Annotated in this window: 52 protein-coding genes, 1 tRNA gene and 1 riboswitch (2 of these 54 only partly in view); of the genes, 29 read left to right on the forward strand and 24 right to left on the reverse strand. The window is 66.6% G+C overall.

All coding sequences use genetic code 11. The annotated features are described in order from the left end of the window. Nucleotides 1-50, forward strand: the 3' end of a protein-coding gene (locus AC3QL3_RS10030) for a TorF family putative porin (RefSeq protein WP_492898549.1). It extends 697 nt beyond the left edge of the window; only the last 50 of its 747 coding nucleotides appear in the window; its start codon lies beyond the left edge, outside the window; it ends in the stop codon at nucleotides 48-50. 15 nt (nucleotides 51-65) lie between these two features. On the opposite strand, the gene AC3QL3_RS10035 is transcribed toward AC3QL3_RS10030, so the two are convergent. The 4 genes from AC3QL3_RS10035 to AC3QL3_RS10050 all read right to left on the reverse strand — a co-directional run bounded on the left by AC3QL3_RS10035 (nucleotide 66) and on the right by AC3QL3_RS10050 (nucleotide 5984). Beyond that, on the reverse strand, nucleotides 66-731 hold the full coding sequence (locus tag AC3QL3_RS10035) for an ankyrin repeat domain-containing protein (protein ID WP_492898551.1): 666 nt from the start codon (nucleotides 729-731) through the stop codon (nucleotides 66-68). Nucleotides 732-959: 228 nt separating this feature from the next. Next, nucleotides 960-3251, reverse strand: coding sequence for a 5-methyltetrahydropteroyltriglutamate--homocysteine S-methyltransferase (gene metE, locus AC3QL3_RS10040; protein ID WP_492898553.1), 2292 nt, complete (start codon nucleotides 3249-3251; stop codon nucleotides 960-962). 208 nt (nucleotides 3252-3459) lie between these two features. Further along, nucleotides 3460-3691: riboswitch (cobalamin riboswitch) on the reverse strand. 41 nt (nucleotides 3692-3732) lie between these two features. Next, nucleotides 3733-4914, reverse strand: a complete 1182-nt coding sequence (locus tag AC3QL3_RS10045; RefSeq protein WP_492898555.1) for an acetate/propionate family kinase — start codon at nucleotides 4912-4914, stop codon at nucleotides 3733-3735. Beyond that, complete coding sequence (locus AC3QL3_RS10050; RefSeq protein WP_492898557.1) at nucleotides 4911-5984, reverse strand: bifunctional enoyl-CoA hydratase/phosphate acetyltransferase; 1074 nt, start codon at nucleotides 5982-5984, stop codon at nucleotides 4911-4913. Before AC3QL3_RS10050 ends, AC3QL3_RS10045 begins: the two co-directional genes overlap by 4 nt. Nucleotides 5985-6005: 21 nt before the next feature. On the opposite strand from AC3QL3_RS10050, the gene AC3QL3_RS10055 reads away from it, so the two are divergent. Together AC3QL3_RS10055 and AC3QL3_RS10060 are read left to right on the forward strand one after the other, a co-directional pair. After that, nucleotides 6006-6374, forward strand: coding sequence for a BlaI/MecI/CopY family transcriptional regulator (locus AC3QL3_RS10055; RefSeq protein WP_492898559.1), 369 nt, complete (start codon nucleotides 6006-6008; stop codon nucleotides 6372-6374). Further along, nucleotides 6364-7923 carry a M56 family metallopeptidase gene (locus AC3QL3_RS10060; RefSeq protein WP_492898561.1) on the forward strand — a complete coding sequence of 520 codons (1560 nt, stop codon included), beginning with the start codon at nucleotides 6364-6366 and terminating at the stop codon, nucleotides 7921-7923. Before AC3QL3_RS10055 ends, AC3QL3_RS10060 begins: the two co-directional genes overlap by 11 nt. Before the next feature lie 83 nt (nucleotides 7924-8006). Here the strand turns inward: AC3QL3_RS10060 and AC3QL3_RS10065 are convergent, their stop codons facing one another. Further along, entirely contained in the window at nucleotides 8007-9098 is a 1092-nt protein-coding gene (locus tag AC3QL3_RS10065; RefSeq protein ID WP_492898563.1) for a calcium:cation antiporter, read from the reverse strand. 117 nt (nucleotides 9099-9215) lie between these two features. Next, entirely contained in the window at nucleotides 9216-9881 is a 666-nt protein-coding gene (locus AC3QL3_RS10070) for an O-methyltransferase (RefSeq protein WP_492898565.1), read from the reverse strand. Nucleotides 9882-9908: 27 nt separating this feature from the next. Between AC3QL3_RS10070 and AC3QL3_RS10075 the strand changes: the two genes are divergently transcribed. The 14 genes from AC3QL3_RS10075 to AC3QL3_RS10140 all read left to right on the forward strand — a co-directional run bounded on the left by AC3QL3_RS10075 (nucleotide 9909) and on the right by AC3QL3_RS10140 (nucleotide 26155). Next, nucleotides 9909-10622 (forward strand): TetR/AcrR family transcriptional regulator, encoded by a 714-nt coding sequence (locus AC3QL3_RS10075; RefSeq protein WP_492898567.1) that lies wholly within the window; start codon nucleotides 9909-9911, stop codon nucleotides 10620-10622. 198 nt (nucleotides 10623-10820) lie between these two features. Continuing rightward, nucleotides 10821-13889 carry a formate dehydrogenase-N subunit alpha gene (fdnG, locus tag AC3QL3_RS10080; RefSeq protein WP_492898569.1) on the forward strand — a complete coding sequence of 1023 codons (3069 nt, stop codon included), beginning with the start codon at nucleotides 10821-10823 and terminating at the stop codon, nucleotides 13887-13889. Nucleotides 13890-13900: 11 nt separating this feature from the next. Beyond that, the gene (fdxH, locus tag AC3QL3_RS10085) at nucleotides 13901-14803 is read left to right on the forward strand and encodes a formate dehydrogenase subunit beta (protein WP_492898571.1); all 903 of its coding nucleotides are present in this window, start codon (nucleotides 13901-13903) and stop codon (nucleotides 14801-14803) included. Then, nucleotides 14800-15447, forward strand: coding sequence for a formate dehydrogenase subunit gamma (locus AC3QL3_RS10090; RefSeq protein WP_492898573.1), 648 nt, complete (start codon nucleotides 14800-14802; stop codon nucleotides 15445-15447). Before fdxH ends, AC3QL3_RS10090 begins: the two co-directional genes overlap by 4 nt. A 76-nt stretch (nucleotides 15448-15523) precedes the next feature. Beyond that, nucleotides 15524-16477, forward strand: a complete 954-nt coding sequence (gene fdhE, locus AC3QL3_RS10095) for a formate dehydrogenase accessory protein FdhE (protein ID WP_492898575.1) — start codon at nucleotides 15524-15526, stop codon at nucleotides 16475-16477. 5 nt (nucleotides 16478-16482) lie between these two features. Further along, nucleotides 16483-17892 (forward strand): L-seryl-tRNA(Sec) selenium transferase, encoded by a 1410-nt coding sequence (gene selA / locus AC3QL3_RS10100; protein ID WP_492898577.1) that lies wholly within the window; start codon nucleotides 16483-16485, stop codon nucleotides 17890-17892. After that, a complete protein-coding gene (gene selB / locus AC3QL3_RS10105) occupies nucleotides 17877-19811 on the forward strand; it encodes a selenocysteine-specific translation elongation factor (RefSeq protein ID WP_492898579.1) in 1935 nt (644 codons plus the stop codon). Before selA ends, selB begins: the two co-directional genes overlap by 16 nt. A gap of 23 nt (nucleotides 19812-19834) precedes the next feature. Next, nucleotides 19835-19930 (forward strand) — tRNA-Sec (locus tag AC3QL3_RS10110). 277 nt (nucleotides 19931-20207) lie between these two features. Beyond that, nucleotides 20208-21260, forward strand: a complete 1053-nt coding sequence (gene selD, locus AC3QL3_RS10115; RefSeq protein WP_492898581.1) for a selenide, water dikinase SelD — start codon at nucleotides 20208-20210, stop codon at nucleotides 21258-21260. Nucleotides 21261-21597: 337 nt separating this feature from the next. Continuing rightward, on the forward strand, nucleotides 21598-21750 hold the full coding sequence (locus AC3QL3_RS10120) for a DUF3309 domain-containing protein (RefSeq protein WP_492898583.1): 153 nt from the start codon (nucleotides 21598-21600) through the stop codon (nucleotides 21748-21750). Between the two features lie 90 nt (nucleotides 21751-21840). Beyond that, on the forward strand, nucleotides 21841-22722 hold the full coding sequence (gene ku / locus AC3QL3_RS10125; RefSeq protein ID WP_492898585.1) for a non-homologous end joining protein Ku: 882 nt from the start codon (nucleotides 21841-21843) through the stop codon (nucleotides 22720-22722). Between the two features lie 70 nt (nucleotides 22723-22792). Further along, complete coding sequence (gene ligD, locus AC3QL3_RS10130) at nucleotides 22793-23716, forward strand: non-homologous end-joining DNA ligase (protein WP_492898587.1); 924 nt, start codon at nucleotides 22793-22795, stop codon at nucleotides 23714-23716. 566 nt (nucleotides 23717-24282) lie between these two features. Beyond that, nucleotides 24283-25800 carry an ATPase domain-containing protein gene (locus AC3QL3_RS10135; RefSeq protein WP_492898589.1) on the forward strand — a complete coding sequence of 506 codons (1518 nt, stop codon included), beginning with the start codon at nucleotides 24283-24285 and terminating at the stop codon, nucleotides 25798-25800. A gap of 1 nt (nucleotide 25801) precedes the next feature. Continuing rightward, nucleotides 25802-26155 (forward strand): response regulator, encoded by a 354-nt coding sequence (locus AC3QL3_RS10140; protein ID WP_492898591.1) that lies wholly within the window; start codon nucleotides 25802-25804, stop codon nucleotides 26153-26155. A 69-nt stretch (nucleotides 26156-26224) separates the two neighbouring features. Here AC3QL3_RS10140 and AC3QL3_RS10145 read toward each other — a convergent pair whose 3' ends face one another. Then, nucleotides 26225-26566 (reverse strand): hypothetical protein, encoded by a 342-nt coding sequence (locus AC3QL3_RS10145; RefSeq protein WP_492898593.1) that lies wholly within the window; start codon nucleotides 26564-26566, stop codon nucleotides 26225-26227. 3 nt (nucleotides 26567-26569) lie between these two features. Further along, nucleotides 26570-27562, reverse strand: coding sequence for an ornithine lipid hydroxylase OlsE (gene olsE, locus AC3QL3_RS10150; protein WP_492898595.1), 993 nt, complete (start codon nucleotides 27560-27562; stop codon nucleotides 26570-26572). 144 nt (nucleotides 27563-27706) lie between these two features. Here olsE and AC3QL3_RS10155 point away from each other — a divergent pair, with 144 nt between their 5' ends. From AC3QL3_RS10155 to AC3QL3_RS10165, 3 genes are read left to right on the forward strand one after another with little or no spacing between them, the layout of a single operon-like run. Beyond that, nucleotides 27707-28282, forward strand: a complete 576-nt coding sequence (locus tag AC3QL3_RS10155; RefSeq protein ID WP_492898597.1) for a class I SAM-dependent methyltransferase — start codon at nucleotides 27707-27709, stop codon at nucleotides 28280-28282. Nucleotides 28283-28322: 40 nt separating this feature from the next. Beyond that, on the forward strand, nucleotides 28323-28997 hold the full coding sequence (locus AC3QL3_RS10160) for a response regulator (protein ID WP_492898599.1): 675 nt from the start codon (nucleotides 28323-28325) through the stop codon (nucleotides 28995-28997). Beyond that, nucleotides 28994-30346 carry a sensor histidine kinase gene (locus AC3QL3_RS10165; protein WP_492898601.1) on the forward strand — a complete coding sequence of 451 codons (1353 nt, stop codon included), beginning with the start codon at nucleotides 28994-28996 and terminating at the stop codon, nucleotides 30344-30346. Before AC3QL3_RS10160 ends, AC3QL3_RS10165 begins: the two co-directional genes overlap by 4 nt. Nucleotides 30347-30370: 24 nt before the next feature. On the opposite strand, the gene egtD is transcribed toward AC3QL3_RS10165, so the two are convergent. The 5 genes from egtD to AC3QL3_RS10190 form a co-directional block, all read right to left on the reverse strand. Beyond that, complete coding sequence (egtD, locus tag AC3QL3_RS10170) at nucleotides 30371-31354, reverse strand: L-histidine N(alpha)-methyltransferase (RefSeq protein WP_492898603.1); 984 nt, start codon at nucleotides 31352-31354, stop codon at nucleotides 30371-30373. Further along, nucleotides 31351-32667: an SUMF1/EgtB/PvdO family nonheme iron enzyme gene (locus AC3QL3_RS10175; RefSeq protein ID WP_492898605.1), complete on the reverse strand. Its 1317-nt coding sequence runs from the start codon at nucleotides 32665-32667 to the stop codon at nucleotides 31351-31353. The genes egtD and AC3QL3_RS10175 overlap by 4 nt, the downstream gene beginning before the upstream one ends. Before the next feature lie 88 nt (nucleotides 32668-32755). Further along, entirely contained in the window at nucleotides 32756-32953 is a 198-nt protein-coding gene (locus AC3QL3_RS10180; RefSeq protein ID WP_492898607.1) for a CsbD family protein, read from the reverse strand. Next, complete coding sequence (locus AC3QL3_RS10185; protein ID WP_492898609.1) at nucleotides 32950-33312, reverse strand: BON domain-containing protein; 363 nt, start codon at nucleotides 33310-33312, stop codon at nucleotides 32950-32952. Before AC3QL3_RS10185 ends, AC3QL3_RS10180 begins: the two co-directional genes overlap by 4 nt. A 215-nt stretch (nucleotides 33313-33527) precedes the next feature. Next, nucleotides 33528-33863, reverse strand: a complete 336-nt coding sequence (locus tag AC3QL3_RS10190) for a hypothetical protein (RefSeq protein ID WP_492898611.1) — start codon at nucleotides 33861-33863, stop codon at nucleotides 33528-33530. Between the two features lie 358 nt (nucleotides 33864-34221). On the opposite strand from AC3QL3_RS10190, the gene AC3QL3_RS10195 reads away from it, so the two are divergent. The 3 genes from AC3QL3_RS10195 to AC3QL3_RS10205 all read left to right on the forward strand — a co-directional run bounded on the left by AC3QL3_RS10195 (nucleotide 34222) and on the right by AC3QL3_RS10205 (nucleotide 36172). Further along, the gene (locus AC3QL3_RS10195; protein WP_492898613.1) at nucleotides 34222-34881 is read left to right on the forward strand and encodes a DUF6766 family protein; all 660 of its coding nucleotides are present in this window, start codon (nucleotides 34222-34224) and stop codon (nucleotides 34879-34881) included. Nucleotides 34882-34884: 3 nt separating this feature from the next. Continuing rightward, the gene (locus tag AC3QL3_RS10200) at nucleotides 34885-35775 is read left to right on the forward strand and encodes an ATP-binding protein (RefSeq protein ID WP_492898615.1); all 891 of its coding nucleotides are present in this window, start codon (nucleotides 34885-34887) and stop codon (nucleotides 35773-35775) included. 109 nt (nucleotides 35776-35884) lie between these two features. Next, complete coding sequence (locus tag AC3QL3_RS10205; RefSeq protein WP_492898617.1) at nucleotides 35885-36172, forward strand: hypothetical protein; 288 nt, start codon at nucleotides 35885-35887, stop codon at nucleotides 36170-36172. Between the two features lie 7 nt (nucleotides 36173-36179). Here AC3QL3_RS10205 and AC3QL3_RS10210 read toward each other — a convergent pair whose 3' ends face one another. Continuing rightward, a complete protein-coding gene (locus AC3QL3_RS10210) occupies nucleotides 36180-37565 on the reverse strand; it encodes a sigma-54-dependent transcriptional regulator (RefSeq protein WP_492898619.1) in 1386 nt (461 codons plus the stop codon). Between the two features lie 473 nt (nucleotides 37566-38038). On the opposite strand from AC3QL3_RS10210, the gene AC3QL3_RS10215 reads away from it, so the two are divergent. Further along, nucleotides 38039-38392 (forward strand): hypothetical protein, encoded by a 354-nt coding sequence (locus AC3QL3_RS10215; protein WP_492898621.1) that lies wholly within the window; start codon nucleotides 38039-38041, stop codon nucleotides 38390-38392. A gap of 152 nt (nucleotides 38393-38544) precedes the next feature. Further along, entirely contained in the window at nucleotides 38545-38727 is a 183-nt protein-coding gene (locus AC3QL3_RS10220; protein WP_492898623.1) for a hypothetical protein, read from the forward strand. 94 nt (nucleotides 38728-38821) lie between these two features. On the opposite strand, the gene AC3QL3_RS10225 is transcribed toward AC3QL3_RS10220, so the two are convergent. After that, entirely contained in the window at nucleotides 38822-38947 is a 126-nt protein-coding gene (locus AC3QL3_RS10225; protein WP_492898625.1) for a hypothetical protein, read from the reverse strand. A 232-nt stretch (nucleotides 38948-39179) separates the two neighbouring features. Here AC3QL3_RS10225 and AC3QL3_RS10230 point away from each other — a divergent pair, with 232 nt between their 5' ends. After that, nucleotides 39180-40226 (forward strand): DNA topoisomerase IB, encoded by a 1047-nt coding sequence (locus AC3QL3_RS10230; protein WP_492898627.1) that lies wholly within the window; start codon nucleotides 39180-39182, stop codon nucleotides 40224-40226. A 126-nt stretch (nucleotides 40227-40352) separates the two neighbouring features. Here the strand turns inward: AC3QL3_RS10230 and AC3QL3_RS10235 are convergent, their stop codons facing one another. From AC3QL3_RS10235 to AC3QL3_RS10250, 4 genes are all read right to left on the reverse strand, one after another. Then, on the reverse strand, nucleotides 40353-44003 hold the full coding sequence (locus tag AC3QL3_RS10235; RefSeq protein WP_492898630.1) for a PAS domain S-box protein: 3651 nt from the start codon (nucleotides 44001-44003) through the stop codon (nucleotides 40353-40355). Between the two features lie 259 nt (nucleotides 44004-44262). Further along, nucleotides 44263-44520 (reverse strand): hypothetical protein, encoded by a 258-nt coding sequence (locus AC3QL3_RS10240; protein WP_492898632.1) that lies wholly within the window; start codon nucleotides 44518-44520, stop codon nucleotides 44263-44265. Between the two features lie 212 nt (nucleotides 44521-44732). After that, entirely contained in the window at nucleotides 44733-45125 is a 393-nt protein-coding gene (locus AC3QL3_RS10245; protein ID WP_492898634.1) for a cupredoxin domain-containing protein, read from the reverse strand. Between the two features lie 85 nt (nucleotides 45126-45210). Beyond that, complete coding sequence (locus tag AC3QL3_RS10250) at nucleotides 45211-46938, reverse strand: choice-of-anchor Q domain-containing protein (protein ID WP_492898636.1); 1728 nt, start codon at nucleotides 46936-46938, stop codon at nucleotides 45211-45213. A gap of 280 nt (nucleotides 46939-47218) precedes the next feature. Between AC3QL3_RS10250 and AC3QL3_RS10255 the strand changes: the two genes are divergently transcribed. After that, nucleotides 47219-48073, forward strand: a complete 855-nt coding sequence (locus tag AC3QL3_RS10255) for a CPBP family intramembrane glutamic endopeptidase (RefSeq protein ID WP_492898638.1) — start codon at nucleotides 47219-47221, stop codon at nucleotides 48071-48073. Between the two features lie 52 nt (nucleotides 48074-48125). On the opposite strand, the gene AC3QL3_RS10260 is transcribed toward AC3QL3_RS10255, so the two are convergent. Next, nucleotides 48126-49145 (reverse strand): ATP-grasp domain-containing protein, encoded by a 1020-nt coding sequence (locus tag AC3QL3_RS10260; RefSeq protein ID WP_492898640.1) that lies wholly within the window; start codon nucleotides 49143-49145, stop codon nucleotides 48126-48128. A gap of 56 nt (nucleotides 49146-49201) precedes the next feature. Continuing rightward, on the reverse strand, nucleotides 49202-49360 hold the full coding sequence (locus AC3QL3_RS10265; protein ID WP_492898641.1) for a hypothetical protein: 159 nt from the start codon (nucleotides 49358-49360) through the stop codon (nucleotides 49202-49204). A gap of 132 nt (nucleotides 49361-49492) precedes the next feature. Between AC3QL3_RS10265 and AC3QL3_RS10270 the strand changes: the two genes are divergently transcribed. Further along, the gene (locus tag AC3QL3_RS10270) at nucleotides 49493-50152 is read left to right on the forward strand and encodes a hypothetical protein (RefSeq protein WP_492898643.1); all 660 of its coding nucleotides are present in this window, start codon (nucleotides 49493-49495) and stop codon (nucleotides 50150-50152) included. 174 nt (nucleotides 50153-50326) lie between these two features. Next, nucleotides 50327-54022 carry a reprolysin-like metallopeptidase gene (locus tag AC3QL3_RS10275; protein ID WP_492898645.1) on the forward strand — a complete coding sequence of 1232 codons (3696 nt, stop codon included), beginning with the start codon at nucleotides 50327-50329 and terminating at the stop codon, nucleotides 54020-54022. 217 nt (nucleotides 54023-54239) lie between these two features. Here the strand turns inward: AC3QL3_RS10275 and AC3QL3_RS10280 are convergent, their stop codons facing one another. The 3 genes in view from AC3QL3_RS10280 to AC3QL3_RS10290 are tightly spaced (at most 39 nt apart) and all read right to left on the reverse strand, a layout consistent with a single transcriptional unit that may run on beyond the window. After that, nucleotides 54240-55253, reverse strand: a complete 1014-nt coding sequence (locus tag AC3QL3_RS10280) for a redoxin domain-containing protein (RefSeq protein WP_492898647.1) — start codon at nucleotides 55251-55253, stop codon at nucleotides 54240-54242. Continuing rightward, complete coding sequence (locus tag AC3QL3_RS10285) at nucleotides 55250-55735, reverse strand: cupin domain-containing protein (protein ID WP_492898649.1); 486 nt, start codon at nucleotides 55733-55735, stop codon at nucleotides 55250-55252. Before AC3QL3_RS10285 ends, AC3QL3_RS10280 begins: the two co-directional genes overlap by 4 nt. A 39-nt stretch (nucleotides 55736-55774) precedes the next feature. Beyond that, nucleotides 55775-56414: the 3' portion of an MBL fold metallo-hydrolase gene (locus AC3QL3_RS10290; protein WP_492898651.1), read on the reverse strand. The gene runs 167 nt beyond the window's last position; the window shows 640 of its 807 coding nt (coding positions 168-807); its start codon lies off the right edge, out of view — the gene reads right to left on this strand; it ends in the stop codon at nucleotides 55775-55777.

The raw sequence follows: 56414 nt of genomic DNA on the forward strand, positions 1-56414 counted from the left end.
TGCGGCCGGGGCGGGCGCGCTGGTTGGCTTCGGCGGTGTGGAATTTCTAGTTCGCCGCCGCGCGATCAGCGCGCCCCGGCGTCGATTAGGAGCTGCGCGATCTCTTTCTGGCCGCGCTGCCGTGCGTGCTGCAACGGCGTGACGCCTTCGCCGTCGGCGAGACTCACGTCGGCGCGAGCCTCGATCAACAGCCGCACGATGTCGAGATGCCGCTTGCCGCCATCACCGAGGATGATCGCCTCCAGCAAGGCGGTCCAGCCCAAGCCATTGACGTGGTCGACGTCGACGCCGGCCTCGATCAACAGGCGCGCCGCCTCGACGTAGCCGCGTTCCGCCGCGGGAATGAGAGCGGTGCCGCCGTAGCGGTTGGTGGCTTGCAGATTCGCGCCGTGGCTCAGGGTCATGCGCAGGATGTCCAGATGACCGCGTGCGCCGGCGTAGAGATAAGGGCTGTCGTAGATCGCGTCCTTCGCGTTCACGTCGGCGCCCGCGTCGATCAGGATCTTGGCGACGTCGACGTGGTTGGCATGCGTGGCGATCAGCAAGGACGTGCGTCCGTTGCGATCGCGCGACTCGATGTTCGCGCCCTGGCCGAGCAGGTGGCGAATCACATCGGCATTTCCTTTCGCCGACGCGTCGAGCAAGCGCTCGCCGAGCTGTTCCTTTGCTTCGATCGAGCCCGGAACGAAGGTAGCGAGGATGAGCACGCACAGCATCGTCATGGTCGGCATGGGTGACCTCTCGAGGCAACGCCCGCTTCGGATCGGAGTGCCGCGCCATGCTAGAAGGCGGCGACACGATTTGAAAGCGAAACCTCCGCACGGCAGTTTTTGACAAGTCGGATGGGCCGTTCCAAAGCCGCCGCCGTGGCGGCTCGAGCGGAACGCAATGATGGCGAATCCGCAGCCGGATGCGAACACGAGGCCTCGCCGCGCAGGCGCGCGGCGAGGCCTCGTCGGTCAGGCCGCCTTGGCTTGCGCGGCGCGCAGTTGCCGCGCCGCTTCGACCATCGCCGCGAGCGCGGCACGCGTTTCAGGCCAGCCGCGCGTTTTCAGACCGCAGTCGGGATTGACCCAGAGCTGGCGCGCGTCGAGCACGGCGCCGGCCTTGTGCAGCAGCGCGCTCATCTCCGCCACCGACGGCAGGCGCGGCGAATGGATGTCGTACACGCCCGGGCCGATGCCGTTCGGATAGCGAAAGCGCACGAACGCATCGAGCAGTTCCATGCGCGAACGCGAGGTCTCGATCGAGATTACGTCGGCGTCCATCGCGGCGACCGCGTCGATGATGTCGTTGAACTCCGAGTAGCACATGTGCGTGTGGATCTGCGTGTCGTCGGCGACGCCGGCGGCGCTGATGCGGAAACACTCCACCGCCCAGTCCAGATAGGCCGGCCAGTCGGCGCGGCGCAGCGGCAAGCCTTCGCGCAGCGCGGGTTCGTCGATCTGGATCACGCGCACGCCGGCCCGTTCGAGGTCGAGCACCTCGTCGCGCAGCGCCAGCGCGATCTGGCGGCAGGTGGTCGCGCGCGGCTGGTCGTCGCGCACGAACGACCACTGCAGCATCGTCACCGGTCCCGTCAGCATGCCCTTCATCGGTTTTTCGGTGAGCGACTGCGCGTACTGCGACCAATAGACCGTCATCGGCTCGGGACGCTGCACGTCGCCGTAGATGACCGGCGGCTTGACGCAGCGCGAACCGTAGCTCTGCACCCAGCCGTTCTGGGTGAACAGGTAGCCGTCGAGCTGTTCGCCGAAGTACTCGACCATGTCGTTGCGCTCGAACTCGCCGTGCACCAGCACGTCGAGGCCGATCTCTTCCTGGAAGCGCACGCAGCGCTCCGTCTCGGCGGCGAGGAAGGCGTCGTAGTCGGCGTCGGAGAGTTTGCCGGAGCGGTTCTTCGCACGCGCCTGACGCACGTCCTTGGTCTGCGGAAACGAGCCGATCGTGGTGGTCGGGAACAGCGGCAGGTCGAGCCAGGCGTCTTGCGCATCGCGTCGAGCGGCGTAGGGCGACTGCCGGCGCGTCTGCGCCGCGTCGAGCGCGGCCACGCGTGCGGCGACCTGCGGCTTGTGCACTTTGTTCGAGCTGCGCCGCGCTTGCAGCCGCTCGCGCGCGAGTTCGAGTGTGGAGGCGGTGTAGAACGCGCCTTTGAGCGCATCGGCCAACACACGCAACTCGTCCAGCTTCTGTCGCGCGAAGGCGAGCCAGGCGACCAGGTTCGCCGGCAGCTCGGTTTCGAGCTTGCTGTCGACCGGCACGTGCAGCAAGGAGCACGACGGCGCCAGCTGCAGGCGCTCGGCACCGACGCGCTCGGCCACGTGACGCACGAGTTCGAGCGCGCGGTCGAGGTCGGCGCGCCAGACGTTGCGGCCGTCGACGACGCCGATCGACAGCGCGCGCTCGGCCGGCAGGCTTGCGAGCACGCTGTCGATCTGCTGCGGCGCGCGCACCAGATCGACGTGCAGGCCGTCGACCGGCAGTTCCATCGCGAGGTCGAGGTTGTCGCCGAGCGCGCCGAAATAGGTCGTCAGCATCAGCTGCGGACGCTCGACGGCGGCCAGCGCGGCATACGCATGCCGATACGCGGCGTGGTCGTCGGCGTCCTGGTCGAGCACGAGGCAGGGCTCGTCGATCTGTACCCAGCTCGCACCGGCCGCTTTCAGGCGCGCCAGCAGCTCGGCGTAGACCGGCAACAGGCGGTCGAGCAAGTGCAGGCGGTCGCTGCCGTCGGTGGTCTTGGACAAGAGCAGGAAGCTGACCGGACCGAGCAACACCGGCCGCGCCTCGAGGCCGAGCTGTTTGGCTTCCAGGTATTCGGCGATCGGCTTGTCGCCGCGCAGGCGGAACGATTGTGCGGCGTGCAGCTCGGGCACGAGATAGTGGTAGTTGGTGTCGAACCACTTGGTCATTTCGAGCGCGGGCAGATCGAAGCCGTCGGTCTGCACGCCGCGCGCGAGCGCGAAGTAGCCGGCCAAGGGATCGCGGTCGGCCAGCGCGCGGTAGCGATCGGGAATGGCGTCGAACAGAAAGGCGGTGTCGAGCACGTGGTCGTACAGCGAGAAGTCGTTGCACGGCACCAGGTCGGTGCCGGCTTCGCGTTGCAGGCGCCAGTGGCGATGGCGCAGCTCGGCGGCGGTTTCCAGCAGTTGCGGTGCGGCGAGTTCGCCGCGCCAATATTCTTCCAGCGCCGATTTCAGTTCGCGCTTCGCGCCGATGCGCGGGAAGCCGAGATTGCTAACGAGTGTCATGGATGCGTTTCCTCATGCGTGATGGGCAGTGAGGAACGAAGGAACCGCGCGCCGGCAGCGCTCTTGCGAGGCACGCCGTCACGCCAGCGACCTTCGCCCCCGCGGGCGATCCGGAACGGCGTGGAGGGCGCGCAGGGACGCAGCACGCGAGCGAGCGCCCGCGCGAACGTTCCGGCCGCTTCCCCGCGGAAGCTCCAGGTCAGACGGAGATCTCTCTCCGGCCAAGGCAGGTCTTCGGGCTCGTGGACGAGGAACGCTGACGCGTTCCGCCTACTGTCCGCCGCTTCCCGGCCCGGTCGGGCCAGTGCTGTTGGCGAAGGTCGTTTCCACACACCGCTGCGGGGCAGCGCCGGAATTGGTCTTGCGACCGCACCGGCTTCCCTTTTAATCCATCTCTCTATTCGAATAGAAAGATAAAACCATTGGCGTGCGCACCGTACGCATCTCGCGAGATGCCGTCAAGAGTGCGGCCCTGCCGCGCTCAGCCGGCGCAGACCGCGGCGGCGCACTGCGCGGCGATCCACTCCTCGTTGGTCGGTTCGACCGCGACGAGGATGCTGCTGGTGTCGGTCGAGATGGTGCCGGCGTGGCGCGCATTGCGTTCGCCGTCGAGCGCGATGCCGAGCCAGCCGAGTTCGCCGCAGATGCGCGCGCGCAAGGTCGCGTTGTGCTCGCCGATGCCGGCGCTGAAGACGAGCAGGTCGAGCCCGCCGAGCACGGCGGCGAGCGCGCCGATCTCGCGCACGATGCGGCGCACGTACAGCGCGAGCGCGAGGCGCACGCGTTCGTCTTCCGATTCCTTCGGCAGCAGCTGCTGCGGATCGGAGGAAACGCCGGAAACGCCGAGCAGGCCGGAACGGTGGTAGAGCAGGTCGGCGACCTGGTCGACGTCGAGCCGTTCGATCTGCATCAGATAGAGCAGGGCGCCAGGATCGAGTGCGCCGCAGCGCGTGCCCATCATCAGACCGTCGAGCGCGGAAAACCCCATCGTGGTGGCGACGCTCCGCAATTCGCGCATCGCGCATAGGCTGGCGCCGCTGCCCAAGTGCGCGCAGATCGTGCGGCCGCGCGCAAGCTCGCCGTAACGCTCGCCCAAGGCGATCGAGAGATAGTGGTAGGACAGGCCATGGAAACCGTAACGGCGCAGGCCGCGCTGCCAAGCGTCATAGGGCAGCGGCAGCAGCTGCTCGACGATGGGCATGTCGTGGTGGAAGGCGGTATCGAAGCAGGCGATCTGCGGCAGCGCGGGTTGCGCCTGCAGCAGCGCCTCGATCGCGTCGAGCGCGAACGGCTGATGCAAGGGCGCGAGCGGAATGTAGCCGCGCAGATCGGCCAGCACCGCCGCATCCACGCGTACCGGTTCGAAGTACTTGGCGCCGCCGTGCACGACGCGATGCGCCACCGCGAGCAGGCGCACGCCGTCGAGCTGCGCTTGCACGCGCTCGCGAATGTGTTTCAACGCGGCGTGGTACGGGCGCTCGGCATCGAGCGCGAGCGCGCGCTGCGGCGCGCCGCTCTCGTCGAAAGTGGCTTGCCCGCTGCCGACGCCGTTGACCTTGCCGCTCCACAGCGGCTGCCGCGGCAGCGGCCGCGTGGCGGCATCGAACAACGCGAACTTGATGCTGGAAGAGCCGCAATTGAGAACCAGGATGCGTTCGCTCACGGCTTCGCGGTCCGGTAGCGGTTGGCCACCAGCACCGCCAACGCGCAGGAGGCGACGCGGGTCGCGCGCGAATCGGCGCGGCTGGTCAGGATCACCGGCACGCGCGCGCCGAGCACGATGCCGGCGCTGGCGGCGCCGCCGAGGTATTCGAGTTGCTTGGCCAGCATGTTGCCGCTTTCGAGATCCGGCACGATCAAGATGTCGGCGCGCCCTGCCACTTCCGACTCGATGCCCTTGATGCGCGCCGCTTCGCTCGAGATCGCGTTGTCGAACGCGAGCGGACCATCGAGCAGGGCGCCTGCGATCTGGCCGCGATCGGCCATCTTGCACAGCGCTGCCGCATCCAGCGTGGCCGGCATGCGCGGATTGACCGTCTCGACCGCAGCGAGGATCGCCACGCGCGGCGTCGCCGCGCCGATCAGGCGCGCGAGCTCGATTGCGTTGCGCACGATGTCGGCCTTTTCTTCCAAGGTTGGCGCGATGTTGATCGCCGCGTCGGCGATGATGAACGGCCGCGGATAAGCCGGCGTCTGCATCAAATAGCAATGCGAAACGCGCCGTGCCGTGCGCAGGCCGGCGTCGCGTTCGAGTACGGCGCTCATCAGCTCGTCGGTGTGCAGGCTGCCTTTCATCAAGGCCTCGACGCGCCCGCCGGCGGCGAGTTCGACCGCGCGCGTGGCGGCCGCATGACTGTGCGGCGCGTCGTCGATGGCGAGGCCGGCCAAATCCAAGCCGGCCTTTTGCGCGACCGCTTCGATCTTCGTACGCGATCCGATCACCACCGGATCGATCAGGCCGGCCGCTTTCGCATCCAGCACGGCGGCGAGGCTGGTTTCGTCGCAGGGGTGGACCACGGCGACGCGGATCGCGCCGAGCGTGCGCGCGAGTTCGAGCAGCGAGCGGCCATCGACGAGGATGTCTTCGGCGGGCGGTTGCGCGGCGGCGTCGTTCATGTGGATCTCGCATGGTCGAGGTAGCGGCCGATGATGCGACCTGAACGCAATGAACGGAAGACAACGCCCCGTGCAAGCCGCTTGACAATTACGTTTACAGATGTAGTCTTCGATCATAATTTACACGAGTAAACAAAGATGCGCATCAGCGAAGCGGAAAGCCAGGTGATGGAAGTGCTGTGGACGTCGGCGCCGCGCAGCGCCGAAGAAGTCTGCGCGGCGCTGGAGGGCAGCCAGAGCTGGCAGGAAGCGACGGTGAAGACCTTGCTGAACCGCCTGCTCAACAAAGGCGCCATCGCGGCGGTGCGCGACGGCCGCCGCTATCTGTACCGGCCGCTGATCAAGCGCACCGACTACGTGCATGCCGAAAGCAAGAGCCTGCTCGACCGTTTGTTCGACGGTCGGGTCGCGCCGCTGGTGGCGCACTTCTCCGAGCGCGCCAAGCTGAGCAAGAAGGACCTCGCGGAAATCCGCGCCCTGATCGAGAAGCTCGACCGTGACCGCTGACCTGTTACGAAATCTGCTCACGGCGAGTTTGACCGGTTCGCTCGCCATCCTGCTCGTCCTCGCGCTGCGCGTACCGGTGCGGCGCTGGTTCGGCGCGCAGGCGTCCTACGCGCTGTGGGCGCTGGTACCCGCGACCTTGCTGATGGGTCTGCTGCCGGCGCCGACCAAGCCGATGCTGCGCACGATCATCGGTTTCGGCGACGTTCCGGCAGATACCGCCGCGGCCGCCTCCGGTGTGGCGGAGTCGCTGCTCACGGCGGTCGCGCCCGATCTTTCGCTGCTGCTGGCGGCGCTCTGGTTGGTCGGCGGCGTGTCGACGGCCGCGGCCTTCGCACGCCAGCAACGCCGCTATCGCCAGAGCCTCGGACGCTTGCATCCGCTCGGACCCGCGTTCGGACCCGAAGTGCTGCGCTCGGCCGCGACCGAACACGGGCCGGCGCTGATCGGCGCGTTGCGTCCGCGCATCGTGCTGCCGGCGGATTTCGATCGGCGCTACGACGCACGCGAGCGCGAACTGGTGCTCGCTCACGAGCGCGTGCATCTGACGCGCTGGGACACACGCATCAACGCGTTCGTCACGCTGCTGCGCTGTCTGAATTGGTTCAACCCCTTGCTGCACTTCGCCGCGGCCAAGCTTCGCTTCGATCAGGAGCTGGCCTGTGATGCGGCGGTGATCGCCCGTTTTCCGGAAGCGCGCCGGCCCTATGCCGACGCGATGTTGAAGACGCAACTGGCCGAGCAGAGATGGCAGGAGCTGCCTCTGCCGGCCGGTTGCCATTGGTCCGCCGTCCATCCTTTGAAAGAGAGAATCCTCATGCTCAAACATCCTTTGCCGACACCGCTGCGGCGCAGCGCGGGTTGGCTGTTCGCTGCCGCCTTGTGCGCGGCCGGCTCCTACGTCGCCTGGCAGGCGCAGCCCGCGCACGCGGCTCCACAACAGACGGCCGGCGCTTACACCGGTATCGGCTTCAGCGTGCACATCGCCGGGCACGATCCGAGTCAGACGATCGAATTCGACACCACCGGCGTCAGCCTGAATACCGACACGGCGACCGCCATTCCTCGTACGCCGGAACTAAAGGACGACGAGGCCGCGTCGTTGCCGACCGTGATGCCGCGCCTCTACGCCACTGCCGATCAGAACTTCGGGTACGCGCAGACGATCGAACGCTCCGAAATCGATTCTCAAGCCGAGTTCGTGCCGGCCGCGCGCGTCAGCCAGTTCTACCAGGAGTACGGCAAGCCGGCGCATATCCGCTACGGCACGCCGGACGATCGGCGCGAGATCGCCTTGACCGCGACGCCGGACGGCGACGCGACGCGCGTGCGCATCGAATTCACGCGGCGCGGCCAGGCGGCGCAACCGGTCGAACTGACGGTGGCCGACGGCAAGTCGTTCGATCTCAAGAGTGCCGCCGGTCAAGTGCGCGCGGTGCTCGACGGGCTGGACGATGTCTCGTTCACGCTGGAGCGCGCGCGGACCTCCGAGCTCGCCGAGACGATTCCGTGGAATGACGTTTCAGTCACCCCGGCCGCACCGCTGAATTGAGATCCGGCCGTTCCACTCGTGCCTAGAAGGCGGCGGTCTCCGCGATCGGGAGATCGCCGCCTTAGCATCTTGCTCTGTGTGATTTACGGTACGAAGCTCAAGAACAGATACGCGGCGAACATCACCAGATGGACCACGCCGGGCAGCATCGTCGTGCGGCCGGTGCGCAGCGAGATCGAGACGACGAACAAAGACAGCACCAGCAGCACGGTCGACTTCGTGTCGATGCCGAGCGCCAGCGGCCAGCCCATCGTGACCGCCAGCACCGCGACGGTGGGCACGGTCAGGCCGATGCTCGCGATGGCCGAGCCGATCGCCAGATTCAAACTGGTCTGCAAACGGTTCGCATGCGCCGCGCGCACCGCGGCGACGCTCTCGGGCATCAGCACGATCGCTGCGATCAGAATACCGAGCGTCGCCGCCGGCGCGCCGGCGGCGAGCAGCAGGGCTTCGATCGACGGCGAGATGCCCTTCGCGCTCAACACCACCGCGACCAGCGCGACCAGCAGCAGCACCAGGCTGACCACGGCTTCGTGCGCGGTCGGCTGCGCGGCGTGCTCGTCCGGATCGCTTGAGTCCTCGCTGCGCGGCAGGAAGTAGTCGCGATGGCGGATGGTCTGGAACACGGTGAACGCGGCGAACAGCACCAGCGTCGCCACCGCGACGAAGATCAGCTGGCTATTGGTATAGACCGGCCCGGGTGCGCTGGTCGAATAGTTCGGCACGATCAAGGTGAACACCACGATCACGGTCAGGGTGCCTAAGGCTGCGTTGATGCCGTCGAGGTTGAAGCCTTGCACGTGATGTTTGCGGCCGCCGACGAGCAAGCTGGCGCCGATGATGCCGTTGAGGATGATCATCACCGCGGCGAACACGGTGTCGCGCGCGAGGCCGGCGGTGGCTTCGCCGCCCGACAGCATCATCGAGACGATCAAGGCCACCTCGATGACGGTGACCGCGAGCGCCAGCACCAAGGTGCCGAACGGTTCGCCGACGCGATGGGCGATCACCTCCGCATGATGCACCGAGGCGATCACGCTGCCGATCAGGGCCAGCACGAGCAGGGCGACGAGGCCGGGAAGTCCCGGCGCGGCCCACGACAGCGCGAGCACGGCGATGCTGAGCGGCGGCACCGCGATCGTCCATCGAGGATTGTGTTGGATGGGCTGGCTCATGCGATCGGCGCCTGACGAAGTCGACAGCCATCCTAACCCAGGCCGTTTTCGCGTTTGCGCCCGCGACGCCCACCGCCGACGACCGATCGGCCGTCGGCGGCGAGCGTGATTGCCGCCTCAGCCGAGCCGCATCGACAGCTCGACCTCCTCGGCGAACGGAATCGACAGATAGCCCGACGCCGGCGAACGTACGCGCTGCAAGTACTCGGGGCAGTAGTCGGCGTTGTCGGCGACGATCAGCGCGCCCGGTCGCAAGCGGCTTTGCAACAGATCGAGAATGTCCGAATACAGCGCCTTGGCGCCGTCGAGCAGGAGCAGGTCGATGGTCGGCGGCAGGTCGACGGCCAGCGTGCGCAGTGCGTCGCCTTCGCGGATCTCGACCAGATCGATTACGCCGGCAGCGGCGAGATTGCGACGCGCCTGCGCCGCCTTGGACGGCTCGAACTCGCTTCCGATCAGACGGCCGCCGCCGTTGTCGCGCAACGCGGCGGCGAGATGCAGGGTCGAGATGCCGAACGAGGTGCCGAATTCGACGATCGTCTGCGCGCGGCTGCTGCGCGCGAGCAGGTAGAGCAGGGTGCCGGTTTCGCGCGAGACGGCGAGCGGAACGTCCTTGAGTTGTGCGTAGAAATCGCGGTACTCGGTCTTGCTGCGCATCAGGCGCTCGTGCTCGTCGTCCGACAGCGCGGCGAGGGCGGGAATCGCCGCGGGCGAGGCGCGCGCGTCGTCGTCGAACAGGCGCTCGAGCAGGGGCGCCAGCGGCGCTGTGGTCAGGGTGGTCATGCGGTTCTCCATCGGTGTCGAGTGCGGATGCCTCGAGGCCGGATTAGAATGCGACGGATTCGTCAGGTTTTCTATTCGCATTGCGGACGCCCTATGAACGAACCACGGAATCCGCGAATTTCCTCGCGAAAACAGCCCAAACAGGCGCGCTCGACCGAACTCGTCACCGCCGTGCTGGAAGCGGCGGCTCAGGTTTTGGCGAAGGAGGGCGCGCAGCGTTTCACCACCGCGCGGGTGGCGGAGAAGGCCGGTGTCAGCATCGGCTCGCTGTATCAGTACTTTCCGAACAAGGCGGCGATCCTGTTCCGTCTGCAGAGCGACGAATGGCGGCAGACCAGCGATCTCTTGCGCGACATCCTCGAAGACGCCGGCCGGCCGCCGCTCGTGCGCGTGCGCACCCTCGTGCACGCGTTCCTGCGTTCGGAATGCGAGGAGGCCGCGATGCGCGTCGCGCTCAACGATGCCGCGCCGCTCTACCGCGACGCACCCGAGGCGAAAGCGGCGAAAGCCTCGGCCAGCCGCGCGGTCCGAGTCTTCATGCGGCAGGCGCTGCCGGATGCGACGGAATCCGTGCGCGCGCTGGCCGGCGACCTGATCACGACCACGCTCGGCGCGGTCGGCAAGCAGTTCTCGGAAACGCCGAGGACCGAGGCGGAGATCGACGCTTATGGCGAAGCGATGGCCGACATGTTCTGCGCGTATCTGAAAGGTCTCGCGCGCAAGCGTTCGCGTAGTGCCTGATCGACGCGCAGGACGGGCATCGGCGATGCGCGCCGCAGACCTGAAGGCTGGCACTCGGTTGCGGAAATTGACCTATACTCGCAGCCGTTTCGTGCTGTTCTTGCTGTACATCCGAGGCCATCGGACACGACTCCGTCCGATGCGTGGAGGAGCCGAGCGGAAACGGAAGCCCGCGCAGGCTCGATCGAGGAGAACGTCATGTCCGCGTTGACTCGACGTCAATTCTTGAAAGTCACCGGCACCGCCCTGGTGGGTTCGAGCTTGACGCTGATGGGTTTCTCACCCGGCGAAGCGTTGGCGGAGGTGCGGCAGTTCAAGCTCGCCCGCGCCACCGAAACGCGCAACACCTGCCCCTACTGTTCGGTCGCTTGCGGCGTCCTGATGTACGGCCTCGGCGACGGTGCCAAGAACGCGCAGGCCTCGATCTTTCACCTCGAAGGCGATCCCGACCATCCGGTCAATCGCGGCACGCTGTGCCCCAAGGGCGCCGCCCTGGTCGACTTCATCCACAGCGACAGCCGCCTGCAATACCCCGAATACCGCGCGCCGGGCTCGGACCGCTGGCAGCGTATCTCTTGGGACGACGCGTTCGAGCGCATCGCCAAGTTGATGAAGGCGGACCGCGACGCGAATTTCAGCGCGAAGAATGCCGACGGCCTCACCGTCAACCGCTGGCTGAGCACCGGCATGCTCGCCGCCTCCGCTTCGAGCAACGAAGTCGGTTATCTCACGCACAAGGTGGCACGTTCCCTCGGCTTACTGGCGTTCGACAACCAAGCACGTGTCTGACACGGCCCGACGGTGGCAGGTCTTGCCCCGACGTTCGGCCGTGGAGCGATGACGAATCACTGGGTCGACATCAAGAATGCCGATCTGATTCTGATCATGGGTGGCAACGCCGCCGAAGCGCATCCGTGCGGCTTCAAGTGGGTCACCGAAGCGAAAGCGCACAACAAGGCGCGGCTGATCGTGGTCGATCCGCGCTTCACGCGCTCGGCCTCGGTCGCCGACGTGTATGCGCCGATCCGCACCGGCACCGACATCGTCTTCCTCGGAGGACTGATCAACCATCTGTTGACGCAAGACAAGATCCAGCGCGAGTACGTCGTCAACTACACCGACCTGTCCTTCATCGTGAAGGACGAATACGCGTTCACCGACGGTATTTATTCCGGCTACAACGCGGACAAGCGCAGCTACGACAAGTCGAGCTGGGACTACGTGCGCGGCGAAGACGGCTACGTCAAGACCGATCCGAGCTTGAGCGATCCGCGCTGCGTCTACAGCCTGCTCAAGCAGCACTACGCGCGCTATACGCCGGAGATGGTCGAGCGTGTCTGCGGCACGCCGAAGGACAAGGTGCTGCAGATCTGGGACATGATCGCCTCGACCGCGACGCCCGATCGCGCCATGACGATCATGTACGCGCTCGGTTGGACCCAACATTCGATCGGCTCGCAGATGATCCGCACCGGCGCGATGGTGCAGCTGCTGCTCGGCAACATCGGCATTTCCGGCGGCGGCATGAACGCGCTGCGCGGGCATTCCAACATCCAAGGCCTGACCGATCTCGGCCTGATGTCCAACCTGCTGACCGGCTACATGACCCTGCCCAACGAGGGCGAGCAGGACTTCGAGGCCTACATCGGCGCGCGTGCGCTCAAGCCGCTGCGGCCAAACCAGCTCAGCTACTGGCAGAACTATCGCAAGTTCTTCGTCAGCTTCATGAAGTCGTGGTGGGGCGACGCCGCCAACGCCGACAACCGCTGGGCCTACGACTACTTGCCCAAGCTCGACAAGCCCTACGACATGCTGCAGGCCTACGAGCTGATGAACCAGGGCAAGATGAACGGCTACATCTGCCAAGGCTTCAATCCGCTCGCCGCCGCGCCGAACAAGGCCAAGCTCAGCGCGAGTTTTTCCAAGCTCAAGTATCTGGTCATCATGGATCCTCTCGCGACCGAGACCAGCGAGTTCTGGAAGAACTACGGCGCGCTCAACGACGTCGATCCGACGACGATCCAGACCGAAGTGTTCCGCTTGCCGACGACTTGTTTCGCCGAGGAGAACGGTTCGCTGACCAATTCCTCGCGCTGGCTGCAATGGCATTGGAAGGGCGCCGAGCCGCCGGGCGAGGCGCGCAGCGATCTGGAAATCATGGCCGGCTTGTTCCTGCGCCTGCGCGAGATGTATCGCAAGGACGGCGGCGCGTTCCCCGAGCCGATCCTCAACCTGACCTGGAAGTACGCGCAGCCCGACAGTCCGGCGCCGGAAGAACTGGCGCGCGAATATTCGGGCAGCGCGCTGAAGGATCTGGCCGATCCGAAGGACGCGAGCAAGATCCTGCGCAAGGCCGGCGAGCAGCTGGCCGGCTTCGCCGAACTGCGCGACGACGGCAGCACCGCCAGCGGCTGCTGGATTTTCTGCGGCGCCTGGGGACCGACCGGCAACCTGATGGCGCGGCGCGACAACTCCGATCCGACCGGCATCGGCCAGACCATCAACTGGGCCTGGGCGTGGCCGGCGAATCGGCGCGTGCTGTACAACCGCGCCTCCTGCGATCCGCACGGCAAGCCGTGGAATCCGGCGCGCAAGCTGATCGCCTGGAACGGCAGCGCCTGGAGCGGCGCGGACATCCCCGACTTCAAGGCCGACGAAAATCCCGACGGCGGCATGGGGCCCTTCATCATGAACCCCGAAGGCGTGGCGCGTTTCTTCGCCCGCGCCGGCATGGCCGAAGGACCGTTCCCCGAGCACTACGAGCCGTTCGAGACGCCGCTGGCGAACAATCCGCTCAATCCGAACCAGCCGCAGGCGCTGAACAATCCGGCCGCGCGCGTGTTCGCCGACGACCGCGCCGCGTTCGGCAAGGCCGCGCAGTTCCCGCACGTGGCGACCACCTATCGCCTGACCGAGCACTTCCACTACTGGACCAAGCACGTGCGCCTGAACGCGATCGTGCAGCCGGAACAGTTCGTCGAGATCGGCGCGGCCCTGGCCGACGAACTCGGCATCGACAACGGCAGTCGCGTGCGCGTCAGCTCGAACCGCGGCCACATCGAAGCGGTCGCGATGGTGACCAAGCGGATCAAACCGCTGACGATCGAGGGCAAGCGCGTGCACACCGTCGGCGTGCCGATCCATTGGGGTTTCCTGGGCGTGGCCAAGCCGGGCTACATCGCCAACACGCTCACCCCGTTCGTCGGCGACGGCAACACACAGACGCCCGAGTTCAAGTCGTTCCTGGTCAAGGTCGAGAAGCTCTAGGAGGCAGCGAAATGGCACTGCAATCGCTCGACATCGTGCGGCGCTCGGCCACCACCCTGCCCGAGCCGCAAGCGCGCGGCGCACACACCGGCCAGGTCGCCAAGCTGATCGACGTGACCAAGTGCATCGGCTGCAAGGCCTGCCAGGTCGCCTGCATGGAATGGAACGACCTGCGCGACGAGGTAGGCACCTGCACCGGCCATTACGACAACCCGCACGATCTCAGCGGGCAGTCGTGGACCCTGATGCGCTTCGCCGAATACGAAAACCCCAAGGGCGATCTGGAGTGGCTGATCCGCAAGGACGGCTGCATGCACTGCGCCGATCCGGGTTGCCTAAAAGCCTGTCCTTCGCCGGGCGCGATCGTGCAGTACGCCAACGGCATCGTCGATTTTCACGAAGAGAACTGCATCGGCTGCGGCTACTGCATCACCGGCTGCCCGTTCAACATCCCGCGCATCTCCAAGCAGGACCACAAGGCGTACAAGTGCACCTTGTGCTCCGATCGCGTCGCGGTCGGCCTGGAGCCGGCCTGCGTGAAGACCTGCCCGACCGGCGCGATCGTGTTCGGCACCAAGGACGCGATGAAGCAGCACGCGGCCGAGCGCATCGAGGATCTGAAATCGCGCGGCTTCGAGCAAGCCGGGCTGTACGACCCGGCCGGCGTCGGCGGCACCCACGTCATGTACGTGCTGCATCACGCCGACCAGCCGCAGCTCTACAGCGGCCTGCCCGAGCAGCCGAAGATCAGCGCGATGGTCGGCTTGTGGAAGGGTATCGCCAAGCCGCTCGGCCTGCTCGCGATCCTCGCCACCGCCGCGGCCGGTTTCCTGCACTACATCGGCATCGGTCCGAACGAAACCGACGAGTCCGACGAGGAAGCCGCGCGCCGTGAACTGGAGAAGAAGTCATGAGCGAAGCGCGCAAACCCGAGTCGATCGTCCGCTATCGGGCGGCCACGCGCATCAACCACTGGATCGTCGCGATCAGCTTCGTGCTGCTGGCCTTGTCCGGCCTGGCCTTGTTCCATCCGGCGCTGTTCTGGCTCAGCGAACTGTTCGGTGGCGGTCCGTGGACGCGCATCCTGCATCCGTTCATCGGCCTGGTCATGGTCGCTGCGTTCGCCTTGCTCGCGCTCAAGCTCTGGCGCGACAACGTGATGCAGCCGCGCGACTGGCAGTGGTTGCGCCAGATCAAGGACGTGGTCGAGAACCGCGAGGAACACCTGCCCGAGGTCGGCAAGTACAACGCCGGGCAAAAGCTTCTGTTCTATACGATCGTGTTGTGCCTGATCGGGCTGCTCTTCTCCGGCATCGTGATCTGGCGCGCCTACTTCGCGTTTTATTTTTCGATCGAGGTGATCCGCTTCGCCTCGCTGCTGCACGCGTTCTGCGCGCTGGTGCTGATCTGCGCGATCGTGGTGCATATCTACGCGGCGATCTGGGTCAAGGGCTCGGTCCGCGCGATGACGCGCGGCACGGTCAGCCGCGGCTGGGCCTGGAAGCATCATCGCGCTTGGCTGCGCGAAGTCGTCGGCGGCGCGAACGAGCGCAAGTAGTCGCTCCGCATCCGCGAGGCTGGACGCCCGCCGCGGCAGCGGCGAGGATAGAGGCTGGTGCATCGACGGCCAGCCCATGAGCCAGCGCATACTCGAGCCCGGCCAGATCGAAACGCTCGCGCAGCGCTCGATCCCGCGCATCCGTTTGCCGCAGCGTGAAAACCTGTTCGCGCAACGGGCGGCGCGTCTGCGTACGCTGGCCGCGCACAGCAAGATCGCCGATTACTTGCGTCTTTGCGCGGCGCTGGCCGATGCGCAACACGCCGCGCTGATCGACTATCCGGCCACGGACCTCGCGCCGGAACGGCTCGCCGCGGCGCACGAACACCGCATGCCGCCGCTGGCGGCGACGGATTGGCCCGAGCTTATGTCGTGGCGCGATGCGCTCGTCGCGATCTGCGCATCGATCGCGGCGCAACCCGGCTTTCCGCCGCAAGTCGCGCAGCTCGCGCGCCGCGTCGCGGCGCTGCCGGCCGAGCCGCTGCGCGAGCAGGCTGCGGTCCTGCTCGGCGCGCGCGACGGCGCCGTCGATGCGGCGGCCGCGCCGTTTCTGATGGCGGCGCTGCAAGTGCACGGCGTGGCGCAGTCGAGCCGCTTCCGCGCCGAGGCGGTGCAGCCGCTCGACGTGGCCGGCGTCTGTCCGCTCTGCGGCAGCCTACCGATCGCCAGCATCGTGCGCGCGCAAGCGCCGTATCAGGGGTATCGCTATCTGCATTGCTCGCTGTGCGCCTGCGAGTGGCACAAGGTGCGCGTGCAATGCAGCCAGTGCGACTCTTCCGGCAAGGACATCGCGTACTACTCGCTGAGCGCGGCGACCAGCACGGACGAATCCGTCGGCACCGCGGCGGTGCGCGCGGAAACCTGCGAGGCCTGCCACGGCTATCGCAAGATCCTCTACCAGGAACACGATCCGGCGGTCGAGCCGATCGCCGACGACCTCGCCAGCCTCGCGCTCGATCTCTTGCTGGCCGACGCCGGCTACGCCCGCGCGAGCGGCAATCCGCTGTTGTGGCAAGCCGCCGAGGCGTGAGCGGCATGGCGACGCAAGCCGAAGCGGCCGGCGTGCGCGACTTGCCGTCGCTCGACCGCCTGGCGGGCAGTGCGGAATTCGCAGTCTTGCTGCAGAGCCACGGCCGCACGCGCGTAGTCGCCGGCTTGCGCGCCGAACTCGATCGTCTGCGTGCGCAGGCGATTGCCGGCACGCTGGCGCGCGACGCCGTGCAAGCCGACATGATCGCGAATTCGGTGCGTGCCCGGCTGGACGCGGCAGATCGGCCGCATCTGCGCCGCGTGTTCAACCTGACCGGCACGGTCTTGCACACCAACCTCGGCCGCGCGCTGCTGCCGGACACGGCGATCGAAGCGGCAGCGTGCGCAATGGCCGCACCGGTCAACCTCGAATTCGATTTGGACAGCGGCGGCCGCGGCGATCGCGAGGCCGCGGTCGAGCGGGCGATCTGCGAACTGACCGGCGCGGAGGCGGCCACCGTCGTCAACAACAATGCCGCGGCGGTGCTGCTCTTGTTGAACACGTTGGCGAACCGGCGCGAAGCGATCGTCTCGCGCGGCGAGCTGGTCGAGATCGGCGGCGCGTTTCGCATCCCCGACGTGATGCGCAGCGCCGGCGCCAAGCTGGTCGAGGTCGGCACCACCAATCGCACGCACGCGAGCGACTACAGCGACGCGATCGGCACGCGCAGCGCGCTGCTGTTCAAGGTGCATGCGAGCAACTACGCGATCAGCGGCTTCACCGCCAGCGTCGGCGTCGCCGAGCTGGCCGCGCTCGCGCACGCGCGCGGGCTCGCGCTGGCGGTCGACCTCGGCAGCGGCAGCCTGCTCGATCTTTCGCGTTGGGGGCTTCCGAAAGAACCCACCGTCGGCGAAACGCTGGCGGCCGGTGCGGACCTGGTCGGTTTCAGCGGCGACAAGCTGCTCGGCGGTCCGCAGGCCGGCATCGTCGCCGGCCGTGCGGAGCTGATCGCACGCTTGAAGCGCAATCCGCTCAAACGTGCGCTGCGGCTGGACAAGGCGACGCTGGCTGCGCTCGAAGCGGTGTTGTTGCTGTATCGCGCGCCCGAGCGCCTGCCCGAACATCTTCCGACGCTGCGTCTTTTGAGCCGACCGGAAGCGGCGATCGAACAACAAGCGCAGCGCTTGCTGCCGCCGGTGCAAGAGGCGTTGCAGGACCGCTACGAGGTCGCGACGGCGCCGATGCAAAGCCAGATCGGCAGCGGTGCCTTGCCGGTCGATCGCTTGCCGAGCTGGGGCTATTGCGTGCGCGCTCGCAAGGACAAGCGCGCCAGCCTGCAACAACTCGAGATCGCTTTGCGCGGTCTGCCGCGTCCCTTGCTCGGCCGTCTCGCCGACAAAGCCTTGTGGCTGGACCTGCGTTGTCTGGAAGAACGCGACGAGGAGGAATTCGTCGCGCAGTGGCGTCTTTTGTGATCGTCGGCACGGCCGGGCATATCGATCACGGCAAGACCAGCCTGGTGCGCGCCCTGACCGGCGTCGACACCGATCGGCTCGACGAAGAAAAGGCGCGCGGCATCTCGATCGAACTCGGCTATGCCTACGTCGCCGTCGAGCACGCCGCCGTGCACGGCGACCCGGTGCTCGGCTTCGTCGACGTGCCCGGCCACGAGCGCCTCGTGCACACGATGGTCGCCGGCGCCGGTGGCATCGACTTCGCCTTGCTGGTGGTCGCGGCAGACGACGGCGTGATGCCGCAGACGCGCGAGCACGTGGCGATCCTGGATCTGCTCGGCGTCACGCGCGGCGCGGTCGCGTTGAGCAAGGTCGATCGCGTCGAGGCGGCGCGTGTGCGCGAGGTCGAAGCGCAGATCGAGAGCCTGCTCGCCGCAACCGGCTTGCGCGGCGCGCCGGTGTTTCCGCTCGATGCGACCGCGCCGGCCGATGCCGGCGTCGCCGCCTTGCGCAGCTATCTGCACGGCGTGGCGGCGGACACCACGCGGCGCAGCGAGGCAGGACTGTTCCGCCTCGCCGTCGATCGCGTCTTCAGCCTCGCCGGTCACGGCACCGTGGTCACCGGCACCGTGCATGCCGGCCGCGTGCGGCTCGGCGACAGCTTGAGCGTGATGCCGAAAGGACTGACCGTGCGCGTGCGCGGCATCCACGCGCAGAACCGGAAAGAATCGAGCGGCAGAGCCGGGCAGCGTTGCGCACTCAATCTGGCCGGCGTGGATCGTGATGCGCTCGCACGCGGCGACTGGCTGGCCGATGCGCGTCTGCTGCGGCCGAGCCGGCGCATCGACGTGCGCTTGAATCTGCTCGACGGAGCCAAGACGGTCTTGCGCACCTGGGCGCCGCTGCACGTGCATGTCGGTACGGCGCGGCAAGTCGCGCATGTGATCTTGCTCGACGGCGAGCATCTGTCCGCTGGCGAATCGGGGCGCGTGCAGCTGGTCTTCGCCGAGCCGATGTGCGCGGTCGCAGGCGACCGCTTGATCGTGCGCGACGCGCAGGCGCTGCACACCGTCGGCGGCGGCGTCGTGCTCGACGCCTGTGCGCCGGAACGCAAGCGCAAGCGCCCGGCGCATCTGGCCTGGCTCTCCGCGATCGAGCGATGGCTGGCGGGCGACGGCCTGCTGCCTGTGCTCGAGCAGGCGCCGCACGGGATCGCGCTGGAGGATCTGGTGCGTCTGTGCGCATGCGCGCCGGAAGACATCGCGCTGCCGCAGCAAGCGCGGCGCGTCGATACGGTGAGCGGCACGCGCATCGTTCTCGTCACGCATTGGCAAGCCTTGCGCGAGCGTGCGCTGGCCGCGTTGCGCGATTTCCACGAGCAACATCCCGACCAGGCCGGCATCGACAGCGCGCATCTGCGCCGTCGGGTCGAGCCGTCTTTGAGCGATGCGATCTGGCGTCGTCTGCTCGAGGAGCTGACAGCGGAGCAGGCCGTGCGACGCAACGGTCCGTGGCTGCATCTGCCTGGGTATCGCATCGATCTCAGTGAGAATGAGCAGGTGTTGCTGCAACGCCTGCATCCGCTGCTGGTCGCCGGCCGCTTCGATCCGCCCTGGGTGCGCGATCTCGCCCGGCAAACCGGCGCTGCCGAAGAACAAGTCAGAACGGTCTTGCGCAAGAGTGCGGCGCAAGGCGCGCTGTACCAGATCGTGCACGATCTGTTCTACGCCGGCGAATGCGTGCAGAGGCTGGCCGAGATCCTGCGCGAACTCGCCGTGCAGCACGGCAAACTCGACGCGGCGCAGTATCGCGACGCGCTCGGCCTCGGCCGCAAGCGCACCATCCAAATCTTGGAGTTCTTCGATCGCGTTGGCTACACTCGCCGCGTGCGCGACGCGCGCATCGTGCGCGCGGACAGCGGCTGGTTCGAGCGGAAGTGAACGATCGTCTCGTCCCGCAATTCGGAAGGCAGGCGCATCCGGTGATGCGGCCGGGCTTCAAACCCGGTAGGGGGCGTCGATCGCTCCCTGGTAGGTTCGACTCCTGCTACCTTCCGCCATGTGTTGGTGCGATCAGGTATATGTGCGATCGTCCTTGATCGCCGCTTCGTGGCCGGTCGAGTTGGTGTTTTGGTCGGTTGCTTCGGCGGGTCTAGAGCGGCCATCCATGGCCGCACTTTTCAACTAACAGCTGGTTTCGTTGGAGAGGTTTCGGAATCTTGCCGAAGCATTGCTTTCACCTCTCCCGCTTGTGGGAGAGGTCGCCGCGTAGCGGCGGGTGAGGGAATCTCGCACTGACCTTCCACGATCATCGGAAGAAATCGCTCGAACCAGGCCATGAATTCCATCGACACTGCACCGCCGCGCTTGACCTCGCTCTCCCACGGCGGCGGCTGCGGTTGCAAGATCGCTCCGGGTGTACTCAGCGAACTCTTGCGCGACCTGCCGGCAGCCGGACCGTTCACCGATCTTCTGGTTGGTCGCGACACCGCCGATGACGCCGCGGTATATCGCCTCAACGACGAACAGGCGATCGTCGCCACCACCGACTTCTTCATGCCGATCGTCGACGATCCGTTCGACTTCGGCCGCATCGCTGCGACCAACGCGATCTCCGACATCTACGCGATGGGCGCGCGTCCGCTATTCGCGCTGGCCATCGTCGGCATGCCGGTCGAGCGCCTGCCGCGCGAAACCATCCGCGACATCCTGCGCGGCGGCGAAGCGGTGTGCGCGCAAGCCGGCATTCCGGTCGCGGGCGGCCACAGCATCGACTCGGTCGAGCCGATCTACGGACTGGCCGCGATCGGTCTGGTCCATCCGCAACGCGTCCGCACCAATGCCGCGGCGCGCGCCGGCGACGTGCTGGTGCTCGGCAAGCCGCTCGGTGTCGGTATCTATTCCGCCGCATACAAGAAGGGTCTGCTCGACCAAGACGGTTATCGCGCGCTGATCGACACGACCACGCGCTTGAACGTCGCCGGCGTCGAACTCGCCGCGCTCGACGGCGTTCACGCCATGACCGACGTGACCGGCTTCGGCCTGCTCGGCCATCTGCTCGAAATCTGTCGCGCCAGCGGACTCGCGGCGCAAGTCGAGATGGAAGCCGTTCCGTTGCTGCCTGCCGCCAAGGCATTCGCTGAAGAGGGCGTCGCTACCGGCGCGTCTTCGCGCAACTGGCAGGCCTACGGCGATCGAATCGAACTCGCCTCGTCGCTGCACCCCGTGCATCGAACGCTCTTGACCGATCCGCAGACCAGCGGCGGATTGCTCGTGACCTGTGCGCCCGCGGCAGTCAATCAGGTATCCGCAGCCTTCGTTCGCGGCGGCTTCGCGCCAGCACGGATCGGAATGCTGCAGAGCGGTGAAGCGCGCATCCGCGTGGCCTGACGACCAGGCGCTCGCGACGGATCACGACGTCGCTCTCAGGTGATCGAACGGCAGTAAGGTGGTTCCGAGTCCAGTCGGGTAGTACCGGCCGAGTGCCGCTGCTTTTATGTACCGCCGGCTTACGCCGCGGACCGCGACTCACTCCCGCGCGGGCGTTCGAAGTCGGCCTGATCGTGCCGGCGCCTGCGTCCGCCGCTTGGACACGGATAGGAAGAAAGTCTCTCCTCGTGCATTTTTTTCCCATTCTTGCCCACGGCCTACACGCGCCGGTGGCCGCGGAGCGCGTTGGCACGAGTCGTGAACGCTCAACGCCACTTCACTCGCAAAGGAGTTCACCATGTCCTTGATCATTCTCGTCGTGCTCATCCTGCTCCTGCTCGGCGCGCTGCCGTCATGGCCCTACAGCCGCGGCTGGGGTTACTACCCGAGCGGCATCTTCGGCACGATCCTGATCATCGTGGTGATCCTGGCACTGCTCGGGCGCATCTGAGCGGGGCGGCGACGTCAGGCCGGCTTCAGGCTGGCGATCGCATCGTTGTGAGTGCGGCCGCTGCGCCGCGCGACGAAATCGGAGGCGGGTATGGCGCGTGCGATCTGGAGCGGAACGCTTTCTTTCGGCCTGTTGCAGATACCGGTCAAGCTGCTGTCGGGCGAGCGCCGCACGGATCTGCATTTCCGCATGCTCGACAGTCGCGACAACTCGCCCATTCGCTACGAACGCGTCAACAGCGAAACCGGCGAAGAAGTGCCGTGGAAGGACGTGGTCAAGGCGTTCGAGTACCGCAAGAGCAACTACGTCGTGATCGAGCGCGAGGACCTGCGCGCGGCCGCGCCGCAGAGTCACGAATCGGTCGACGTCGAAGCCTTCGTCGACGCCGGCTCGATCACGCCGCGCCAGTACGAAAAACCCTACGTGCTGGTGCCCGGCAGCAAGGCGCAGAAAGGCTATGTGCTGCTGCGCGAAACCTTGAAGCAGGCGAACAAGATCGGCATCGCACGCGTGGTCGTGCGTACGCGCGAGTATCTCGCCGCGGTGATCCCGGAAGGCGACGCCTTGGTGCTGATGCTGTTGCGCTATGCGCAGGAGATGGTCGATCTCGACGACTACGAGCTGCCGCACGGCCGCGTCGCCGACTTCCGCGTCACGCGCAAGGAACTCGAGATGGCGCGCCAGCTGGTCGATTCGATGGCCGGCAAGTGGGATCCGGCCGACTATCGCGACGAATTCCGCGAGCGCCTGCACGAGGTCATCCAAAAACGCATCAAGAGCGGCAAGGCGGTGCAGCCGCCGCACGAGGAAGAGGCGGCGGAGGAGGCGACCAATGTGGTCGACTTCATGAAGCTGCTCAAGAAGAGTCTCGAATCGAAACAGCCGCGCGCGGCGCGCGCAGTCAAGAAAACGGCGGCCAAATCGACCAAGGCGAAGAAGTCCGCGCCGCGGCGCCGCCGCCGTTCGGCTTGATACCGGCGTCCTAACCTGCACCGTACGTCTGCGCGTGCGAGGATGAGGCATCGACGCAGAGGAGGTCGGCATGAGCGCAACTCGTAAGCCGACCGCGCGGTCAGCGCGCGGCGGCGCGGACGAAGTGACGATCACGCATCCGGAGCGGCGCGTGTATCCCGGCACGTCCTACAGCAAAGGAGACGTCGCCGACTACTACCGCGCCGTCGCCGGGCGCTTGCTGCCGGAGATCGCACGGCGGCCGCTGTCGCTGCTGCGCTGTCCCGGCGGCGCCGGCGATTCGTGTTTCTTCCAGAAGCACGACTCCGGCAAGCTCGGCGCGCACGTGCATTCGGTGCGTTTGCGCGAGAAAGACGGCGGCAGCGATCAATACGTCTACATCGAGGACGAGATCGGCCTGCTCGAACTGGTGCAGATGAACACGCTCGAATTCCATCCCTGGGGCGCGCGCATCGATGCGCTCGATCGGCCGGACCGGCTGGTGTTCGACCTCGATCCCGATCCCGGCATCGAGTGGTCGGCCCTGGTCGCGGCCGCGCGCGAGGTGCGGCGCCGCTTGCGCACGGCGGGCTTGCAGAGCTTCGTGCGCCTGTCGGGCGGCAAGGGCATGCACGTGGTCGCGCCGATCACGCCGGGGCCGAGTTGGGACGAGGTCAAAGCGTTCTGCGAGGCGGTGGCGCGCGCGATGGCCGCGCGCAGTCCGCAGGCTTACGTGGCGAGCGCGAGCAAGGAAAAGCGGCACGGCCGCATCTTCATCGATTGGCTGCGCAATACGCGCGGCGCCACCAGCGTCGCCAGCTGGTCATTGCGTGCACGCGCCGGCGCGCCGGTGGTGGTGCCGTTGCGCTGGGAGCAGCTCGCTGCCGCGGGCGGAGCGGCTGCCTACGATCTCGCCGCGGCGAAGCGGCGCGCGGCCGCTCTGCGCGCACCGCCATGGCCGGACTTCGAAACTCTGGAGCAGGCTTTGCCGGCATCGGATCGCATCGGCGAGTGATAGCAGGTCGATCGAGTCGTGCTGCGGGAAAAAATTTCGTGCCGCGGAAAACATTGCCCGGCCGCGTTCTCCATTCCGCATCGATCGCTGCGCCGAGCGCACCATGCCGCGCGAATTCCCGCTCACGCACGGACGCATGGCGCAGGTCTTGCACGAATCACGATGTCAGCGAATTCGCCTGCCGCCGTTGCAAAGCAATGCCCTGCGGTGGCGACCGCGCCATCGGTGGAGGACGCCATGATCGTCGATCAATCCGAGCAGAGCTGCGCGCACGAGGGCTGCTCGTGCCAAGTGCCGGCGGGGCAGACCTATTGCAGTCCGCATTGTGCTAACGCCACCGGCAGCCCGCTGAAGAGCGGCGAGAGTCGCTGCGGCTGCGGCCATCCGCAGTGCGGCGATGGCGCCGGCGAATCTCGCAGCTGAGCCTCGCCGCTGACTGCGCGTGGCACGGGGAGGCCAACGCGCACTGAAGAGCAGGTCGGCTCGTCGGCGGATTCGGCAGACGACAGCTTCCGTGCGCCGGCTTCGCCGTTACACTCGCCGCTAGTGTCCTTCGGAGATGATCAATGACAACGGGATCGGGCGGGCGCGAGCAGGATTCGGCGCGATTCCGCAGCGGCGTGCCCGGGCTCGACGCGATCTTGGGCGGCGGGTTCCTGCAGGGAGCGGTCTACATCGTGCAAGGCGTACCCGGCACCGGCAAGACCATCCTGGCGCACCAGGTGTGTTTCGAGCACATCCGCCAGAACGGCCGCGTGCTGTACGTGACGGTGTTGTCCGAGAACCACGCGCGGATGATGCGCAACATGCGCTCGCTGTCGTTCTACGACACCGCGGCGGTGCCGTCCTCGCTGTACTACGTCAGCGCCTACCAGACGCTCGATCAGGAAGGGCTCAAGGGCCTGACCATGCTTATCCGGCGCGAGATCGAGCGTCTGGGCACCAATCTCTTGATCTTCGACGGGTTGACGGCGGCTGAGCAGATGACCGCTTCCAACACCCATCTCAAGCAGTTCGTGCACGACCTGCAGTCGATCTCCACGGTGATGGATTGCTCGATGCTGCTGTTGACCAGCGCGGAAGATGCGGTCGTGCTGCCCGAGCAAACGATGGTGGAGGGCGTGATCGAACTGACGCGTCGCGTGCCGGCGGCGCAATCGCTGCGCCACATCGAGGTGAAGAAGTTTCGCGGATCGGACTATCTCGACGGCCGCCACGCGATACAGATCACCGGTGACGGCGTGGTCGCCTACCCGCGGGTCGAGGCGGTCTACGGCGAATCGCACGACGATGAGCCGTTCGCGAGCGGGCGTCTTTCCAGCGGCATCGCCGCGCTCGATCGCTTGATCGGCGGCGGCTGGCCGGCGGCCACGACGACCTTGATGCTCGGGCCTTCCGGCTGCGGCAAGACCACACTCGGTTTGCAGTTCCTCGGGTGCAGTTCGGCGGCCGAGCCGGGCTTGTATTTCGGCTTCTACGAAACGCCGCGCCGCTTGTTGCACAAGGCCGACGCGCTCGGCCTCGACTTCAGCCGTCTGCAGAACGACGGACACTTGGCGATCAGCTGGGAAGCGCCGACGGAGCGCATTCTCGATCGCCTCGGCAACCGCCTGATCGACCTGGTGCGCGAACGCGGCGTGCGCCGCTTGTTCGTCGACGGCATCGACGGTTTTCGTCTGAGCGCACCGGAACCCGCGCGTCTGAGCCGCTTCGTCACCGCGCTGACCAACGAGCTGCGCGCGCTCGGCTGCACTTCGCTGTTCGCGATGGAGCAGGCGGAATTGTTCGCCGCGAAAACGCAGGCTTCGATCGACGGCATCTCGATGCTGGCGGAAAACATGCTTCTACTGCGTTACGTCGAAATCGATGCGTCGCTGCGCCGCCTGCTGGCGATCCTGAAGGTGCGCGACAGCGCGTTCGACGCCAATCTGCAGGAATTTTCCATCACACCGGCGGGCATCGAAGTGGCCGCCACCTTCGGCCGCGTCGAAGGCCTGCTCGAGGGACAAGCGCGCCGCAACGTCATCTCGGTAGCGCCTGCCCCGGCCGGTCCTCTCGACGAGGGCGAGGGCAGACGGAGCTGACGTGCACAAGGTTCTGCTAGTCGACGACGAGCACGGTATCCAGGTCATCCTCGAGACCTTGCTCTCGGACGCCGGGTACCGGACCGTGGTGGCCGGCAACGGCAAGCAGGCGCTCGAACTGTTCCGCACCGAGCAACCCGACCTGGTGCTGATGGATTGGATGATGCCGGTGATGGACGGGCCGACGGCGGCGCGAATGATGCACGCGCTGCGGCCGGAGGTGCCGATGATCATGATGAGCGGAGCGCGCGTGGAATTGTTGCGCGAGCTGTACGACGGCTTTGCCGCCTTCATCGACAAACCCTTCCGCGCCAGCACCGTGCTCGAGGCGATTCGGCGCGTGCTGTGCGAGTGATGGCTCGGCCGATCCACAGAGCACTACACACGGCTTCTTCGCACCGCGCTCCTCGCGACGGCCGCCAGCCTATCTCCAACGCTTGGTCCGAAGATATCGCTTGAGTTCGCCGCAAGTCCGCGGCCGGCCGTCGCTGACGCGGCCGTCGCGGCAAGGGTCGTAGTCGCTGCGATGCGGCGGGTGACGATCCCAGCGGCGCGAGTGCGCGTCGCGCTCGTCTAGCCATTCCAACAGCTCACCGCAGCTGCGCGCGCGGCCGTCGCTGAAGCGTCCGTCCGTGCAGGGATCGACGCGTTCGGGGTATCGCTGCGCGGAGTACTCCTCGTCGGCCGGGTCGACGCGTTGCGCTTGCGCCGCCGATGCGCCGAGTACGAACAGCAGGATTGCAGCAAGAATGCGTACGTTCTTCATGAGCTACTCCGGTTGAATGGGAATGGCGCCGACGTGGGGAGGGACATCGCGTCGCTCGCCGTCGTCGCGTGCCGATGCCGGCCTGCGCCCGAGGATCTGACGCAGGCCCGCTGCGGAAAACGGTTGCGCGATCTGCGCCCACAGCGTTTTCGGGATCGTGCCGCTGATGCCGATGTCGATCGGAGAGGGGCCGGGCGGGTTGTAGTAGGTGCCGAAGACCTGGTCCCACAGCACCACGTTTTCGCAGTAGTTGGTATTGCTTTCGCTGAGCCGGCGCGAGTGGTGCCAGCGATGCAGGCGCGGCGTGCTGAAGACGTAGTCGAGCCAGCCGGTGCGGACGGCGATGTTGCAATGGGTCAGCAATCCGGTGAATGCGGTGACCGCGCCGATCCAGAGAAAGACCTCAAGCGGAGCCCCGAGCAGATACAGCGGAATCTGGCTCACACTGGCCTTGAGCGCCGAATCGACGATGTGGAAGCGTCCGGTATTGATCACCCACAGCCGCACGACGCTGTGGTGCAGCGCGTGAAAGCGCCAGAACGTCAGCCGCTCGTGCGCCACGCGATGCGCCAGGTACAGACCCAGCTCGGCGATCGACAAACCCAACACGACTTGCGCGAACAACGGCCACTGCGCCGGCCACAGCCCGATGTCGGGCGCGAGCGAGGGCTGCGCGAACATCGCCAGCAGCAACGGGAACGAGGCGGCGAGTGCCGCGACGACCTGAACCAGTCCCTTCGACATCAAGGTATGTGCGATGTCGTTGAATGCCTCGCCGTCGGGGTCGAACCAAGTCCGTTCGTACGGCATCAGGCGCTCGAACAGTCCGATCGTGGCCGCCACTGAGAGGTACGCTACGTTGAACCAAAAGATCGGCCGCTCGCTGTGAAAGGCGAAATAGGCGCCGCACAGACCGCCGGCGTAGAGCAGCGGCCACAACGCGAACGCAGCCGCGCTACGCAATCCGTTCGTCGGCAAGGTGGCGGATCTGGGCACGCAGCGGTCTCCGTGGGTGGCTTCGGGACCGCCTTGATAACCGCTGAAGTTTGCGTGGAGCTGGCGTAACGGCCGGGAATCGACGCCAGACTTCTGCAATGTTGTGGCGCGCTAATGGGCCCACTCGACAGTGGAAACCTTCGCGTGCTCCTTTCCGACAGCATCCGTTTCTTCGGCGCCTGGCTCGCCGCGCCGCTGCGTGTGGCCTCGGTCACTCCGTCCGGCACGGGACTTTCGAACCTCATCACGAGCGAGATCTCGGCGGCGACCGGCCCGGTGCTCGAACTCGGCCCCGGCACCGGCGTCTTCACGCGGGCGCTGCTGGCGCGCGGCGTCGCCGAGCACGACCTCAGCCTGGTCGAGGTCGGCGAGGAGTTCGTGCCGATGCTGCGCCGCCGCTTTCCGGCTGCGCGCGTCCTGCGCATGGACGCGCGCCGGCTCGCTCACAGCGATCTCCTGCGAGGCGCATACTTCGGCGCGGTGGTCAGCGGCCTGCCGCTGCTCTCGATGAAACCGGACATCGTCATCGACATCGTCGGCGGCAGCTTCGCCCAGCTCGGGCCGGCCGGCGCTTTCTATCAATTCACCTACGGGCCGCGATGTCCGATCCGCCGTTCGATTCTCGACCGGCTCAACCTGCGCGCGCACCGGATCGGCCACACCTACCGCAATATCCCTCCGGCCAGCGTCTACCGTATCGTGCGCAATTCCGACGCCTGAGGGTTGCCGCCATTGCCACGCTGCGAGCTGGGGAGCATCGATGCGGCTCTTGCTGATCGAAGACGAGCCGCGGCTGGTCGATGCGTTGCGCGCCGCGTTTTCCCGCCATCACATTCTGATGGACGATGTCGGCACGCTCGCCGAGGCGCACTCCGCCCTGCGCGACGGCGTACACGACGCATTGCTGCTCGACCGCAACTTGCCCGACGGCGACGGCATGAAGCTTCTGCGCAAGCTGCGTGACGAAGGCAATTCCCTGCCCGTCATCGTGTTGACCGCGAAGGGGCAGGCGCCCGATCGCATCGACGGACTCGAAACCGGCGCCGACGACTACATCGCCAAGCCGTTCGTGTTCGAGGAATTGCTGGCGCGCCTGCGCGCCGTGCTGCGCCGCCCGACGGCGCTGCGCGATTCGGTCATCGTCGCCGGCAAGCTGGCCTTCGATCTCGGCCTCAACGACGTCCGCGTGAACGGCCTTGCGCTGGAGTTGCCGCGCCGCGAGCTGCTCGTGCTCGAATGCCTGATGCGCCGATCCGGTCGAATGGTGCCGCGGTCGACCCTGATGGAGGCGGTGTTCGGCTTCGATGATGACGTCCAATCCGGTTCGCTCGAATCGCACATCTCGAGGCTGCGGCGCAAGCTCGCCGAGGCGCAGGCCGGCGTCGTCATCAACGTCGTGCGCGGCGTCGGCTATCTGCTGCAGGAGCAATCATGAGCGACAAGGCCGCGCCTTCCTTGCGCAAACAATTGTTCCGCCGTCTTCTGTTGGTGCAATCGCTGGTCCTGATCGCGATCGTCGCCATCCTGTCCGGCTCCGGCTTGCTGTTCGACTTTTCCACCGCCGAAGGCACGGTCGAAACCTTGCGCGAGGCGCTGTCGCGCGATGCCGACGGGAAGCTGCGCCTGACCGAAACGGCGGCCATGCGTACGCTGCGCGAGGGCGCACCGGATTTGTGGTTCGTCATCCGCGACCGCCAAGGCAATCGGTTGTCGGAGGGTGAGGTGCCGCCGGAATACGTCGATCTCGGCGGCGTGCTCGATCGCGTCAATCAGGCGCGGCTCGGCTGGAACATGGGCGACCCCGAGCGGCCGACGGCGCGCATGCGCTGGGCCGACTCCGCCGCCGGCAAAGTGCAGTTCGTGACCGGCACGGCGTCGCGGATGTCGCCGCTCTTGATTTTCTATGCGATTTCGCTGGTTCTGCTGCAGCAAGCGCTACCGATCTTGGTCGTCGTCGCGATCGGTGCGTTCGTGGCGACGCCGTTCGTCGTACGCCGCACGCTCGCCGGCATCGAGCGCGCGGCACGGCAGGCGGACGCGATCGACGTCGAGAAGCGCGGCGGGCGTCTGACCGCCGAAGATATCCCGCAAGAAGTCGTACCGCTCGTGCGCGCCGTGAACGGTGCGCTAGGCCGACTCGACGACGGCTACGAGCGCCAGCAGCGCTTTCTCGCCGACGCCGCGCACGAGCTGCGCACTCCGCTCGCGATCTTGAATGCGCGCATCGGCGCCTTGCCGCAGTCGCCTATCAAGTCACAGTTGGATACGGACGCGGCGAGGATGGGCGTCATCGTCGAGCAGATGCTCGACCTGCAACGCCTGCGCGCCGGCGGCGAGCGATTCGCCGCGGTCGATCTCGAGCAGCTCGCGCGCACCGTCGTGCTCGACATCGGTCCTCTCGTCTTCGCGGCCGGTTATCAACTGGAGTTCTTCGCCGCGACGGCCGCGCCGCAAGTGCTCGCCGATCGCCGTTCGATCGAACGCGCCTTGACCAATCTCATTCAGAACGCGATCGATCACGGCGGCGGCAAGGGAACGCTGTCGGTGACGGTCGGCGCTGCTTGGCTCGAGGTGTGTGATCAAGGCGCCGGCATCCCGCGCGAGTTGCGCGACCGCGTGTTCGAACCGTTCTACAAGGGACACAAGGAGGGCCGCGGCGCCGGGCTCGGTCTCAGTTTGGTCGAAGAGGTCATGCAGCGGCACGGCGGCAGTGTTTCGATCGAGGATCGAGCAGGAGGCGCGTGTTTTCGCCTGGTCTTCAACGCGGGTCCGGCACGCGCCTAGCGGCGGGAGACGGGCACGGCACTCTCAGACGGCCACATACAACGCGTCGAGAAAAGCCCAGTCCTCGTCTCGCCAATGCGCTTGCGGATGGAAGCCGGCCGCAGCGGCCAGCGCATCGAGTTCCTGCACGCGGTACTTGTGGCTGCTTTCGGTGTGGATGGTTTCGCCTTCGCGCAGCGTGATCGACAAGCCGAGATCGGCGAAGCGGACCTTCTGCGCGCACAGCGACTGCAGGTGCATCTGCACGTCGCGCGTGGAGGCCTCGAAGCACGCCAGGTGGCGGAACTGCGCCAGTTCGAAGTCGGCGCCGAGTTCGCGATTCATGCGCACCAGGAGATTCATGTTGAACGCCGCGGTGACGCCGAGCGGGTCGGCGTAAGCGGACAGCAGCTGCGCTTTCGGCTTGTCCAAATCGGCGCCGAGCAAGAGGCCGTCGCCGCTTCTCAAAGCCAGGCGGATCCGGCGCAGGTAGTGCAGCGCCTCGGCCGCGTCGAAATTGCCGAGCGAGCTGCCCAGAAACAGCACCAGCAGACGATCGCCGTCGACGCGCTGCTGCGAGGCGCGCTCCACGCCACTCAGATAGTCGGTTTCGAGCAGCTGGATGGACAAGCCTTCTAGCCCCTGCAAGGTGCTGCGGCTGGCCTCGAGCGCCGTGTGTGAGAGATCGACGGCGCTGTAGGAAACCGCATGCCGATGCAACAATGCGCGCAGCAAGGGCCGCGTTTTGGAGGCGCTGCCGCTGCCGAGTTCGATCACCGCCGGCGCGGGGCATTGCGCGACGATCTCGTCCGCATGGCTCTGCAGCAGGCGCCGCTCGGCGCGCCAGACGCCGTATTCCGGCAGCTGCGTGATCGCTTCGAACAAGGCGGAGCCGAGCGCGTCGTAGAGATAGCGCGGCGGCAACGACTTGCGATCGCTGCCGCCGAGTCCGCTGCGCACGTCGGCGGCGAAGCGTTCGAAGACGCCCTCCGCGCCGTGGCCCGAGAGTTTCTCGGCGCAAGTGTTCATGGCTTGGCCACGCAGCGGAAGCCGGCCTGGGCGTAGGGATAGTGCGGTTGGAACCAGTTGCGAAACGAACGCCGCAGAAAGGCGGCATCGGTGAACGGTCCACCGCCCTTGAGCACGTAGTGGCGGTCGTCGAAGAAGTCGGCGGAATAGCCGGGATAGAAATCGAACGGCTCGAAGCCGGGCAGGGCGGCGAACCGCGTCGACGTCCATTCCCAACCGTTGCCGAGCAAGCCGACGAGGCCGAACGCGCTGGCGCCGTCGAGGTGCGCGTCGACTGCGTGCGGATGGCTGTCGAGAAAATCGAAGTTGCCGTGGCGCGTCGACGGTGGCGCCGTTCCCCAAGGATAGAAGCGCTCGACGCCGTCCGGGTCGCCGTAGGCCGCGCGATGCCACTGCGCTTCGGTCGGCAGCGCGGCGCCGATCCAACGTGCGTAGGCACTCGCCTCGGCGTGACTGACGTAGACCGGCCAGTCCAGCGGCAGCGGCAGGTGTTCCGACGGCGTGCGCTGGTACCACCCGTCGATGTGTCGCTGCCACGACAGCGGATGCGTCAGGTCGCGCGCGCGGAGCCACTGCCAGTCGGCCGGCGACCACAGCGCCGGTTCTTGATAGCCGCCGGCGTCGACGAAACGCAGGTAGTCGCCGTTGCTGACCATGCACTGCATGATCTCGAACGCATCGACGGCGACCGAATGCGCGGCGTATTCGTTGTCCCAGCCGAAGCTGCGCCAGTCGTCGCGCTCGCGGCCGAGGGTGGCGGTGCCCGCCGGCACGGCGCGGAAGCGTGTTTCCGGCTGGCGCCGCGTCGGCCGCCGGCGCAGCGGCCGCTCGATCGAGGAATGATCGATCATGTAAGCCAACGTCTCCGCGTGCATCAGGCGATGTTCGATCGCCGCCTCGAGCACGAAGCTCAGCGGTGGCGTTTGCCGATCGCGGCGGTCGTTGACGAGCGCCGGCGGCAATGCACGATCGAGCGAGTTGCGGCGCGCCGCGAGATAGGCGTCGATCTCGTGCACTGGCGGCCACGCATACGCCTCTTCCTGCGGCAGGCCGCTGGCGATCGGATCGATGCCGAAATCGAACAACGTGTCGAACGGGTGCGTGCCATTCAAGCCGAGGCGCCGGCCGAGCAGGTTCCAATCGAACGCGTCGAGATGGCCGAGGTAGAAGATGAAGCGATGCCGTTCGGCAATCGGGCGTTCCAACAGACGGCTCGGCCTAGCGCAGGCGAGCAGCGAGTCGGTCAGCCGCCGCGCGTAGTGGAGCCGGGCGAGCAGAGGGTGCGGCGCAGCGGCACGAGAGGATGGCAGCATGCGGGTCACCATGATGTAGTGGTACGCGGTCGGCTCGCAACGCGTGCCGGCGGCCGCGGCACGCCGGCATGCGCAGCGGTTGCGAGACCTACAACGTGCGATCGAACTCGCGCACTTGCCGCTCGGCTTCTTCCTTGGCGATGCCGTAGCGCTCCTGGATCTTGCCGGCCAGGTATTCGCGATTGCCTTCGGCGACGTCGAGATCGTCTTCGGTCAGCTGGCCCCATTTTTCCTTGAGCGTACCGGCCAACTGACGCCACTGGCCTTGGATGCGGTCCTTGTTCATTTCTGCTCCGCCGTTTCTTTCTGGACGATCAAGCCGGTAGCGTCGACATGCTTGACGCCCTTGATGCTTTGGGTTGCCGCGACGGCTTTCTTGATCGCGGCCTTGTCGGGCTGCGTGCCGGTCAGCGTGACCGTGCCGTTCACGGTCTTGACGCTGATGTCCATGCTCTTGACGCCGTCGGTGGTGGCCAGGTCCGACTTGACCTTAGTCGTTATCCAGGTGTCGCTGACCGGTTGATCGGACTTCTGTCCGTCATTGGCTTCGTTCGCGGCGAGAGCAAGTGCCGGTGCTGCGGCGGCGCCGATCAGCAAGGCGCCGGCGAGAGTGAGAGAGACGATCGAGGACGGCTTGGCTTTCATGCGTGATCTCCTGTGGATGTCGGTGCGACATCGATAACGATGCAGGAAGCGCACCATGGCTCTGCACGGCGGAAAAGCGTGTTCATAGTCGTTTGGGAGGCGAAATTTTTTGCGCGATGGCGAAAGAATTTCCCGCTATGGCACGACTTGCCGGCGATATCCGAATCGCTTTCAGCGATGTCGAGATCGCGATCGAGGTGCGTTGTCGCGCGCCATCACGGCGGCGAGGCGATTGAAAGTCTCGCTTTGCGCGTACGGTTGAACTGCGCACGCAGGCGTGCGGAGGTGTTGCTCGGTGTACTGCTGCGCTGCGCTTTGCGCGCGGCGGCAGCTCGCGGGCTCTCCGTCGCCGTGCTTTGTTTCGGTGCGCGGGTGCGCTGATCGCTCGGAGTGTTCTCGCGAGACTTGCGCGATGACTCGGGCAGCGACGACGGCCGCGAGCGTGCAAACGACGTGTTTTCTTCGAATATCTGTTTGCGATTTTCCTTCCGCTCGTTGCGCGTCGGAACTGACGCGTCGGTGATGGTGTAGCGGCTGTCGTGCAAGGTCATGGCGAATCCTCCGGAATCGTTCGCTGCGACTTGTCTTAGGGTTCAGCAATTGATGTGCCACCCGCAGACGCAGCGACGATGAACGAGCGTCGACGCGGTAGCTGCAAAATCCTTCGCGACACGCAGTCATTTCGCTGCGTTCTGGCATAGCGGTTGCACCTGCGACTCGATGCCACGATCCGCCGACGCTCTGCCTCTGCGCGTTGAACGAGGTCGAGGATTGCGCCGAATGAAGGCGGAGCCCGGCGGATGAGGTTCGAGCGCCGATGGGTCGGTGCTTGAAAGGCGGGACGCCACGACAGAGTCGGTCGGTGCGCCCGAGGTTCGTCTCTCGTAGACCAGCGTAAGGAGTCCGTCGATGACGTCGGCCGATCGCTCGTTCTGGAAATCCAACGGTCTGTCGCTGACGCTGGCGACGGTGTTTCTGATCTGCCTGGCGGCGCAGATTGCGTTCGGACAGCGCGTCTACAACGACGAGCTGGCTCGTCACCATCAAGCCGCAATGAGCCTCGCGGCCTATCTCGGCAGTGGCCATTTCTTCTCCGCACTGTTCGAGAATTGGGAAAGCGAGTTCCTGCAGATGGGCATGTACGTGCTGCTCACGGTGTGGCTGCGTCAGCGCGGCTCGGCCGAATCGCGGCCGATGTCGCCGCAGGAGGAAGACGAAAGCGTCGATGCAGGCGAGGTGCCGGGTCCGGTGAGGGCAGGCGGGTGGCGTCGCCGGCTGTATGCCAATTCGCTGTCGATCGCGCTGTTCTCGCTCTTCTTCTTCGCGTTCGGCGGCCACGCCTACGGCAGCTGGCGATACGAGGTGGCCGAGCGCTTGGCGCAAGGCCAGCCGGCTGTAGGCTTCTTCGAACATCTCGGTGGTGCGCAATTCTGGTTCGAGTCGACACAGAACTGGCAAAGCGAATTTCTCGCCGTGCTGAGCTTGGTGCTGCTGTCGATCGTGCTGCGGCAGGAGAATTCGCCGCAGTCCAAACCGCTAGGGGCGCCGCACAGCCAGACCGGAAGTTAGGTCGTGCTCACCGCGGCAGGCAGCAGCACATGTATGCAGCGTGTCGCGAACGCAGCGGAAACGGCCGTAACCGCGGCTGATTTTTTCGATCCCGTCGAGCTTTTCAGCATCGGCTCACGCCTCGACTACACCCCTTGCGTTAGGATGGCGAGCATGGACGCGCGATCCCGCCATTCCCCCGCGCCCGCGTCGGAAGCCGGCCCCGTAGCCGAACTGGAAACGCTGGGCCAGCTCGTCGGCCAGTTCGCCCACGACATCAACAATCTATTGGCGAGCGTTCTGACCGGCGTCGAGTTGGCGGCGCAGATCGAAGGGGACGCGCGCGCGCGGCGCCTGCTTGCCGGCGTGATCGAGACGATCGAACGCCAGCGCAGCTTCACCACCGCGATGGCGCAGGCGGCGCACAGCTGCGAGAACGCGCGCACGCTCGACGCGCACACCGTGATCGAAGCCTGCAGCGGCGACTTGCGTAGCGTGCTCGGCGCGGCCGCACTGGAATTGCGGCTGGATGCGGCCGATGCGCGCATTCGCTGCGATCCGCGTTTTTTGCGCACGGCGCTGCGGCATCTGGCGCTGAACGCGCGTGCCGCGATGGCTGCGAATGGGCGCCTGTTGCTGACCACGCGCAATCTGAAGCACTCCGACATCGCCGGCGAGCGCGATTTCCTGCTGTTGAGCGCGAGCGACAGCGGCGAGGGCATGCCCGACGCCGTACGTCGCCGCGCATTCGAAACCTTCTTCAGCAGCCAGGCCGACGCCGGCGGCTTGGGTCTTGCGCAAGTGCGCGACACCGCCCGTCGCAGCGGCGGCTCGGTACGGCTGGAAACGGTGCCCGGACAAGGCACGACCATCGGTCTGCTGTTTCCGCTGGCGAACGGAACGCCGACGCTCTGACCGCTTGGCACGGAACATGGAAGACTCGATCCGACTTCCTTGCGGATAGAGCCATGCCGAACCGATTCGTTCCAGCCGAACCGTCGCACGCAAGACAGGAGAAATCGACATGCCGCTCGTCCGCGTCCGTCTGACCGGCACGGCCGGCGCGGTCGAGCGAGTGATCAAGACGCTCGAATCGCTGGAGCGGGTCGACCGCATCGAGGAAGTCGCCGACCAAAGCGATCATCTGCGCGACGATTCCAGTTCGCTCGGACTGGTCGAGGATCTGGGTACGGATTTCCACGACCTCGAAGTGCATGCGCAAAGCGATGCGGCTGCCGAAGAGGTGCGCGACCATTTGGTGCTGGCCGCGCGCACCAGTGGAGTAGCGCTGGAATTCGTCGAGCGATTCTGAGCGCCGCTCAGCTTTCGCTGTCGCCCTCGTCCGGCGGCGTGCCGACCAGGGTGTCGTCGATGAGTCCTTGCGCGCGATAGCGCAGCAGGCGGTTGTAGATCGTCTTCGCGGTGATACCGAGCGCGCGCGCGGCTTGGCGCTTGTTGTTGTTGCAACTGGCCAACGTCTTCAGCAGCATCTCGCGCTCGACCACGTCGAAGCTCATGCCGACGGTGAAACGAATCGAGCCGTCGCTCTCGGTGATCGGGCGCGGCGGCGGTTCGGGACGAACGGTGATGAGGTCGTCGTCGGTCAGGATGTAGTGCCGCTGTACCACGTGACGCAGCTCGCGCACGTTGCCCGGCCAGCTGCGCTCGGAGAGCTGGCGCAGCGCGGCGGCGTCGAAGCGGCGCGCGGTGTCGTAGCGCTCGTTGAGGCGCTCGAGGAAGTGCCGGGCGAGCAGGGGGATGTCGTCGCGGCGATCGCGCAGCGGCGGCACTTCGATCGGAAATTCGCTCAATCGATAGTAGAGGTCGGCGCGCAGGTTGCCGTTCTCGACCGCCTGCAGCGGATCGCGGTTGCAGGCGGCAACGACACGCACGTCGATCGGAATTTCGCGCGTGCCGCCGACGCGGGTCAGGCTGCGCGTTTCCAACACGCGCAGCAGGAACACCTGCAGCGACAGCGGCATCTCGGTGATTTCATCCAAGAACAGCGTGCCGCCCTCGGCCTGTTCGAAGAAGCCGGCATGCGATTGCACCGCGCCGGTGAACGAGCCGCGCTCGTGCCCGAACAGCTGGCTGCTCAGCAGATCCGGTGCGATCGCGCCGCAATTGACCGCGACGAAGCGGCCGCTGCGGCCGCTCAGCTCGTGCAGCGCGCGCGCGACCAGCTCTTTGCCGGTGCCGCTCTCGCCGTGCAGGAACAGGCACACGTCGAGCGGCGCGACGCGGCGCAACTGGTCGAACAGGGTCTGCATCGGCGCGCTCTGGCCGACCATGCCGCCGAATCGCTGCGTCGGTGCGGGTTGCCGCGACAGCGCGCGTGCGTGCGCGCCCTGCATCAACTTGGTCAACGCGTCGGTGGAGATCGGCTTCACCAGATACTCGACGATCGGCGCGCGCACCGCGCGTACCGCCGTCTCGATCGAGGGCATGCCGGTGACCACGGCCACTTTGCCGTGCGAGGCGAGATCGATTTCGTCGACCAGATCGAGCCCGTTGCCGTCCGGCAGAGAGATGTCGACCAAGAGCAGATCGAACTCGTTCTCGGTCGCCGCACGCCGAGCCAGCTCCAGCGTGTCCACCGACGTCATCTTGCAACTGGCTAAGTTCGCGACCTCGGACACCATCGAGCAGAACTCGGCGTTGTCGTCGACCAGGAGAACGCTGCCGGTGTGACTGGAATAGCTCATCGTTTACCGCCTTCGAAGGATGGGCCGGCGCGGCCGTGCGCATCGGGTAGTCGGACGACTGTCGTTCGATCGCACGGACGCGTTTGACGAAACGATGAATGATAAAAATATACGAGCAATGTACTTTCTTCTTGTATGTGATCGATGTAAAGCAAGCGTTGTATTTCTCTTAAAAAACGCGTGCGCCGAGCCTGCGCCGACGGTGCGCAGCGCAGGCGCGCAGCGCGGGGAAATATTTTCACTCGGAAGGAAAAAGCTACCGCATTCACGGCCTTTCTTCGCGTATTGGCGGCCTTCTGCCGCGTGGCACGAATGATGCGTAGCTGAACGAGCGCCACGACGCGCACCGCCTTCAGGGAGACCGATGATGCACACCGCACTGATCCATGGCGACCGCCACCGCCGCCCAATCGCGGCGACGAATCCATCCGTCCGCGAGCACGCTGTCCGTCGCGACGTGCGGGAGAGCTGCCATGTCGGCGATTGACCATTCCGCGCTGCCGCCGCTCGCGGCGGATGTTTCCGAGCGTGGCGCGCGCCGTGCCGCGCCGCGGCGTCGCAACGAAATGGCGATGTTCGCGATCGGCTCCTTGCAAGACGATGCCGGCAAGCTCGCCGCCGCCGTCTCGCGCGCATCCGCCTGCTCGACCATCACGGTTTGGGTCGACGACGAATTCCGCGTGCACTGCGCCTGCGTCGACGTACTGCCGTCGGTGCCCTTGCATTGGATCGTCGGCACCTACGCCTGCGGCGCCGAGCCGTCGGACATCGCCGACGACTTGCGCCACGAGCGCAGCGAACGCGAGCGCGTGTGGTTGCTGGACTGAGTTCCTCGCCTCCACACGCGAACGCGAGGCTGCCGAGCAGCGCCTCGAAACCGCGATCGGTGGCCGGCGAGCGCAGCGATTCACGAGGTACGCCGGCATTGTCGTCGGCGTAGCTGATCTCGCCGCGTCAGCTTTCATGGGAATCAACTGGAATGAACGACAGCACGAAGCGCCCGCCGCATCCGCCCGTACCGAAGAAAAGGGAATCGCCGAGCGAGGGCGACGCCAGCGACCCGCGTCAGCCGATTCCGCCCGATCCGAGCAAGAGCACCGACATCGAGATCGACGAGGAAGAAACGGCTCCGACGCCGCAGCGCAAGCCCAAAGGACGCTAAAAAAAAAGGACCGCGTCCTTGCGGTCCTCGAGATCGGTCGCGCAAGCGGGGGGAGAGAAGCGCGCTGACCGTCATGCAACCGATGTTTCGCCGCTCAAGGCTCCTTCGTCTTGTCGGCTTTGGCCTCGGCGGAAAGCTCGCGCGCCATGCGCAAATGCTGTTCCAGCGTCGGCAAGGTCTTCTGCGCGAAGGCCTGCAGCTTCGAGCCGCTATCGAGCACGCGCGATTTTCACGAGGTCTCTCCACGGAAGAAGCGATGAGAAGGATTGAGCAAGCGACATGCCAGCACATCGCGCCAGCTTCGATCGTTGCTGCGGGCCGGGATCGAGTCTGCGGACTTGGGAAAAGCGAGAAAGAAATACCGCCGGTGCGGTCGAATTTCCCTCCCTTGCGAGCGAAGGATCGAGACGCAAGAAAGTCGGGACCGATGATTCACCGCCGCAACCCTGCGCATGACTGACGCGAATCGAAAAACCGCAAGCGCGAAGACGCGGCCTGCTGCCGCCGCGAAGCTGCGCTACGTCAGCGACACCGAGCCGGGCTATGCGCGCCGGCGCCGCGGCAAGGGTTTCGTCTACCTCGACTCGCGCGGCCGTGCGCTGCGCGACCCGCGCGTGCTGGCGCGCATCCGCGCGTTGGCGATCCCGCCGGCGTATACCGATGTGTGGATCTGCCGCAGCGCCAACGGACATCTTCAGGCGACCGGCCGCGACCAGCGCGGGCGCAAGCAATATCGCTATCACGCCGGCTGGCGCAACGCGCGCGACGGCAGCAAGTTCGTGCGCACGCTCGAGTTCGCGCAAGCACTGCCGAGCCTGCGCCGGCGCATCGCGCGCGACCTGCGCAAACGCGGCGTGCATCGCGAGAAGGTGCTCGCCGCGATTCTGCGTCTGCTCGACCGCACGCAGATCCGCGTCGGCAACGAGGAGTACGCCAAGGCGAATCGCTCGTACGGACTGAGCACCTTGCGCAATCGTCACGCGCAAGTGGCCGGCGACGAAGTGCGCTTCGTGTTTCGCGGCAAGTCCGGCCATCATCACGACGTCGCGCTGGAGGACGCCCGCGTCGCCGCGGTGGTGCGCCGCTGCCGCGATCTGCCGGGGCAGCAGCTGTTCCAGTACGCCGACGGCAAGCGCATCCATCGCGTCACTTCCACCGACGTGAACGCCTACCTGCGCGAGATCGCGCACGGCGAGTTCAGCGCGAAGGACTTCCGCACCTGGTCGGCCAGCGTGGTGGTGGCGCGCGAAATCATCGCGGAAAGCTCGGGCACGGTGGATTTGAAGGCGGCGATCGCAGCAGCGGCGGACGCGCTCGGCAATACGCCGGCGGTATGCCGGCGCGCCTATATCCATCCGCTGATTCTGGAGGCTGCCGAAGGCAGCGCGACGGAACGCTTGCGCGGAATCCACCAACGCATCGTCGGCACGCGTCCGGGCCTCGATCGTGTCGAGCGGACCGTGCTGCGCTTCCTGCGCACGGCGCAGCGGCGCCGTTGATCGTTTACATCAAGAATGCGGTCGATGTTTCCCACACTCTGAAAATCTTGCCGTGGCGCGGCGGCCGATCTCGTTCATCGGCAAGCTGTCGCGATGAGAAATACGAGGCATGCATCGTGCTGCCGATCATGGGCGGCGCGGCGTGAAGCGCTCGGATCGAATGCCGAGCCGAGCGATCGCATCGGCCAGCGTGTCGTAGCCGTACGGCTTGGGCAGCGTTTCCATCGTTACTTCGACGCTGTCGTCCGGTTCGGGATCGCCGTAACCGCTGGTCATCAGTACCGGTGTCGGCGGCAGCGCGGCGCGCAAGCGGCGCGCGATCTCGGTACCGTCGCCGTCGCCGAGCAGATGGTCGATCAAGGCGAAGTCGAAGTGGCGATCGCTCTCGATCAGGCGCAAGGCGGCGGCGACCGAGTCGGCCGTGGTGACGTCGAATTGCATCCGCTCGAGCATGTGCGCGGTGAACTCGCACAGCATCGCGTCGTCCTCGACCAAGAGCGCGCGCGGCCGTTGGGCGTTTTCGATGCGGTCTTCGAGCAGTTCGCGAATGCTTTGCGCGAGCTGCGCGCGCATGTACGGCTTGCGCAGCAAACCGCTGTCCCTGTCCGAGCGTGCCGACAGCGCCACCGAATGGTGCGCGTAGCCGGTGGTGAACAGGATTTTCAAGTCGGACCGCTTACGGCGCGCCTGCTCGGCCAGCTGCAAACCGTCGATGCCGGGCAGGCCGACGTCGGTGAACAGAAGACGCAGCGCGGGATGGCGTTCGAGCAACTCCAGCGCCGCCTCGCCGCTGGCTGCCTCGATCGCCTCGAAGCCGAGCTCGCGCAGCAAAGCGGCGGCGTAGCGGCGCACGTCTTCGTTGTCCTCGACCAAGAGCACCTTGCCGCTGCCGTCGGGCGCATCGTTGGGTTTCGCTTCGTCGGTTTCGACGACACCGACATCCAGGCGCGGCAGGCGGATCGTGGCCGTGGTGCCGGAGCCGGGTTCGCTCTTCAAGGTGATCAGGCCGTCGGACTGCTGCACGAAACCGTACACCTGGCTCAGCCCGAGCCCGGTGCCGCGGCCGGCCGGCTTGGTGGTGAAGAACGGTTCGAACGCATGCTCGCGCACGTCGGCGCTCATGCCCACGCCGGTATCGGAGACGCCGATCGTCACGCAGTCCAGCGAGCGGCCCGCGCCGGGCGCGATTCCGCCGCGGGTATTGGCCGTCGATACGGTCAGGCGGCCGCCGGTCGGCATCGCGTCGCGCGCGTTCATCGCGAGATTGATCAGCGCATTCTCCAGCTGCGCCGCATCGACTTCGCAGACGGCCGGATCGGCCGCAAGCTCCGTGGCGATCGCGATCGATTCGCCGAAGGTGCGCTTGAGCAGCTCGGCGGTGCCGGCGACCAGGCGGTTGACGTCGGTCGGCTTGGGGTCGAGCGGCTGCCGGCGCGAGAACGCGAGCAGCTGCTGGGTCAACGCCGTCGCGCGCTGAGCGCCGCGCAAGGCGTGCTCGGCGGCGGTGCGCAGCTTCGGCCGCAGCTCGACGTCGCGACAGATCGCATCGAGGTTGCCGATGATGATCGTCAGCAGGTTGTTGAAGTCGTGCGCGACGCCGCCGGTCATGCGCCCGACCGCTTCCATCCGCTGCGATTGCTGCAGCTGCTCTTCGATCGCGCGGCGTTCGGTCATGTCGCGCGTGACCTTGGCGAAGCCGATCACCTCGCCGTCGCGGTTGTGGATCGCATCGAGCAGCACGCTGGCCCAGAAGCGCGAACCGTCCTTGCGCATGCGCCAGGCTTCGGTCTCGTACTTGCCGTTCGCGCGGGCCGTCTCCAGTGCGCGCCGCGGCAATCCGGCGGCACGGTCGTCGGGCGTGTAGAAGCGTTCGAAGTTCTGTCCGACGATTTCCGCGGCGGCATAGCCTTCGATGCGCTCGGCGCCGGTGTTCCAGGTCAGCACGTGGCCGTCGGCATCGAGCAGGAAGATGGCGTAGTCGGCGATGCCGGACAACAACTGATCGAGCTGGCGCTCGCTGCGCTGCAGTGACTCGGTGCGCTCGACGATGCGGCGCTCGAGCGTTTCGCTGAACGTGTTCTGCTCTCCGCGCGAGCGTTCCTGCGCCTGCAGCAGGTAGGCGTTGTCGATCGCGATTGCGGCCTGCGCGGCGATGCCCTCGACGATCAGTTCGTCGCGTCGCGTGAAGGCGTCGCGATCGGCGTGGGCGAGGAAGAGGCCGCCATGGACCCGCCCGGGGCGTGACACCAGCGGCACCGACAGATAGCTGTGAATCGATCCGCCGCTACCGGCGGGCGCCGTATTCGGCCTCGCGTCGCGGCGGACCGTGCGTTCGCCGCGCAAGGAAGCGGACAGGATCTCCGCGCTCAGCGAGGAATGAAACTCGTCGGGGACATCGAACGGCAAGCCGGCCGACGCGCGCACCCACGGCGTCGCGTCGACGGCGTCGCCGTCGCGGCAGAGCATCGCGCCAAATTGCGCGTGCGTGATTTCCAACGCCGCATCGGTAATCGTCTGCGCCAGCCGTTCGATGTCGATTTCGCTGGTCAGCGCGCCGCCGGTGCGGCGCAATACTTCCCACGCGTCGAGCTGCTCGCGTAGGTGCTGTTCGGTCTGCACCTGCTCGGTGACGTCGCGCGAAAAGCAGCGCGCGTAGACGAAGCGTCCGTCCGCATTGAAGCTATTGGAGCTGACCAGCACGTGGCGGATCGAACCGTCTTTGTGGCGCAGACGGGCCGGCACGTTGCGCAGCGCCTCGCCGCGACGCAGGCTGTCCATGCACGCGTGCACGAGGCCGGGATCGAGATGGAACTGGGCGATGTTGCGGCCGACGTATTCTTCTTTCGCGTAGCCGAGCAGGTCGAGCTCGGCTTGGTTCGCCCATAAGAGGGTGCCGTCGGAGTCGAGCTTGTGCAGCGGCTCGACACCGTTCTCGAGGAAGTCGTTCAATTCGCGGTCACGCCGCGCGAGCCGCTTGTGCAGGGCGCGGCGCAAGGCGACCTCGCGCTCGAGCACGTGGGCGCGCGTCTGCTCGGTCTCGAGCGGCGCCGCGGTGCGGTTCTGCGGCGCTTCGGCGTGCACCGAACAGATCTGCTCGAGCAGACGCTCGCCGTCGGCGTGCAAGAACGGATCGATCGAGTAGGCGCAGAGCAGGTCGAGTCCGGTGCGTTCGCACAGCTCGTGCCAGCATCGCTCCAAGTGCAGGGCCGCCTGCGGACGACCGGACGCGCACAACAAATCGACCATTTCGCCGAAGGCGCTCACGCCGCCGTAGCGAGCGGCGGCTGTGCGAATCGGGGCGGCGACGATGCGTTCGAATGCCGCTTCGTCCAGCGCAGCACCGGTCACCAGCTCGGAAAGCGTCGCCTGCGCGTCGAGTTCGACATAGCGATGTGCGGCGGCGAGGGCGCTCGGGTCGAATTCGGCCGCGATCAGACGATCGCGCAACGCGGCGCTGTGCTGCGCGGTCGCGATCACGACGACCGCGTGATCGCGCTCGAAGGCGGCCGTCACGAAACGCGACAGCGTTTCGAGCAGGACCTCGTCTTCGTCGTAGAAATGTACCGAGTGCAAAACTGGGTTTTCCCGATGGCTCGCCGCGGATCGCGCCAGAGCGGCGAAATGAAGACTCGGCGATCTTCCCACATACCGGCGCGCGCGGTCGCGCATCGATGCAGCACAGGTACGCGAGTGTGTACGCCCATTCTCGCGCCTTATGCGGAAGATCGGGCGTAGCGCGAATCTCGGTGCCGGCAGGCGGCGTGATCGCACATGCACGTCGCGCTCGCTTGTACGTAGCCTTGCTGCTGATCGCGGCACGCCTCCGAACACCAGACCTCGGACCCTTTTACCGCGCAAGTGCTGCCGGAATGGGCGCAGCGCGCTGTCTGGCTGCGTAAAACGAGAAGGAAAGGGCGCGAAGAAGAAATTCTTTCGTCTTCACGGACGGACCGGAACATCGGCTCCATCCCATGCAAAGAAGAACGACGTCGTGCCGGCGCCAAGCACTCGGCACGTTCGATGTGCAAAGCGTCGGTCAGGCCGCCAATGCGGCGGCGCGTTCCTGCGCACGGCGAACCGCCGCGGCTTCGCCGTAGGCCCGCTCGTCGGCGTCAGCGCCGGCGTCGAGCCGGCACCATTCGCTGATGTCGCCGGGCGAATAGCACGACCAGCGCGACTTGAACGTGCATTCGGCATAGACGCCGCACAGCACGATGCAACGTCGCTCGACCACGAACAGGACGGCGTCGCCTTCGTGCGGCAACGTATCGGATGTAGCGACCCAGGAATTCACGACCTTCTCCTCACTCGGCGTCCGATAGCACCATCCCGAGACGCGCGCCGCGGACATGCTCGGGAGTGCCAAGTCCAAGCACGCGATGTGCCAGCGCTGTACGCACGATGAAAGCGCCGCCGACGGCGCGCGATGGCGGCAATCGTTTCACGGAAGAGGAAAGGAATTCCCGCGACGAGGCCGATTGCCGGCGCGACTCGCCGCGCAGCGGATCAATCGATCGCGAAGGACTGCAGCTGAACCGGATTGGTGACGGTCAAGGTCGCCGACATGCCCAGGCCGTGCCGTTCGCAGTAGTAGCGCACGCTGCGGTGCGCGGCCTGGGCCGGAATGGTGATGGTCGAGGTCCAGGCGGTGGCGCTGGGGCCGCCGCCCGCCGCGCAGTCTACGGCGCAGCGAAACGCGAATGCCGATCCGGCCACGCTGGCGACGTTGTGCTCGCTGCCGTCGTTGACGAAGGTGACGGTGTCGCCGACCGCCACGTCCGTGTTCTCGGGGACGATCCGGTTGCTGCCGTCGGCGCCGACCCGCACCTGATGATCGGCGGCATGCGCCGCACCGACGCCGAGCGCCAACAGCGCCATCAAGACGATTGAATTCCGCATGCGTCACCCCCGTCGCAGGCGACGACGCTAGCGGCTTTCGGTGACGGCGCGATGTCGGTGCGTGGGCTTTCGATGGCGGCCTGCGTCAGCCGTCGAAGCCGTCGGCGAAGATGCTGTCGTTCATCTGCAGCTCGAACGCGCCGATGTCGGGCGCCGCGCCTGCGCTGCGCACATAACCTTCGCCGCGTTGATCGGTAGCGAGCTGGACTGTGTCGCTGCCGGTATCGATCGCGGGGCTGCCGGGCAGCAGCGCGTGCGTCCTGGTCGGGCCGCCGTTGTCGGCCAGCGGCCCGAGTTGCGGATCGGCCGTCAAGGTGCCGGCGGGCAGGGCGACGTCGGCGGAAGCAATCAAGTTGTTGGCACCGCTGATCGGCTGCGACGACACGATTTCGGTACCGCCGCTGGCGCCGGTCAGATGGTTGGCGGCGATCAGACTGCTGTCGCTGACCAGTTCGCGGGTGCCGCGGTTCTCGATCGCGCCGGCGTTCGGTGCGCTGTTATCGGCGATCGTCGCATTGGCCAGCGCGATCGAGCCGAATCGACGCAGATAGACACCGCCGCCGCCGATGTTGGAAAGATTGCCGGACAAGGTCGAGTTGGTCACGTGCAGCAGATACGGGCTCGTACTCGCCAGCGCGCCGCCGCCGCCGTAGGTGTATTCGCCCGGATCGCCGTCGGCAACGGCGGAGTTGTTGCTGATGGTCGAGTTGACGATGCGCGAATCGATCGTCCGCTCGGAGATGCCGATGATGTAGATGCCGCCGCCGCCGATCGCGCTGCGGTAGGTGTAGGGAGCGGCGCCGCCCGCACCGGGGATGCCGCGCACCGAGTTGTCCGACACCGTACTGTCCGATATCAGCGCCGCGCCGAAGGTGGCGATGCCGCCGCCGGCGGCATACGTGCTCTTGGCGGCGGTCACGTTGACCTCGATGCCGCTCACCGTGCTGTGCTTGAGTTCGACGCCGGCCATGCCGAACAGGGCGCCGCCGCTGGCTTCGCCGAACGCGCGAGTCGTGTTCGAGCTGACGGTCGCGCTGCTGATCGTGCTGCCGTCGAGGTAGATCGTACGCGCGTAAGCGACGCCGCCGCGCGCGGTCGAGGAGAGCAGGGTGGTGGTCGCGGTGGCGGTGGTGCCGCGAATGGTCGTGTTGGTCAGATGCAAGGCGCCCGCCGCACGCAGCGCGCCGCCCATCACCGCGACGCCGGTCGCGCTGCACTGTTCGATCGCGCTGGCGCTGATCGTGAGGTCGCCGGTCGAGGCGATGCAGCCGCCGTTGGCCTCGCCGCCGCCTTCCAGCGGGCGGTCGTAGACGTAAGTGCCGTGGCGCAGGGTCAAGCCGTCGAGGCTGAGCGTGCCGGTGCCGGTGTGGACCAGGATGCGGTCGTTGCCGCCGCCGTCGATGGCGAGGCGGGTGGCGCCGGGACCGCTCAGCGTCAGGTCGTCGGCCGCGGTCGACAGCGCGCCGCTTGTCAGCGTGATGGTGCTGCATTGCAGAGTACTGAGATCGATGGTGTCGCCGCTGACCGCTTGCGCCATCGCTGTACGCAGAGAGCCGTTGCCGGCGTCGTCGCAGTTGGCCACTGTGATCGTGCCGGCCGGACGCGTCGGCGCCTGCGCCGCGGGGACGTAACGAGCCAGCTGACGCGCCAACTCGGCGTTGGTCTGCGGTCGCGGTGCGAGCCGGGTCGGTGCGCCGCCGGCCGTCGGCGCCGCCGTAGTGACGCCGCCGGCGGCGCCGAGCGCGAGCGCCAGGGCGACCGCGAGCGGGGCCTGACGGAGAAGAGAGCGGCGGTTCGCGGCGGGTCGGATCATGGCGTCGGCGAGCTGGAGGAAGGGAAGCTCGATTGCAGCCGTGGCGGCCGCGACCAGTCTTGACCGATTCGTGACCCCTGCGTGACGAAGCATGACGATTTCGCGCGGGAGTCGATCGGAAGCCGCACGGCCCGTCGTTGTGTGCTGAATTGATTACTATTTCCGGCGCGGCAACGACGCGTCTTGGGGCGTCGCCGCAGGCGCGGGAAGGTTTCCGGACGTCCGATCCGACCGAAACGGATGGGTGACGGCAGCACGGCCGAAGAGCGGGGTGGCCGCTATGAATGAGAGTTCGTCGCAAGCTGCCTCTCGCCTCGGCACGACCTTGCGCGCGATCCTGCTCGGGATGGCGGTGATGCTGGCGGGCACCCTGCCGCGCAATGCGCTGTTCGCCTTGAATCTGCGTTATCACCCTGAAATCCCATGGGCGGTCGTCGTCGTCGCGATCTACCTGATCGTGCTCTGGCGCTACTTGGACGGGAATGGCCCGCCGCTATCCACCGCCGCCGAGCGGCGCGACTTGTTGCGCGCTCGCCGCCTCAGCGCTCGTGTATGGGCCTGGGCCTTACTTGCGGGCGTGCTCGGCATCGTCGCGCTGGTGGCCGCGCTGCACTTTGCCAATCGCCTGGTGACGCTGCCGCCGCAGCGTTTGCCCGATCTGTCGCAGGTGCCGCCGATCACCGTGCTCACCCTGCTGCTGGCGGCAGCGCCGATCGCCGGCGTGATCGAAGAAGCCGCGTTCCGCGGTTACATGCAGGGACCGATCGAGCGCTGCTACGGCCTGCCGATTGCGATTCTGGTCACCGGCACGATGTTCGCCGTGGCGCATTTGGATTTCACGCCGGTGTTGTGGCCTTACTACGTCGCGGTGGCGGCGCTGTACGGCACGGTGACGTATCGGACGCAATCGATCCTGCCTGCCGTGGTGCTGCACACGCTCGGCAATGTCTATTCGAATGTCGATCTGTGGTTGCACGGTCGCGCCGAATGGCAGAGCGGCGCGAGCGCCGCTGCGCTGATCTGGGTCGGCGGCCCCGACGCAGCGTTCTGGTTCACCGGCACCGGCTTCGTGCTGGCCGCTGCCGCTACCGTCTGCGCGTTTCGTCGACTGGCGCGCGTATGTGCGACTGCTTGAGGTACCGGACTCTTTACTGTTTATCTGTGCGCTTCTGCCGTTGTGAATCCTTTCAAGCCGTCTCGGCGAGGCAGCGCGCCAAGGTCAACTGCGGGTCCGTCGCGATCGTGTAGTGGCGCGCACCGGCCACGAGGAAGGAGGCGAACAGCCGCAGCATGCCGATGTCGGGCAGCAGTTCTTCGACGAACAAGAATTGTCCGGCCTGGTTGATCTCGAGAAATTGCAGCTCGCCGTGGCGATCGAGCACGAAGTCGAGACAGCCGAAGACCAGGCCTAACTTGGCCATCAGCTCATCGATGCGCCGATCCAGGGTGGCCGGCAGCGTCGTCGTTTCGGCGCTGAAGCCGGCGTCGAGGCTGTGCACGCGCCAGTCGAGGTAGGCTGCTCCTTCGCGGCTGCGCATCGCGATCGCGAGCTTGCGATCGCCGACCACGGTGACGCGCAGATCCGCGCTCTTGTCGACATAGCGTTGATAGATGCCCGGGCAGAGCGCGATCGTCTCCGCGTTGGGCAGGTTCGAGGGGTCGAGCTTTGCCGCAGTGGTCGCGAGCGGCTTGCCGTCCTCGCCGTCGAGCCAGATGTGCGGACGGAAGGTCTTGAACACGAGCGGGCCGCAACGCAGCGCCAACTTGCGCACGGCCGCCGCGTCGTTGCCGATCACCGTCTCGGGAAAGCGCAAGCCCACTTCGCGCGCGGCGATCAGCTGGCTGAGTTTGTTCTCGGCCGCGCGCGCCGCGGCCGGCGGGTTGACCCAGAACGCAGGCAGGACCGCGGTCGCCGCCGCTTCGAGATTGCGTTGGAACGAGAGCCACTCGGTCTCCGCATACGCCGCGTCGGCAGCATCCATCGGCGGCGGCAGCGGCGCGCGCGGCCGCCGGTTCCACACGGTCGTCGGCGGCGGCACCGACAGCGACTGCGCGTCGCCGTCGATTTCGACCGCCAGCGCTGCACCCTCCCATTGCGCCAGATTGCCGCTCGTGCGCACCGGCATCTGCAAGCGCGCCAGCGCCCACGACAGAACCTGCGCGTGCGGATCGTCGGGCGGTGCGAGGATGTGCACGCTGCGCGTCATCGATCAAAGCTCCGTTCCGAAATGAAGAGCCCCCTTCGCAGGGGGCTCGGTGGCATTCAGAACACGTCGTCCGGCGGATCGCCGCGCTGGGTGACGAAGCGCGTGAGGAACTGGCCCTTGCGCAACATTTCCACATCGAATTCTTCGGGCTTCAGTTCCAGCGCCAGCAGACGTCCGAGCGGACGGCGTAGCGGAGACTCTGTCGCATTCGTCATTGGATCCATGAGAACGCACCTCGATAGGCCGCTGCACGTGCAGCGATTCACTACACCATAGGAGGGTGCGGCTCGCAACGCAGACTGCGGCAGAAGCTCATTCCGCAGCGGCGACTTCACCGAAGTGACATCTTGTTCAACATTTGTGACGCTGCTTCGCGAATTGTGCACTCGATCACTGAAACGTCTACATTTATCAATGTCGACCCATGGTCAGTACGCATGCGCTTCACCTTCTTCAGTAAGGAAGCCACCAGCAACCCTGGATTTTTCGCCAGGCACTCGTTCGACCGCGACTCCGCCGATTTCCCCGTTCGTTTCCGTCCCACCCTGGTCACCGAGCTGACGCGCGATCACGCCGCCGCGCGTGCGGCGATGCGCGGCTTGCTCGATCACTGCCGCGCCCGGCGCTTGGACGAAGCGGTGAATCAGATGCGCATCTTCGCCGACGTGTTCCGTCACGTCGGCCTGCTCAAGAGCGTGCAGCTGCATCCTTATCTGCGCTGGGCGCTGCAACGCGACGCGGCGGCGTCGATGCAGCTGCAGGCCCTGCTGCACGAACTCGACGCGGGTTCGATGCGGGTCAGCGCGGTCTTGAACCACTACTTGAGCGGTCCTTGGAACCGCGCGCAGCGCAGCCGTTTCGTCAAGGACATCGCGCACGCCGCGCAATGGACGGCGCGCGATCTGCGGCGCGAGGAAGCGTCGATCTTTCCGCTGTACTTGCCGCCCGGCCAATACAAATTCGTCGGCCGCACAGGCGGCGCGCCGTATCTGCCGGCCAAAGCGTGAGCGCATCGGCGCTCGATTCCGCAACACCGCGCCGCAGCCGCACTGGAAAAGTCGGTGAGTTTGTCCAGGCCCCGAGCCGGCGGCTCGGACTACACTAGCCCGTTCTGGCGAGTCGGGGGACTTGCCCGCCGGCGCATTCGGTCGCGGCGCGCCACCGCACTTTGGGGAAATGACGTGAAACGAAATCGCAGCTGCTTCCTGATCGGCCTGGCATGTGCGGCCGCAGTCAACGGCGCCTGGGCGCAGAGCGGTCAAGCGGCCGCCGGCGCGGCCGGCGGCGGCCTCTGGCAAGACGTCGCCGAAACCAGCATACAGAGCGTTGCGGCGCGCTCGATCGTGCCTTCGCGTTATCGCACCTTGACGCTCGACCGCACGCGCCTGGCGGCCTTGCTCGCCGACGCGCCGCAGGAATCGGCGCAAGACGTGCGCAAGAGTCCGGTGACGCTCACGCTGCCGCTGCCGGACGGGCAGTACGCCGAATTCCGCGTCGTCGAATCGCCGATCATGCAGCCGGGGCTCGCGGCGAAGTATCCGCAGATCCGCACCTATCTCGGCCAAGGCATCACCGATCCGGCCGCGACCTTGCGCTTCGATCTCACCCCGAAGGGTTTTCGCGCGCAGATTCTGAGCGCCGCCGGCGCCGTCTACGTCGATCCGTATCAGAAGAACGACACTTCGCACTACATCGCTTACGCCAAGCGCGACTACATACGCAGCGGCGAGCGCATGCAGTGCACCGTGCGCGACACGCGCGGCTTGCTGCACAACGAACCGGTGCAGGACATCGCTTCATCGCCGACGCCGAACACCGCCTCCGGCGACACCTTGCGCACCTATCGCCTGGCGCTGTCGGCCACCGGCGAATACACCCGCTTCCAGGGCGGCTCGGTCACCGACGCGCTGGCCGGCATGGTCGGCACGATGAACCGCGTCAATGGCATCTACGAGCGCGAAGTCGGCGTGCGCATGGTGCTGGTCGACAACACCGACCTCAACATCTACACCGACCCCGCTACCGATCCGTTCACCAACAGCGACGGCAGCTCGCTGCTGGACGAGAACCAGTGGGCGATCGACCGCTACATCGGCAGCGCGAACTACGACATCGGCCACGTCTTCAGCACCGGTGGCGGCGGCATCGCCGGCCTCGGCGTGGTCTGCCAGGAAGGCGGTAAGGCGAACGGCGTGACCGGCTCGAGCGCGCCGACCGGCGACGCTTACGACATCGACTACGTCGCGCACGAAATGGGTCATCAGTTCGGCGGCCCGCATACGTTCAACAGCGAAGTGTCGAGCTGCGGCGGCGGCAATCGCGAAGAGTCCGACGCGTACGAGCCGGGCTCGGGCATCACGGTCATGGCTTACGCCGGCATCTGCGGTTCGGAGAACCTGCAGCCGCACAGCGAAGACTATTTCCATCGCTCCAGTTTGAACCGCATCTTCACCTACATCGCCGGCGACGGCAGCTGCGGCGTTTCCTCGGCCACCGGCAATACCGCACCGACCGTGAGCACAGCGCCGGCGTTCACGATACCCGCGCGCACGCCGTTCACGCTGACCGCGAGCGGCAGCGATCCCGACGGCGATCCGATCACCTACTTGTGGGAAGAGATGGATCTGGGTGCGTCGACCACCGGCGGCGCGCTGGCCGACAACGGCACTCGTCCGCTGTTCCGCGCGTTCGATCCGACGCCCGATCCGTCGCGCACCTATCCGAGCCTGCGCTTCATCCTCAACAACGCCAACGTGGTGCCGGCCACCGCGCCGCTGCCGGGCACGACCTCGCCGAACGTCTACACCGGCGAACTCCTGCCGACCACCAGCCGCACGCTCAACTTCCGCGTGACCGTGCGCGACAACCGCGCCGGCGGCGGCGGTACCAACGAAGCGGCCACCGTGCTCACGGTCAACAATACGGCCGGTCCGTTCGCCGTGACCGTGCCGAACACCGCGGTGAACTGGGCCGCCGGCTCCACCCAGACGGTGAGCTGGAACGTGGCGAACACCAATGCGGCGCCGGTCAACACCGCCAACGTGGCAATCAAGCTGTCGCTCGACGGCGGCTACACCTGGCCGAAGACCTTGGCCGCGAGCGTGCCCAACAACGGCAGCGCGGACGTCACCGTTCCGGCCGACACCGCGGCGACGACGCAGGCGCGCGTGAAGGTCGAAGCGATCGGCAACGTGTACTTCGACATTTCCGATGCGAACTTCACCATCACCGGCACCAATACCGCGCCGACGATCACCGTCACCGGTCCGCTCGCCGTGCGGCAGGGCAGCCCGGCCGGCAGTGCGAACGTCGCCACCGTCGCCGATACGCAGGATGCCGCCGGCACCCTGCAGCTGGCGCTGTCCGACGTACCGCAGGAACTGACCGCGTCGGTGGCGAACAACGCCGGCACGGTTTCGCTGACGGCGGCGGCCTCGTGCGCGCTGGTCGCGCCGACCAACGGCAGTCGCGTGTATCCGCTGCGCCTGACCGTGAGCGATAGCGCCGGCTCGACCACCACCGGCTTCGTCAACGTGCAGGTCAGCACGAACCAGGCGCCGACGCTCGGCACCTATTCCGGCCAGATCATGACGCGCGGCACCACTGCTACGTTCACGCCGTCGGCGGCGCCCGGCGATCCAAACGGCAACTACGTCGGCGTGTCGGTGCTGCCGACGACGTTGCCCGGCGGCGGCACGGTATCGATTGCGGCGGACGGCACCGTCACCGTGACCACCACGCCGGCAACGACATACGGCTACTACAAGATTCGCGCGAGCGCGGCGGACACTTGCGGCGCGGTCGAGACGCGCGAGTTCACTGTGCAGGTGACGACGCCCGAGCCGCTTCTGAACTTCGGCGGCGCCGCCGTGAGCAGCGGCAACAACCTGATCGAACCGAACAAGTGCAACGCCGCCACGGTGACCTTGAAGAACGAAGGCGCCAGCGGCGCGACGGCGATTTCGAGCACGCTCGCGACCACCACGCCGGGCGTGACGATCACACAAGGCGCGTCGAGCTACGCCGATCTCGCCGCGGCCGCGAGCGGTGCGAACACGACCGCCTACCAGATCAGCACCGATTCCACGTTGACTTGCTTCAGCACGATCGACTTCACCCAGACCGTGACCTACGCCGGCGGCGGCTCGCGCACGCTCGACTTCAGTCTGCCGGTCGGACGGGCGGTGGCTTCCACCTACACCTTCACCGCGGGCAGCGGCGGCACGATCTCGAGCACCGGCACCCTGGTGGCCGGCACACGTGCCGACGACGCCATCGCTTCGGTGACGGTGCCGGCGGATTTCGACTTCTCGATCATGAACACGCCGATCGCCGGCGGCAGCACGCTGCGCGTGAGCACCAACGGCAACATCCAGTTCGTCTCCTCCGGCGGCACCGAAGCGTGGGGCAACACGCCGTTGCCGGCGTTCGGCAGCGGCGGCGGCGAGAGCGGTGTGTTTCCGGTGAATGCGCCGACGCTGTTCGCCTACTGGGAAGATCTCGACCTGCGCGCCGGAACCGCCGGCGTCTTCACCGAGGTCAGCGGCACCGCGCCGAACCGCGTCTTCAAAGTCGAGTGGCGCGGGCGCATCGTCGGCAACGGACCGAACGTCAATTTCGCCGTGCTGTTCCACGAGAACTCGAACCTGTTCGACATCGTTTACAAGAACGCCGCAGCTGCGAACGGCGACAGTGCGACGATCGGCTGGCAGGCGGACGATCACGGCACCGACTTCACCGCGTTCTCGATCAACCGCGCGACCATCACCTCGTCCGGCATGACGCTGACTTCGAGCATCGCGCCGGCGCAGTGCGTGGTCGGTCCCGGCTCGTGTGCGGCGCCGGACTTCATCTTCCAGGACGGTTTCGATCCCTGATCGACGGCGAGGTTCGCCTTCGCCGAGAAGCAAGGGGCGGCGGTGTCGACGACACCGCCGCCGGTGAAATCCTCAGAACCGATACTTCGCCGTCAGCGTGGCGAGGCGGCGGATTCCGCAATAGTCGATTGAGTCAGCGTCTTGCGTACGACTCGCACATTTGAGCGGGTGCGAGCCCGTACTATTCCGCTTCCGCCATGCATCGACTACGCCGCCGCTAGTGCCTGAGCGCAGCGACCTCGAGCTGACGCGGTCCACCATGTCCATCAAGTTCGAACGCTGCCGGCATTTCCCGCACACCGAAGCGCCGAAACAACGAGCCATCGGCGTCGAGCACCAGCGGAACGTCCACGTGATTCTTCTCGCGGTACTCGCGCAGATCGTCCGCCGAGGTCCACAGGCCCAGCGATATCGCGATCCAGCGCTCGCCTTTCGGTGGTGAGGTCAGTCGTTCGCGAATCGCGCGGCAGCCGCTCGACGCTTGCGGGCGTGTCTTCTCGAAGTAGCTTTCGCACCAGGGCGCGAAAAAGGCGAGGCGGGTGGGGCGGCCGGAAGGATCGGCGAGTGCGATCGTGGTGCCGTCGATCGTCGTGAGCACGGCTGATGGTGCAGGATCGCGGGCGAGTGGCTTGGCCGCGGCCGTCGCGATCGCCTTCGGCTGGGACGCGCGAGCGGCCGCGAGCGCGGCGTCGAGCTTGGCGTCGGCGAGATGGCCGACGTAGGCGATGCGGCCGTCACGACCGACGATGATGTGCTGCGGCGTCACGCGCAAGCCGAAGACTTCGCCGAGGCGGCCGTCGCCGTCGCGCACGATCGGCATGGTCAGGCCGTATTCGCGGCCGAACGCGTGGACTTGCTCGACGCTGTCGTCGAAGCCGGCGTTGATCGCGATCACCGCGAGATCGTCGCCGGCGCCGCGCTGTGCCTTCTCGAAATGCGGCATCTGCTCGCGGCACGGCGAACACCAGGTCGCCCAGAATTTAAGGTAGATCGCCTTGTGTCCGCGCAAGGCGCCGAGATCGATACGCTGGCCGTCGATGCTGGTCAGCACCAGCGGCGGCACTTCGCGTCCGATCAGGCTGGCGCCGGTCTGCTCGGCGAAGGCTTGGCCGGTTTCGGCCTGCGCCGCCGGAGAGAACGGTGCGCAGGCGAGCACGATCGATGCGAGCGCGCCGAAGTACCAAGGCCGGAACGAAGCGCGGCGGTATCCACTTCCGATCGTCCGCTTCATCGCTCGAATCCCTCTCGCAGCGGCAGGCCGTAGGTTGCGCAGTAGGTGCGATATTCCTCGACCTGCGTCTGCGCCGAAGCGCGCGCGCGGACGCTGCCGTCGGCGTGCAGGAATTCGACTTCGCCCATCACCACGATGAAGGCGGTCATCGGTTCTTCGCCGACGATCGTCCACCAGTCGACGTTGCCGGACGGTTCGTATACGTAGTCGCCCGGTCCGATCACTTCGCCCGTGCACAGCTTGCGATAGCCGGAGAGATTCCAGGCATGGATCTCGCCGCTGTGCCGGTGCAGCGGCATCGATACCCCCGGTTGCATGCGCAAGAGTTCGACGAAGCCGCGGCCGTCGGGGAAGACGTGCAGCAGCTTGCTCTCCTTGCCGGCCGAGCCGCCGGGTATCCACGGTATCGTTGCGCTGGCGGCGAACTGCGCCGGCAGGTAGGTGCGCGCCGCCTGCGGCGCGGCGAGAAGCAGGGCGTTCATCGGAATCTCCATAAGGGACTTGAGGTCGCAAAGCCGCGCTCAGGCGGTGACCGCTTCGAGGTAGCGTGCGAACGAGGCGTCGACGGCCGCGCGACCGCCGCCGATGATGTTGCGGCCCCAGGAAAAGCCGTACACGTCCTCGAACGGCAATCCTTCCAGGCGCGCGCGCATCGCGCGTACCGCGCTGGCTCGCATCGGAATGTAGTTGGGGTAGCTGTACATGAAGCCGACGTGGCGACGGTCCTGCGCGACTTGCAAGGCGTCGCCCGGGAACAAGGCGCCGCCGCCGCGCGCTCCGTCGCGCCAATGCAGCGCCGTACTGCCTTCGAAATGGCCGCCGCAGCGGATCAAGGTGACCGTCGAAGACAGGCGATGGAAATCGCCGCTCCAATAACGGATCAGCGGTGACGGACGCCGCACCCAATGCCGATCCGCCTCGTGCAGCAGGATCGGCACGCCGCCGAGCGCCTCGCTCCATTGCACCATCGACGAGTAGAAATGCGGATGCGAAATCGCGATCGCATCGACGCCGCCGCGTGCGCGCAGCGCGGCGAGCGCGGCGTCGGTGACCAGGCTGACGCATTCCCATAGCAGGTTGCCGGCGTCGGTCGGCAGCAACAGGGCGCGTTGCGGAATCGCGAAGTCGGGCGTGATCGCGATGCCGAGCAGGCCGGCGTCG

The sequence above is a fragment of the Dokdonella sp. GW821-FHT11D02 genome, from assembly GCF_058808595.1.

Excerpts from the sequence above, each read along its gene's own strand:
- AC3QL3_RS10055 (WP_492898559.1), top strand. The coding sequence starts at position 6,006 with ATGCGCATCAGCGAAGCGGAAAGCCAGGTGATGGAAGTGCTGTGGACG.
- AC3QL3_RS10075 (WP_492898567.1), top strand. The coding sequence starts at position 9,909 with ATGCCTCGAGGCCGGATTAGAATGCGACGGATTCGTCAGGTTTTCTAT.
- AC3QL3_RS10195 (WP_492898613.1), top strand. The coding sequence starts at position 34,222 with ATGACGTCGGCCGATCGCTCGTTCTGGAAATCCAACGGTCTGTCGCTG.
- AC3QL3_RS10035 (WP_492898551.1), bottom strand. The coding sequence starts at position 731 with ATGCCGACCATGACGATGCTGTGCGTGCTCATCCTCGCTACCTTCGTT.
- AC3QL3_RS10070 (WP_492898565.1), bottom strand. The coding sequence starts at position 9,881 with ATGACCACCCTGACCACAGCGCCGCTGGCGCCCCTGCTCGAGCGCCTG.
- AC3QL3_RS10245 (WP_492898634.1), bottom strand. The coding sequence starts at position 45,125 with ATGCGGAATTCAATCGTCTTGATGGCGCTGTTGGCGCTCGGCGTCGGT.
- AC3QL3_RS10175 (WP_492898605.1), bottom strand. The coding sequence starts at position 32,667 with ATGCTGCCATCCTCTCGTGCCGCTGCGCCGCACCCTCTGCTCGCCCGG.
- AC3QL3_RS10250 (WP_492898636.1), bottom strand. The coding sequence starts at position 46,938 with ATGATCCGACCCGCCGCGAACCGCCGCTCTCTTCTCCGTCAGGCCCCG.
- AC3QL3_RS10260 (WP_492898640.1), bottom strand. The coding sequence starts at position 49,145 with ATGACGCGCAGCGTGCACATCCTCGCACCGCCCGACGATCCGCACGCG.
- ku (WP_492898585.1), top strand. The coding sequence starts at position 21,841 with ATGGCGCGTGCGATCTGGAGCGGAACGCTTTCTTTCGGCCTGTTGCAG.
- AC3QL3_RS10220 (WP_492898623.1), top strand. The coding sequence starts at position 38,545 with ATGAACGACAGCACGAAGCGCCCGCCGCATCCGCCCGTACCGAAGAAA.
- AC3QL3_RS10135 (WP_492898589.1), top strand. The coding sequence starts at position 24,283 with ATGACAACGGGATCGGGCGGGCGCGAGCAGGATTCGGCGCGATTCCGC.
- AC3QL3_RS10120 (WP_492898583.1), top strand. The coding sequence starts at position 21,598 with ATGTCCTTGATCATTCTCGTCGTGCTCATCCTGCTCCTGCTCGGCGCG.
- fdxH (WP_492898571.1), top strand. The coding sequence starts at position 13,901 with ATGGCACTGCAATCGCTCGACATCGTGCGGCGCTCGGCCACCACCCTG.
- selD (WP_492898581.1), top strand. The coding sequence starts at position 20,208 with ATGAATTCCATCGACACTGCACCGCCGCGCTTGACCTCGCTCTCCCAC.
- AC3QL3_RS10265 (WP_492898641.1), bottom strand. The coding sequence starts at position 49,360 with ATGACGAATGCGACAGAGTCTCCGCTACGCCGTCCGCTCGGACGTCTG.
- AC3QL3_RS10090 (WP_492898573.1), top strand. The coding sequence starts at position 14,800 with ATGAGCGAAGCGCGCAAACCCGAGTCGATCGTCCGCTATCGGGCGGCC.
- AC3QL3_RS10215 (WP_492898621.1), top strand. The coding sequence starts at position 38,039 with ATGTCGGCGATTGACCATTCCGCGCTGCCGCCGCTCGCGGCGGATGTT.
- ligD (WP_492898587.1), top strand. The coding sequence starts at position 22,793 with ATGAGCGCAACTCGTAAGCCGACCGCGCGGTCAGCGCGCGGCGGCGCG.
- AC3QL3_RS10180 (WP_492898607.1), bottom strand. The coding sequence starts at position 32,953 with ATGAACAAGGACCGCATCCAAGGCCAGTGGCGTCAGTTGGCCGGTACG.
- metE (WP_492898553.1), bottom strand. The coding sequence starts at position 3,251 with ATGACACTCGTTAGCAATCTCGGCTTCCCGCGCATCGGCGCGAAGCGC.
- AC3QL3_RS10210 (WP_492898619.1), bottom strand. The coding sequence starts at position 37,565 with ATGAGCTATTCCAGTCACACCGGCAGCGTTCTCCTGGTCGACGACAAC.
- selA (WP_492898577.1), top strand. The coding sequence starts at position 16,483 with ATGGCGACGCAAGCCGAAGCGGCCGGCGTGCGCGACTTGCCGTCGCTC.
- AC3QL3_RS10185 (WP_492898609.1), bottom strand. The coding sequence starts at position 33,312 with ATGAAAGCCAAGCCGTCCTCGATCGTCTCTCTCACTCTCGCCGGCGCC.
- AC3QL3_RS10285 (WP_492898649.1), bottom strand. The coding sequence starts at position 55,735 with ATGAACGCCCTGCTTCTCGCCGCGCCGCAGGCGGCGCGCACCTACCTG.
- AC3QL3_RS10165 (WP_492898601.1), top strand. The coding sequence starts at position 28,994 with ATGAGCGACAAGGCCGCGCCTTCCTTGCGCAAACAATTGTTCCGCCGT.
- AC3QL3_RS10065 (WP_492898563.1), bottom strand. The coding sequence starts at position 9,098 with ATGAGCCAGCCCATCCAACACAATCCTCGATGGACGATCGCGGTGCCG.
- AC3QL3_RS10190 (WP_492898611.1), bottom strand. The coding sequence starts at position 33,863 with ATGACCTTGCACGACAGCCGCTACACCATCACCGACGCGTCAGTTCCG.
- AC3QL3_RS10160 (WP_492898599.1), top strand. The coding sequence starts at position 28,323 with ATGCGGCTCTTGCTGATCGAAGACGAGCCGCGGCTGGTCGATGCGTTG.
- AC3QL3_RS10205 (WP_492898617.1), top strand. The coding sequence starts at position 35,885 with ATGCCGCTCGTCCGCGTCCGTCTGACCGGCACGGCCGGCGCGGTCGAG.
- AC3QL3_RS10230 (WP_492898627.1), top strand. The coding sequence starts at position 39,180 with ATGACTGACGCGAATCGAAAAACCGCAAGCGCGAAGACGCGGCCTGCT.
- AC3QL3_RS10050 (WP_492898557.1), bottom strand. The coding sequence starts at position 5,984 with ATGATCGAAGACTACATCTGTAAACGTAATTGTCAAGCGGCTTGCACG.
- AC3QL3_RS10255 (WP_492898638.1), top strand. The coding sequence starts at position 47,219 with ATGAATGAGAGTTCGTCGCAAGCTGCCTCTCGCCTCGGCACGACCTTG.
- AC3QL3_RS10145 (WP_492898593.1), bottom strand. The coding sequence starts at position 26,566 with ATGAAGAACGTACGCATTCTTGCTGCAATCCTGCTGTTCGTACTCGGC.
- fdhE (WP_492898575.1), top strand. The coding sequence starts at position 15,524 with ATGAGCCAGCGCATACTCGAGCCCGGCCAGATCGAAACGCTCGCGCAG.
- egtD (WP_492898603.1), bottom strand. The coding sequence starts at position 31,354 with ATGAACACTTGCGCCGAGAAACTCTCGGGCCACGGCGCGGAGGGCGTC.
- AC3QL3_RS10280 (WP_492898647.1), bottom strand. The coding sequence starts at position 55,253 with ATGAAGCGGACGATCGGAAGTGGATACCGCCGCGCTTCGTTCCGGCCT.